We start from the raw sequence: 55828 nt of genomic DNA, 5'->3' as shown, positions 1-55828 counted from the left end.
GCATGCTCATGCCCCGCCACGACACCGGCCGCACTCCGAGCCGTCTCGAAGGACGCGCGACCTGGCTGGTCAGCCGGGCCTACCTACGCTCATCCGGGCTACTCGGCGCCGGTTTCGAGACCCATGGCGACGGACTGCGCAGCTACCACTACCGACTCCTCGCCGCGCTGGAGGAATGGGGCCCGGCGAGTCAGGCCGAGCTCGGCCGGAAGACCGCGATCGACCGCAGCGACGTGACTGCCGCCCTGACCGAACTCGAGTCGCGCACCCTGGTCGAGCGCTCGGTCGACCCCGAGCACAAGCGCCGGAAGATCGTCACGATCACCCCGGCGGGCGTCGAACGGCTACTCGAGCTCGACAAGGTCATCGACGGCATCCAGGAGGAGTTCCTCGCCCCTCTGACGCCCGCCCAGCGGCGCCAATTCATCGCCCTTGTGTCGCGGCTCGTCGACGCACAGCGCTGATTCGACAAAGAGCAGCCCGTTCTCCGGAGTATCTGACCCGTACCTTCGAGGAACCGGCGCAGCGTGGACATGCTTCGGCGGAACGAAAAGATCTGCTAGGGCTCGTACTCCCAGCCGTGACCACCGATGGCGGTCTCGAATCGCGGGCACTCGCCCCCGGCTCCATCCACGCCTCCCGGTACGGGCGGGAACATTTCTTCAAGACGCCAGGCAGCCGCGCTCGTCACACTGCGAGCGTGTCCAAGAACTTCAATGGCTACCCGCGGCCTTCTCCTCGGCGGCCTCGGTACGGTCTTGACGCGCCGGCGGTCCCGGCTGTCAGCGGTGTCGCCGGGGTGGTGTGCTGCCTGGCCGCCGTCCGGTGGCGGCGGAGCCGGATCACGACGGCGGCCGCGGGGGCGGGACTGCTCACATCCGCTGGTGTCTACGTGCACACCACGCTGCGCGGCAAGCTGCGCATCTGGGAGCGGGAACTGGACCGGGCGGGCCTGAAGGGCGACGAGCAACTGCTGGACCTGGGCTGTGGCCGCGGCGCGGTGCTGATCGAGGCGGCCAGGCGGCTGCCGGCGGGACGCGCCGTCGGGGCGGACCTGTGGTCGAGGGATCAGAGCGGCAACAGCCCCGAAGCCGCACTCGCCAACGCCGCCGCGGCCGGCGTCGCCGACCGTGTGGAAGTGCACACCGCCGACATGACCGCGTTGCCGTTCGCGGACGGCTCGTTCGATGTCGTGACGAGCGCGCTGGCGATCCACAACATCCGCTCGGCCGAGGGCCGGTACCGAGCGGTGGACGAGGCGATGCGGGTGCTGCGCCCGGGCGGGCGACTGCTCATCGCCGACGTGTGGCCCATGGCCAGGAAGTACGCCGCACATATCGGCCAGGGCACGCTGCGCGGGCTCGGGCCGGGGTACTGGTACGGCGGCCCGTGGTTCGGCGTGACGCTGCTGCATGCCGTTAAAAAGCGCTGGCCGGCGGGAACGGATTCATGCTGACCGCGGCCGCGACTTCCTGGAGCAGGCTGATGACCGGGCGGCAACTGCTGCTGCTTTCGGCGGTCACGTCGATGGTCCTGTTCACGGCGGCGACGATCCCCACAGGCGTCCAGCATGCGCTGGGTACCCACCAGCCGCTGAGCTGGCTGGTGACCGGCGTGGTCTACATGACCCTGGTGGTGCGCCGACGGTTCCCGCTCGGCGCCGTGGCGGTCGCCGCCATCGGATCGGTGTTGCTCATGGCCGACGGGATGGCCTACCCGCTGACCTTGCCGGCGCTCTTCTGCGCGCTGTACCGGGTCGCGCTCGATGCCAGCGCGTTCCGAGCGCTCGTCGTCGGCGTCACCGTCAAGGCGGCGCTGCTGACCACCTCGCTCATCACCAGACCCGGCATCACGGGGTTCGTCATCCTGCTGTGGGCGGCCCTGTCAGTGACGACCGGCAGCGCCGCCCGTAGCCACCGTGCCTACGTCGCCGAGGTCGAGGAGCGCGCCAGGCGCGCCGAGCAGGCCAGGGAGGATGAGGCGAACCGCCGTGTCGCCGAGGAGCGGTTGCGGATCGCGCGGGAGTTGCACGACGCCGTCGGGCACCATGTCGCTTTGATCAGTGTGCAGGCCGGCGCGCTGGCCTGCCTGCTCGACGACGAGGACCGGTCGCAGGCCAGAGCGTCGGTCGCGCACATCCAGCGGGCCAGTGAGGAAGCCCTGGAGGAGCTACGGCTGACCGTCGGGCTGCTGCGCGAGCTCGGCGCGCCCGAGCCGGCCGAGCCGGCTCAGCCGGTGCCGGGCCTTGACCGGCTCGGGGAGCTGATCTGCTCGTTCGCCGGTGCGGGACTGCGAGTCATTTGTGAGGTGACGGGCCGGGCCAGACCGTTGCCCGAGGCGGTGGAGCTGACCGCCTACCGGGTCATCCAGGAGTCGCTGACCAATACCCGCAAACATGCCGCCTGCGACACCGCCGTGGTATGGCTCGGGTACGCACCAGGAACGCTCAGCCTGGCGGTCGAGGACGAGGGCGAGCCGGTCACCGGGGACGGTCCGCGCACGCCCGGAGGGCACGGCATCGTGGGCATGCGGGAGCGGGTGGCCGCCCTGGGCGGACGGCTGTCGGCGGGCCCGAGACCCGCGGGGGGCTACCGGGTCTTCGCCGAGCTTCCGCTGCGAGCGGCCGGGACCGAGGGCTCGTGACCGGGACAGCGCCCTCCTCGCCCGCCTCGTCGGCGTCCGCCGCGACGGCGCCGGTCCGCGTGGTCCTCGCCGACGACCAGGACCTCGTCCGCGAGGGCCTGCGGCTGGTGATCAACCGTGCGCCGGGGCTGACGGTGGTGGGTGAGGCGGCCACCGGCCACGATGCGATCCGGGCCGCCCGCCGGGCACGCGCCGATGTCGTCTTGATGGACATCCGGATGCCGGGCCTTGACGGGCTGGCCGCGACCCGGCGGATCGCCGCTGACGACGGCCTCGCCGGGGTACGGGTGCTGATCCTGACGACGTTCGAGGTCGACGAGTACATCTTCGAGGCACTGCGGTCAGGCGCCAGCGGCTTCCTCGGCAAGGGCGCACGCCCAGCGGCCTTGATCGACGCGATCCGGACGGTCGCCCGTGGCGACGCGCTGCTTTCCCCATCCGCCACCCGAAGCCTCATCGCCAGGTTCCTCAAGCCGCACGACAGCGAGCCGGTCCGCCCCTCGCCGCTGCTCGCCACCCTCACCAACCGGGAACGCGAGGTGACGGCCCTGATCGCCGACGGCATGTCCAACACGGACATCGCTCGCCAGCTCACGCTCAGCCCGCTCACCGTCAAGACCCACGCCAACCACGCCATGACCAAGCTCGGCGCACGCGACCGCGCACAACTCGTCGTGCTCGCCTACCAGACCGGCCTGGCCCGCGCGCCACGTCCCCAACAGTGACCCGCTGCGTCTCCGCAAGGACGATTCCCGAGCATCCGCACCGGAGTACCGCCATGGGGAAACGCCGCACCGCTGCCGTGCGACGTGATCGCGGACGGGGTCGCGGGCTTCCCCGGTAGTGCAGCGGTTTCGACCGGACTACTGCCAACGCAGTAGGCGAAGCCGCGAACCGCACCGGATGGCGCGGTCACCCCTTCGCTGATCGCCGCGGCCGGCCGACGACCGGGGCGGCTGAGACTCCGACACTGAGGCGCGAAACCAAAAGGACGGAGAGTCATGTCGGCTCTTGCACGCTGGTGCTACCAGCACCGCTTCGTCGTGATCACTGTCTGGATAGGGCTGCTCATCGGCCTGGCGGTGATGTCGCAGGCGGTGAAGACGACGTACGACAACTCACTCACATTGCCGGGAACGGGCTCGGGCAGCGCCCAGAAGCTGCTGCAGAGGTCAGTGCCGGCTCAGGCGGGCGATGCCGACCAGATCGTCTGGCGGACGAGCCGTGGCAGCGTCACCGATCCCGCCATCGAGCAGCGGATGTCGGCGATGCTCGTGCGGGTGTCGCACCTGCCTGAGGTGGCCTCGGTAGCCAGCCCCTACTCGCCCGGCGGCAAGGTCCAGGTGAGTGCGGACGGGCGCACCGCGTACGCCACGGTGAACTTCACCAAGGCGGCAGACGACCTGGACCGCGCCGACATCAAACGGGTGATCGCGACGGCGACCGCCGCCCACGAGCCGGGCCTCGCGGTCGAGCTCGGAGGCAAGGCCATCTCGAACACCGAGCAGGCGCCGCCATCGACCATGTCGGCGATCGGCATCGGCGCGGCCGCGGTCATCCTGCTCATCGCCTTCGGGTCGCTGCTTGCGATGGCGCTGCCGATCGTGACCGCGGTGGTCGGGGTGAGCATGGGCCTGATGCTCATGGCACCGCTCAGCCACCTGATGTCGGTGAACGGCATCGCGCCGATCCTCGGCGCGCTGATCGGCCTTGGCGTCGGGGTCGACTACGCCCTGTTCATCGTGACCAGGTACCGTCGCGCGCTGCAGTCCGGACTGGACCCCCAGCAGTCGGCCGTACAAGCGCTCAACACCTCCGGCCGCGCGGTCCTGTTCGCCGGCGGCACGGTGTGCATCGCCCTGCTCGGCCTGCTCACCCTCGACCTGTCGTTCATCGACGGGCTTGCCGTCCCGGCGGCCATCACGGTGGTATGCACCGTGGTCGCGGCCGTCACGCTGCTGCCCGCGCTGTTCGGGGTGCTCGGCCTGCGCGTACTGAGCCGCCGGCAACGCCGCAGGTCGCGGACTGCCGGACCGGACCACGCCGAGAGCGGCAGCGGCATATGGGCGCGCTGGTCTCGCACCGTGCCCCGCTTCCCCGTCGTGCTCGCCGCCGCGGGACTCGCAGTGATGGTCGTGGTGTCCGCACCCGTGCTACACCTGCGGCTGGGCTTTGACGACGCATCCAACGACCCCACATCAACTCACACCCACAAGTCCTACGGAATGCTCGCCAAGGGGTTCGGGCCGGGCTTCAACGGCCCGCTGCTCGTGGTCGCCCAGCCCCACTCCGCAGCCGACCGCGCCGCGCTGGAGCAGCTCCAACACGCACTCACCGCCGTGCCGGGGGTGGCCGCCGTGCAGACAGGCCCCGCGCAGACCAGACCAGGTGCCGGGCCGGCGGTCGAGGTGACCCAGGTCCTCCCCACCACAGCGCCCGAAACACCGGCCACCTCTTCCCTGATCACCCACCTGCGCAGCACGGTCATACCGCGTTACACGCACGGCACCACGCTGCGGGTCTACGTCGGCGGCCTGACGGCCACGCTCGACGACTTCGCCTCGGTGACAAGCGCCAAGCTGCCCTGGTTCCTCGCCACCATCGTGGGATTCAGCTTTCTGCTACTGGTACTCGCCTTCCGCAGCCTGCTCATCCCCGCGCTCACAGCGGTGCTGAACCTGCTGGCGGCGGCGGCCTCGTTCGGCGTACTCACCGCGTTCTTCCAGTGGGGCTGGGGAACCAGCGTCTTCGGCCTCGGCTCCGCCAGCCCGGTCGAGGGCTACCTGCCCGAGCTGGTGCTGGCGGTCCTGTTCGGCCTGTCCATGGACTACCAGGTATTCCTCGTCAGCAGAATGGCCGAGGAATGGTCGCACACCCGTGACAACACCCGGTCGGTGCTCGCCGGCCAGACCGACACCGCACGGGTGATCACCGCTGCGGCGGCGATCATGATCGCGGTGTTCACCGCATTCGTGTTCATGGGCCAGCGCAGCATCGCCGAGTTCGGCATCGGGCTGGCCGCCGGCGTGGCGCTGGACGCCTTCATCCTGCGAACGGTGCTCGTACCGGCCGTGATGCACCTGTGCGGCCAGGCCAACTGGTGGCTGCCCCGCTGGCTGGACCGCCGCCTGCCGCACCTGGCCATCGAGCCTGCCATGGAGGAGCAACCCGTCCGCGCGCCCGAGTCCGCCCTTGTCTGAGGGCATGTCCGCCGAGCCACGGCGGTGCGTCCCACCTCAGTTCGGGGGCACCGCCGTGGCAGCACACCCGGTTGCGGGACCTGAGCTCAGCGGGTTTCTTCGACGTCCGTGGGAAGAAGGGTGCGCAGCTGGTCGCGGGTCGCCTGAGATCCGCCGCGTTCGAGCTGGGCGATACGGCGGGCGTGTGCGGTCTGGGCGGCCTCGAACAGCTTGCGGATCTCGCGGCCGTTTCCCTGGTCGAACCTTTCGGTCCGGCCGGTCACGTGATCGCGGATGGCGGCGCGCGTACCGTCGGGAACGTCGAAGCCGGAGGACTCCGCGATTCCGACGAAGATTTCGACGAGCTCGTCCGGGCCGTACGGGGCGAAGGCGATGGTCCGGGAGAACCGCGACGCGAGTCCAGGGTTCGCCGCGAGGAAGCCGTTCATCTCGTCGGTGTAGCCGGCGACGATGACGACGACCTCGTCGCGGTGGTCCTCCATGAGCTTGACGAGTGTGTCGATGGCTTCCTGCCCGAAGTCGGCATTCGCCCCGAACTGTCGCGACAGGGTGTAGACCTCGTCGATGAACAGGACCCCACCACGCGCCTCGTCGAACCTGGCCGTGGTCTTCTGCGTGGTCTGGCCGAGGTACTGACCGACCAGATCGGCTCGGGAGGCTTCGATGAAGTGGCCGCGGGCCAGCACGCCGAGAGCGGCCAAGAGCTCTCCGTAGAGCCGCGCGACCGTGGTCTTCCCGGTTCCGGGCGGGCCGGCGAAGATCAGATGGCTGGAGATCGGTGCGGCGTCCAGGCCTTCCTGCCGCCTGCGCCGGGTGGCGGCGATCAGGTCGATGGTGTCACGGACCTGGCTCTTGACCGCCTCCAGGCCGATCATTCCGTTGAGCCGGTCGAGGAGCGCCTGGAGCTGTCCGGCGTCGCGTACCTCGCCCATCCTCGTGCTCAGACCGGTGTCGACGACGCCGTCGAGGTCTTCGGGCAGCAGAAGGGTCAGTTCCTCGGCCGTCGCAGGGCCGTCCTGGCCGGACAGCCGCAGCGCATGCTGTTCGACGACGGCTTCGAAGATGCGCCGGGCCTCCCGGCCGTTGCCGAAGGTCTCGTCTCTCCGGACCCGCTGGAAGTGGGTGAGAAGTGACGCCTGCGCCTGCTCGGTGAACCGGAAACCGTACTGCCCGGCGAGGGTCTCGGTGATGCTCGTCAACTCGGCCGGGCTGTAGTTCTCGAACTCGATGGTGCGGGAGATACGCGACTTCAGCCCGGGATTCGCCGTCAAGAAAGTGCGCATCTCGGCCGAATAACCGGCGACGATGACGACGATCTCGTCGCGGTGGTCCTCCATGAGCTTGACGAGTGTGTCGATGGCCTCCTGCCCGAAGTCGGTGCCCGTGCCGAAGCGGCGGGACAGGGTGTACGCCTCGTCGATGAACAGCACTCCGCCCAGCGCTTTGGTGAAGACGGCCGCGGTCTTCTGCGTGGTCTCACCCAGCACCTGACCGACCAACTCCGTGCGCGACACTTCGGTGAACTGCCCGGTGGGGACCACGCCGAGAGCGGCGAGCAACTTTCCGTACAGCCGGGCGACCGTCGTCTTGCCGGTGCCAGGGGCGCCGGCGAAGACCATGTGGCGGCCGATCGCCGGTCCGTGCGGCAGCCCTGCCTGCCTGCGCTGTTCGGCGATGCGCAGGAGGCCGACCAGCTTGCCGATCTCGCGCTTCACCCCCGCCAGACCCACCATCGCGCTCAGCTCGGCGAGCAGCTCGTCAACGCCCGGTTCCGGCGCCGCGCTCGAGGCCTCCGGGGCGGCGGCACCGGACTTGGCGACGGGTTCCGGCGGAGCCGCCGTCGTGGCGACGTTGGAATCGGTGGTGCCGCCGATATCGACTCCGATGATGTCCTCGGCGCCGTTCGCCTCGGAGCTCACCCGTTCCATGCGTACCTGCGAGCCGGCCGTCGTGACGATGCCCTGGCCGGCGTTGCCCGTGATGGTGCAGTCGCGCAGGACCACTCTGGTGCCCGGATCCACCGCGACGCCGATGTTCTTGTTGTGCGACACCTTGGCTCCGTCGAGCGTGAGCACTCCTTCGTTCGCGGCCGACGCGCCGATCTGGGATTTGGTGATCGTGCCCCCGGTGAACCGAGCCGTGCCCGAGCCGCTCACCGCCAGCCCGCAGACCGCCGCCTGCGTGATGTCGCAGTCCTCGAAGGCGGCGGTGGAGAGCTCGTCCACCACCACACCGTTGCGCCTGCCGTCCTCGATGCGTACGGACCGTGCGGTCAGCGTCGCGTTGGCCGTGACCCACACGCCGTCGGCTCCTGATCCGGTGACGACGCAGTCCTCGACGGTGGCGGAGGCGTTGTCACGTACCACGAAGTTGCTCTGGCCCGACGTACGGAGCCGGGAGTCGCGGACGGTGGCCTTGGCGCGCCCCTGCGTCAGGATGCTCGCGGCCTTGGAGCCCTCGATCTCACAATGCTCGATCAGCGGTGTCGAGCCCTCGGCCACCCAGATGCCGTGCTCGCCCGCCCGCTGGACGCGGCAGTCTCGGACGGTGACCCTGCTTCCGTTGCGGATGGCGATCCCGCACAGGTCAGGGTTGAACACCTCGGTGTGCTCGACCAGACCGGCGGAGTCGGAGTAGACGATGCCACCGCCGTGGACACGGCTGTCCCGGACGAAGAGTTCGGCTCTGTTCCACACGCTGATCGCGCGGCTCGACTTGGTGACGAACTCGCACTGCTCGACGATCAGGGTGCCGCCCGCCGCCTCCAGGGGGACGCCCTCGGCGTTCCCGTTGCGCAACGTCAGGCCCCGCAGGGTGACATGGCCCTCGACCCGCAGCGTGTAGCTCCCGGCGCAGTCCAGCGTGACCGTTCCAGGACCCCCGACCGCGGTGATCACCGCGTTCCCCCAGTATCGGAGGGTGTCCGAACGGTAGACGCCCGGCTCAACGGCGATGTGGCGCAGTTGCTCCCCGGACGGCCCCGAAGCCTTCGCCGCGTCGGCGATCGTCGGGAACGCCCGTGGATTCGTCTGGGATACGACAAAGCCCGGCAACGGACCTCCCCCTATGCGGTCAAAATGGATCCACCACCGATAATCCACCACAGATACGGCTCGCACGGCCATGTTCGCTACACGACGCGGTGTTCGTCGTGAGCAGGCCCGGTGACCGGGGCGGACTCCTCTCCTGTCAGCGCGACGACACCGATGAGAAACTCCTCATGGGCAAGTACGCCGTGGCCTGCTCTACGATCTGATGACCTTCGACGAGCGCGACCAGGTCGACGCCGAGCGCACCGACGCGATCCGAAGGACCGTGTCCGGCCCTGCCCGCGCGGCCCGGTACCCGACGCTAAGGAGCCCCCACCCGTGAAGATCATCGACCGCGTCAAGACGTACATCCAGCAGAAAAAGGGACGCGACCCCCACTCGACCGACTCCCCGCTCGAGGGAGCGACGGCGGAGCCCGAACCGGCCACGGAAGCGGCCGCGGAGCCGGCCACGGAACCGGCTGCCGAGCCGACTACGGAGGCGGCTGCGGAGCCGACTGCGGAAGCGGCTGCCGAGCCGGCCACGGAAGCGGCTGCCGAGCCGGCCACGGAAGCGCCCGCGGAGCCGGCCACGGAACCGGCTGCCGAGCCGACTACGGAGGCGGCTGCGGAGCCGACTGCGGAAGCGGCCGCTGAGCCGACTACGGAAGCGGTCGCCGAGCCGGCCGCAGAGCCGGCCACGGAGCCGGCCACCGAGCCGGCCACCGAGCCGGCCACCGAATCCACCACGGCGCCGGCGGCGTGCCCGCGCTGCGGCGCGACCGGCGACGCGCCCTGCACGACCCCGTCCGGCAAGGCCACGAAGACCCACAAGGGACGCGAGTAATGAGCAGTACCGCTCACGTGGGCAGAGGCCGACGGACCTCGGCGATGAGCGGCGGAAAGTCGTTGGACTGACCGCTGACGCGGTTCGGTTCCACCGCACTGATCAAGGGTCTTCCCCGCGTACCCGTCGGGGAAGGCCCTTGATCGTCTCTGGGCACCCGTTCAACGAGCGGGCCTAACCCATCGCGATGCCGACGACCACGATGACGACGATCGTGATGAGCAGGCCCAGGATGAATCCGAACGCTTGGGGCGTCAGCCGGTTCCACCACCGCTTCGGCGGCTCGAACCGTGCGTCCGGGTCCGTGTTCGACTTCCACCAGTCGACGACCTGCCGGAAATCCACGTCGAAATCGGGGTCGGGGTACTGGGTGCTGTGCTGGAGCGCGGGTAGTGAGCGCCGCCGCCCGTTCGCCAGGGTGATGCGAGCCGAGCGTGACGTCCCGTACTGGGTCTTGGTCTCGCGTACGTCGACCCACCGGATCTCCTGCCAGGAGTAGGTACGACCACGACCGACGCCCCAGCTGATGGTCACTCCGGCCGCCCCGACCGTGGTCCAGCTCCGGCGCGACAGGAAGATGCCGAGACCGACGAGTGCGGCCGTCCCACCCAGCAGGCAGCAGAAGCCCACGGGACCGAGTCGAATGAAGGCGAAGACTCCTTCGACGACCAACAAGAGACCCACCCCCCCGAAGTGCAGCGAGGACAGGCGGTAGCGGTCTTTCCCCCGGAAGCTCAGCTCGTTCACGGACTGCAAGCTACCTCTCCGGCCCTCGAACGAATGAGCTGGGGCTTTGGGTAGCCGCCGTCGGCGAGTGCCGCCGTACCTTTCGTGGACATTGGTCGTGCGGCGGCTCATACTGCACCCATGTTCTGGTGGGCGCCTGTGCTGGGGCTGTTGGCGATCGTGCTGGTCGTGGGGTTCGTCTCAGACCGGCGCAACCGGCGCAGGGGGGCGAGGCTCGCCGACTGGCGCAGCACCTGGGGGGCGATCCGTGAGAGCCGCCGTGACCTGCGCGCCTACAACCGGATGAAGAACGTTCACGGGCCCGGCACCGACTGGATGGACCACCGCCGAAACCGTTGAGGCGCCGCACGGCACTCCCGGCCCATCGTCGATGGATCGGGATAAGGTTTTCCTGCCCAGATGCCCGATCAGAGTCCCGGAGCAGTCGTTAAAACGCTTTACCCAGCCCTGGTCGCGAGCTGAGAGCACCGCATGGCACCGGCAGGCGCTGAGACAGGTCGGATGGTCAGGAAGATCATGAAAAGTTCCCCAGGGCGATCCGGCTCCCGGCGTCGCGTCGCCGCGATGGTGCTGGCCGCCGCGTTGGCGCTGCCCGCGGCCGTCACGGCCCCCGGCTCGGCGCAGGCATCACCGAAGCAGGATTACGGGTCGGCCGTCGGCCTGGCACGTCGCTTCGCGAATCCCCCGGTCCAGGATCGGCCCTTCTACCGCTACTGGCATCCGGGCGGCCGGATGGACCTCGACACGCTGAAGGCCGACTTCACCGCGATGCGGGAGGGCGGCGCCGGAGGCGTCGAGCTGTCGAACTTCGTCCGGAACAACTCGGTCGCGCCGATCAACGACTACGACCCCGCCACCCAGGGCTTCGGCACGGACGCGTGGCGTGAGCGGTTCTCCGACGCCTACGCGATCGGCAAGAGCGCCGGGCTGCAGGTCGACACCACGTACACCTCGAAGTGGTCGGCGAACCTCGCCTCCGTGTCGCCGGACGGGTCGGGCTCGGAGAAGGAGCTCACGCTGGCGACCGCGTGGCTCGCCGCAGGGCAGGAGTACGCCGGACGGGTGCCTCAGCCGACGCTTCCCGACGGCGTCCACAAGGCCGACCTGGTCGCGCTCCGGGCCTACCCCTGCTCGTCGAAGTGCGACGACAAGGTACCGGTGCTCGACGCCTCGGGTTCGGTGAACCTCAAGGACCGGGTGAGCGGCGACGAGCGGCTTCGCTGGAAGGCTCCCGACGGCCGATGGGTGCTGGTCGCCTCCTGGACGCACGGCACCGGTCAGCTCGTCGAGGGCGCGGAGACCCCCGGCACGTCGTACCTCGTCGACCACTTCAGCCGCGCCGGCGTCGACGCGGTCGAGAGCTTCTGGAACGAGCACCTGCTCACCAAGGAGGTACGCCAGCGGCTGAAGGCGAGTGGCGGATCGCTCTTCTTCGACTCCCTGGAGCTGAACCCGGGCGGGGAGCCGCTGCGGAACTGGACCGCGGACTTCCTGAAGGAGTTCCGGAAGCGCCGTGGCTATGACGTCGAGCCGTACATCCCCACGCTCGCCGTCAGCGACCCGCAGTTCGAGCTGCCGGGTTCGCTGGCCGAACGCGTCCGTGAGGACTACCGGCAGACGCTGAACGACCTCTTCCGCGACGACCACCTTCTGCCGTTGCGTACGTGGGCGCACAGCCTCGGCCTGACGCTGCGCGGCCAGCCGTACAGCTCCTGGGGGCCGACGTTCGTCGACCCGATGGAGGCCTCGTCCCTGCTGGACATCCCGGAGGGCGAGGACCGCTCGTTCAACGCCGGGGCCAGTCAGGGCCTCATCGAGACGCAGGGGGCGGACGCGTGGCGGAGCATGGCGACGGCCGCCCAGCTCAGCGGCCGGCCACTGGTCTCCGACGAATGCTGCGCGTCATTCGGACGCGCCTACCGGGTCACCCGGCAGAAGCTGCTCTCCCACGTGAACGAGAACTTCTCGGCCGGCGTCAACAACGTGGTCTGGCACGGATGGTCGCACGACGCCCCCGGTACCGCGGTGACGTGGCCGGGCTGGGCGGCGTTCGGCAACACCGGCGTCGATGACGCGTACGGTCCGCAGAACCCGACCTGGGCGGACGACCGGCGGATCAACGACTACGTCGCGCGCCTCCAGACGGCGTTGCGTACGGGCCGGCAGCTGACCGACATCGCCATCTACCACCAGAAGCCGGGGCACAGCTCGGAGGGCACGGTCGGTGAGCGTTACTTCACCAGCTCCGCCCTGGAGCAGCGCGGCTTCACCTACGGGTTCGTGAACACCACCCTGCTGGCCGGGCACCAGATGTCCGTGGCGAACCGGACGCTCGCACCGCGGGGGCCGGGTTTCCACGCCTTCGTGGTGGACCGGGAGAGCGCCATGGACCTCGCGTCCGCCCGGCGCATCGTGACCATGGCACGACAGGGGCTTCCGGTCGTCGTGGTGGGCGACGCACCGCAGCGCGCGCTCGGTGACCACCCTGGTGACGACGCCGCGGTCCGTGCCGCCTTCGAGCGGCTGCACCGGTTCGGCACCGTCCGCTGGGTCGCGGCCGAGGACGACGTCCCGCAGGCCCTCGCCGCGCTCGGCGTCCAGCCGCGTGCCGCCTTCGCGTCGCCGTCGTCCCTGGTGGGCGTCCAGCGCAGCGGACAGGACGTGAACGTCTACTACTGGTACAACGCCTCGGACAAGCAGGCGAAGGCGACCGTGTCGGTGGCCGCACGGGGCATCCCGTACCAGCTGGACCCGTGGACCGGTCGTACGGAGCCGGTCGCGTCGTACGCGGTGAAGGGCGACCACACCGTGGTGAACCTGGACGTCGCCCCCGGCGACATCGCCCTGGTGGCGGTGAGCGACAAGCCGCCGGCCGGCACCCGGCCGCCGTCGACCCACGTGGTGAGTACGACCGCCGGCCAGGTCGTCCTCGACGGTGGGACGCCACTGCTGCGGGCCACCGAGAACGGCCGGCAGACCACCGTGCTGTCGGACGGCCGCCAGGTCGTCCTCGACGTACGGGACGTGCCCACGGCACAGTCCCCGACCCAGTGGCGGCTGAGCGTGGCGTCGTGGCACCAGGGCTCCGGTCCCCGACAGACCCAGATCACACAACTGCCCGAGCAGCAGGTGACCGCGGCCTCGGACACCGGCCTGCTACCGGCCTGGAGCACGCTGCCCGGCATGCAGAGCGTCTCCGGCGTGGGCACCTACCGGACCACCTTCGACGTGGATCTCGGCGAGCGCGCCGGGGCCTATCTGGACCTCGGGCAGGTCACCACGACGTACCGGGTGGCGGTCAACGGGCGGTCACTGCCCCCGGCCGACCAGCTCGCCGGCGCCCGGATCGACATCGGCCCGTACCTGCGCTCCGGACGCAACGAGGTGGTGGTCACCGTCGCCTCGATGCTCGGCAACGCCATCGCCGGGAAGACGGTCAACTCCTACGGCCTGGTCGGCCCCGTCAGGCTCATTCCCTACGTGGACGTACCTCTGTCAGCCCGGTGAGCGGGCGCTGACGAGGCCGGACTGGTAGGCGAAGACCACGAGCTGGGCGCGGTCGCGGGCGCCCAGCTTGGTCATCGCCCGGCTGATGTGGGTCTTGGCGGTGGTGGGGCTGAGCACCATCGACGCGGCGATCTCGTCGTTGCTCAGGCCGTGCGCGGCCAGGGCCACCACCTCGCGTTCGCGGTTGGTGAGGGCCTCCAGGCCCGCCGTGCCGAGGGCGTCCGGCGGGCGGGCGACGAACTCGGTGATCAGCTGCCGGGTGACCGCGGGGGACAGGAGCGCGTCGCCGCGCATCACCACCCGCAGCGCCTGGAGTAGGTCGGCCGGCTCGGTGTCCTTCAGCAGGAACCCGCTGGCCCCGGCGCGCAGCGCCCGGAAGACGTACTCGTCCAGCCCGTAGTTGGTGAGGATGACGACGCGGACGGCGGCCAGTTCCTCATCGCCCGCGATCTGCCGGGTCGCCTCGATCCCGTCCAGCACGGGCATCTGGATGTCCAGCAGGACGATGTCCGGCCGGTGCTCCCTCGCCAGCGCCACCGCCTGCCGGCCGTCGGCGGCCTCACCGGCCACCTCGATGCCGTCCTCGGACTCCAGCAGCATCCGGATGCCGTTGCGGATGAGCGCCTGGTCGTCGGCGAGCAGAACCCGGATCACGCGGGCACCCGCGCCGGAAGCTCGGCCCGTACCCGGAAGCCGCCCTGCTCGCACGGTCCGGCGTCGAGCCGGCCGCCGAGAGCGGTGACCCGTTCGCGCATGCCGATCAGCCCGAGCCCCCGGGCGGACGCCGGCTCAGGCTCGACGGCCGGGCCGGCGTCGTCCGCGCCGGCGGCGTCCGGGGCGTTGTTGTCGATCTGCACGGTCAGCGTGTCCCGCCCGTACCGGAGCCGCACCGACGCGCACGCGGCGCCGGCGTGGCGGGAGACGTTGGTGAGCGCCTCCTGGACGATCCGGTAGGCGGCCTGGTCCACATCGGGCGGCAGCCGTCGCTCGGTCCCGGTCACCGTCACCTCCACCGTCAGCCCGGCCGCCTGCGCGCGGGCGACCAGACCGGCGAGCTGGCCGAGGCCGCTTCCGCCGTCGGGGTCGCCGTTGCGCAGCACGCTGAGCGTGGCGCGCAGCTCGCGGGCGGCGTCGGCGCTCGCCTCCGCGATCGCCTGCAGCGCGGGCGGGACGTCCTCGCCGCGCTTGCGGGCCAGGTGGGCGGCCACGCCCGCCTGCACCCGGATCACGGAGATGCTGTGGGTCAGGGAGTCGTGCAGCTCGCGGGCGATGCGCAGGCGTTCTTCCACCGCCCGTCGCCGCGCGACCTCGTCGCGGGTCCGCTCCGCCTCTTCGGCGCGCTGCTCGACCTCGCGCAGGTGCAGGTGCCACATGCGGAACGCCACGGCGGTGACGCCCGCGGAGATGAGCCAGCCGGCGCCGTAGAGCCGGCGCCGGCCACGATCCGTGCGCATGCTCCGAGCCTACGTGCCCGGTCCCCCGCCGCATCCTCCCCGGGAAGGCATTCCGGCCTACTCCCGGCGCAGTACCGCCGCTCCTCTCCCGGGAGCACCGGCACGGTCCGTACGGTCCGCTCTGACCAGGCAGGAAAGACGTCCTGTGCACGACGACGCGCACCCCCGCGCCTCGGCACCATCGCCGACATGAAACAGGCATCACGTTCCAAGACCCGGCTGCCCGGCGAGGTGTTCGCGCCCGGCGCCGAAGGCTACGCCGAAGCCGCGGCCACCGTGTTCGCGGCGGGCACGCCCGACCTGGTGGTCCGCCCGCGCGACGCGGACGGCGTGGCCGCCGCCGTGCGCCACGCCACCGCCGCCGGGCTGGCCGTCACCGTACGGTCCGGCGGGCACAGCATGGCCGGGCTCAGCACCCACACCGACGGCATGGTCATCGACCTGCGGAACCTGCGCGGCGTCGAGGTCCTGAACCGGGAACGTCGCCGGGTCCGCATCGGAGCCGGCGCGACCTGGGGCGCGGTGGCCGCCGAGCTGGCGTGGTACGGGCTGGGCCTGACCGCGGGCGACACCCGCGAGGTCGGGGTGGGCGGGCTCACCCTCGGCGGCGGGATGGGCTGGCTGGTGCGCCGCTACGGGCTGGCCATCGACAACCTGGTCGCCGCGGACCTGGTCACCGCGGCCGGAGAGCTGATCCACGCCGACGCCGAACAGCACGGGGACCTGTTCTGGGCGCTGCGCGGAGGCGGCGGCAACTTCGGCGTGGTGACGTCCTTCGAGTTCATCGCCCAGCCGGTCACCACGGTGCACTTCGGGACGATCGGCTACGAGGCGGTCGACCCGGCGCGGCTCGTCGCCGGCTGGCGGGAACTCGCCGGGGCGAGCGACGAGGACCTGACCACCATCCTCAACCTGCTGCCGTCGCCGCCCGGAGGACCCGCCGGACCGTACACCGCCATGCTGCAGTGCTGCTACGGCGGCTCCGACCCCGACGCCGCCGCGGCGGCGCTGCGCCCGTTCCGCGCGCTCGCCCCGGTGAGCGCGGACACCGTACGCGAGACGCCGTACGCCGACATCCTGGAGGCCTGTCCCACCCTGCCGCCCGGGGCCCGGATGGAGATCCGCAACGCCCTCGTGCCGGCCCTGGACGACGCGATGACCGGGGCCATCGCGGACCTGCTCGCCGACGGCGCGGCGATCGCGCTGCGCGGACTGGGCGGCGCGGTCGCCCGCGTCGCGCCGGACGCCACCGCCTACGCCCACCGCGACGCGGAGGCGATGGTCGTGGCCGGCACGATGCTGCCGCCCGGCGCGTCACCGGAACTCGCCGCCGCGGCGCTCGCCCGCTGGTCCCCGGTCGCGGCCCGGAGCCGCGGCGCGTACGTCAACTTCCTCGGCACCGCGACCGACGACGACGTCGCGAGCGTCTACCCGTCGGCCACCTACCGGCGGCTGGCCGAGGTCAAGCGCCGGTACGACCCCGCGAACGTGTTCCGCCGTACCCACAACGTCCCTCCCGCCCGCGGTTGACGCCGCCCGGACCTCGGACAGGAAGAGAAACCCTCATGTCGGAAACTCGCACGGCGGCCCCGCCCTCCGCTCCGTACGCGGGCGACGCCGCGAAGGCCGCCGTCCGCCCCCGGCAGGGCCTCGCGCTGCTGGTCATCGCCACCGCCCAGCTGATGGTGGTACTCGATGCGACCATCACGAACGTCGCACTGCCCCGCATCCAGGACGCACTGCATTTCTCCGGGGCGAACCTGTCATGGGTGGTCAACGCCTACGCGCTGGCGTTCGGCGGGCTGCTACTGCTCGGCGGCCGGGCCGGTGACCTGCTGGGCCGCCGCCGGATGTTCGTCGTCGGCCTGCTGGTGTTCTCCGCCGCGTCGCTGGTCGGGGGGTTCGCCACCACCCAGGCCTGGCTGCTGGCGGCCCGCGCCGTGCAGGGCGCCGGCGGTGCGATCGTCGCGCCGGCCGCCCTGTCGCTGATCGTCACCACCTTCCCGGAAGGGCGGCCGCGCGCCCGGGCCATGGGCGTGTACTCCGCGATGAGCGTGGCGGGCGGCGCGATCGGGCTGGTGGCCGGTGGGCTGCTGGTCGACTACGCGTCCTGGCGGTGGGTGCTGTTCGTCAACGTGCCGGTCGGGCTCGCCGCGGCCCTGCTGGCTCCCCTCGTGCTGGCCGGGGCACCGCGGCTGGCCGGCCGTCTCGACATCCCGGGGGCGCTGACCGGGACGGCCGGGGTCGCCGCGCTCGTCTACGGCCTGTCCGCCGCGGCGACCGGCCCGGACGGCGCGTCCCACTGGGGCGACGCCAAGGTGGTCGTCACGCTGACGGCCGGCGTGGTGCTGCTCGCCGCGTTCGGCCTCATCGAGGCGCGGAGCCGGCACGCGCTGCTGCCCGGCCGGCTGCTGCGCGACCGCGGCCGGCTCGGGGCGAACCTCGTCATGGCCGGCCTGGGCACCGTGCTGTTCGGCGCGTTCTTCTTCCTCATCCTGTTCGTGCAGGAGATCTGGGGCTACTCCGCCATCCGGGCCGGGGTGGCGTTCCTGCCGCTGACCGTCGCGGTGCTGGCCGGTTCCGCGGTCGCCTCCGCGCTGCTTCCACGGGTCGGCGCCCGCCCGCTGCTGCTGGTCGGCTGCGCCGCCTACGCGGGCGGCCTGTACTGGCTGTCACTGTTGACCGAGCACGCCGGGTACGCGGGCGGCCTGCTCGCTCCCACCCTGGTCACCGGCGCCGGGCTGGGCCTGCTGTTCGTGCCGCTGCCGCTGGTGGCGCTGGCGGGCGTCGCCGAGTCCGACTCCGGGGTGGCCTCCAGCCTGCTCAACGCCGGCCGGCAGGTCGGCGGCGCGGTCGGGCTCGCCGTACTGAGCACCGTCGCCTGGACGGGCGCCGCCCACGCTCACGGCGCCTACCGGCACGCACTGGTCGTCGGCTTCGACCGGGCCTTCGCCGTCGCCGCCGGGATCTCGGTGGCCACGTTCTTCGTCACGCTCGTCCTGATCCGGGTCCGCCGCACCGGCGCGCAGCCCGCGCGGTGACATGCGTGGCCGGCCGCGGGGGCATCACGGGGTGCTGTCCCCGCGGCACCGGTTCCGGCCGATCGGGAATTCGTCGAACCCCGCGGCCTCGGCCTGCGCACAGGAGCAGAAGAAATGATCTTCGAATGGCGACACTACGTATTTCGAATTGCTCGGGGGCGTGTAGCTGTTGGCGCCGGCGAGGGTCGAAGCCACCACCGGCAGGCGGCCGCAGCGGATGACGTACAGGGGATACCGCGCCAGCCCGAAGGCCAATGGCGTCACCAGGGCGACCAGATAGACGACCACGGCGGCGACGACGGCGCGAGGGAACGGCGGTAGCACCCAGAGCAGCGCCATGATGGGGAGCGCGACCAGAAACCACAGCACGACGAAGGGCACATAGAAGACCGCGAAGGTCAGCGGAGGCCGCGGGCGCGCCACGAGTAACACCGTCAGGTACCCGAGCGCGGGAAGCGCGAAGACTAACAGCCCCAGCCAGCCCACGGCCTGTGCAAACCTCACCATGGCCCGAACGTACGCGCGCCGACGTTCCAGGCCAAGAGGAGCAGACCCGTCCTCGTTCGGCTTCACTGGGGGATGCCTTGTGGGCATGATTGGCCATATGACCGCAAGTCCCGGGCGTCCGCAGCTGTTACGTGAGCTGAACGATCGCGCTGCGCTGGAGCTGCTGGCCTCGTCGGGAGCGCTGACCCGGTCGCAGGTGAGCGAGATGACGGGGCTGTCGAAGGTGACGGCCAACCATGTCCTGGCCCGGCTGGAGGAGCGGGGCCTGGTCGTCAGGGTCGGCGCGCAGGAGGGAGGGCCCGGGCCCAACGCGGCCCTGTACGGGCTCAACCCCGCGTCCGGCCAGGTGATCGCGATCGAGGTCTACCCCGACACGACGGCCGCCGTTCTCGCCGACATCACGGGGCGGGTGCTGGCAGAGACGACGGTCCCGACCGATGCCACGGCGGAACCGGCCGACGCGGTGCACGCGATCGTGGCGCACCTCGTACGGGCCGCGCAGACCGACATGGCGCGGGTCCAGGCGTGCGTGATCGCCCTTCCCGCCGTCATTGAACCTGCTACGAGCCGTATCCGCTTCTGCTACGAGATGCCCGCGTGGGACGGAGACGCGATCGAGGAGATCCGCCGGAACGTGCCGCTGCCCGTCACGATCGACAACGACGTCAACCTCGCCGCGATGGCCGAGCGCGCGCTGGGGGTCGCCAAGGACGCACGCGACTTCGTCCTGGTCTGGATCGGACGGGGGCCTGGATCGGCCTTCATGGTGGGCGATCAGCTGCTACGAGGGACTGCGGGCGCGGCGGGCGAACTCGGCGCGATGCCCGTTCCCGGCTCGGACCTGGGCAGCGGAGGCTTTGATCGCGGTCGTTATGAGGTGGCTGCCGCCTTCCAGGCCCTGGTCGGCGCACCGGCGGTGCAAGAACTCGCCGAACGCCACCAGATCGCGGCCGAGACCGCCGCGAAGAGCGTGGCGGCCGCCGTGCGGAGTGCGGCGGTGGAATTCCTCGACGAGCTGGCCCGGCGGATCGCTCTGGGGGTCGCCTCCATCTGCACCGTTCTCGACCCGGAACTCGTCGTGCTGGGCAGCCACGTCGGTTTCGCCGGAGGCGACGAACTCGCCGGCCGCGTCCAGCGCGCCGTCGCCGGCATGTGCCTGGCACGGCCCCGCGTGACGGCGAGCACGATCCCGGACCGACCGGTGGTACGCGGCGCTCTGCTGGTCGCCGTCGACCAGGCACGCGAGCGCGTGTTCTTCGGCGAGCCGTGAGTGTTACGCGACAGTCGCCACGTTAGCCAGAACGCCACCCCTTCAGCGGTTCCACCCCGTAAGGCCGGACGCCGGGGGCCATCATCCATCACCGGTCGGCCGTCGGCATCGTTGAAGCCGGGCAGGGGCGCCCCGGATGACGGCTCGGGAGAGCCGACGCAGCGCCAGGTCGAACCGCTCACGGTCACGGTGTTGGAACGGTGTGTTCTCCCAGGCGTCCAGGAGGCCGCGGAGCGGTCTCATCTCGTCCGGTTCATGGCATGTCTCCCACAGGCCCAGCAGGAGGTGGCCGCCGTCCGCCTCGTCGAGCGTTCCGGTCTCGATCTGCCGGGCGATTTCTCGGGCGGTGATCCAGCCTGCCTGGTGGACGCCCATGGCGTCGAGCGCGAGTTCGCTCAAGAGCCGTTGGACGAGCGGTCGGCCTTCCCGCACGACGAGCCGGGTCGGTGATTCGCAGGCGAGGGCGATGACGGCCGGAGTTTCGATCCCGGCGACGAGAAGGCCGCAGGCGATCCAGACGGGCTCGCCGGGAAACAGCTTGGCCAAGAAGACGTCCGAGAGGTCCTGGTCGAGAGTGACGGCGGCATGGAGACGATCCAGACGTTCCTGCAGGTCGGCAGGTAGGTCCATAGAGGCGACCTCCTTCTGGCCGGTTGCAGCCGAGCCGGCTGTGGGCTCGCGTCGGCCGTGGTCAGCTCGTTGACTCGTGGAAGCCCGCGGCCGTGGCCTCCTCGCGGGAACAGAAGAAGCGGTCGTCGAGAGGCGTCACCGCGTACGCCGGGCTGTCCGGCGCCCTGTAGGTGTAGCCGGCGGCGAAGGTCGTGCCGACCACCGGCAGGTGGCCGCAGCGGATGACGTGCAGCGGGTATCGCGCCGGCCCGGAGGCCAGCGGCACCACCAGCAGGACCAGATAGACCACCACGGCGGCGACGAGGGCGCGCGGCAGCGGCGGTATCACCCACAGCAGCGCCACGACCGGGAGCGCGGCCAGGAACCACACCAGCACCAAGACGCCGTACCAGGAGGCGAACGCCACCGGGGGTCGCGGGCGGGACACGAGCAGCACCACCACGTACCCGACGGCGGGAGGCACGAAGACGAGCAGCGCCAGCCAGCCCACGGCCTGCGAGAAGCGCGTCACGGCCCGAACGTACCTCTTAACGGAGGACGAGGCACGGATCAGTTTCAGACCGGGATTCCGGCAGGGGTGGTGAGGTTCTTCACGTCGTTCGGAGCAGGGGGCGTGATCTCGACCGGGGTGTCGAAGGTGGAGTAGTTCATGGTGGCGTTCAGCCGCCGCTTCGTGCCGCGCCGGTCGACCAGGTTGATCTTGCGGATCAGACGCTGGTCGTCGATCCAGACCTCGAAGTACGGGGTGGTGCCGAACGTTTTGTAGACCGCTTGCGCCTCGGTGCGTTCGGCGGGGCCCAGCTTGGTCAGTGCCTCGCCGAGGGCGAATGTGCCCTGGTAGCGGGTGGTGGGCTTCCCGCCCATCGTCTCCCGGCCGACCGTGTGCACGTCCTTGGAGGTGGTGAACATCTTGGCGTGCAGCACCGGGTCCGGCTGGCGGACCTGGGCCAGCAGAGCCATGACGTCGGTGTCGGACGAGTTCAGCGCGCTCAGCGAGAGGCTGACCCAGGACTTGTGGATGACCTCGATCAGCATCGAGTTCTTGATGTACAGCTTGTCCCCGAGGAGGACCACGCTTGATTCCGGGTCACCCGCCTCGGTGTTGTTGAAAGGGACGTCGTACTGCAGGGCGTGGTCCTTCGACCGGCTGGTCACCTCGCTGGACAGGTGACTGCTCTTACCGCCCACGACCGTGGAGAAGGAGACCGACGCCTGGTAGGACGTCACGGAGCCGAGCCGTTTCACCGCCTGGTCCAACGCCTCCGCAGCCGTACGGGGCGAACCACTCGTGCCGTCGGCCGAAGGCCTGCCCGAGTTCCCGACGCACCCGGCCAGCGACACCATCAGCGCGAGCCCCGCCGCGTACCGACCGGCCATCCTCATCACAGCGACTTCCTCCGCTTCACGGCGACGACGTCGTCGCCAATATCAGGACGCGCCGCGAGGCCTGCCCGATTACGTGACGACCTCGCCGGAGGATCACTCTGAGGTGATCGCGGTGGCGACCTGGCAAGGGTCGGAGATGAAGGACAGGTGGCGGGCGCCCGGGATGAGGATCGGCGCGGGGGCGCCGATTCGTCTCGCCGTCTCGTACGGCGCGGACCCGGCGAACACGTCGTCGGCGGCGCCGAAGACCACCGCCTTGGAGATCGGGACACCGGCGAGCGCGGCGACACGGGCGGCGGGCAGGCCGACGATGCCCGTCATCTGCCAGATCCCGTTCTCGGCGCCCGCGACCTGGAAGGGGCGGCGCCACTGGTCCACGCCCGCGCGGTCGAGGTGAGGGCAGCCGGGACCGCAGTTGGACTCGTAGATCCGGCGGATCAGCCAGTCCGAACGGAGGGCGAGCCGGAGCAGGGTCGTGCGGTACGGGGGCGGCAGCGCGGCCTGGAGTCCGGTGGCGCCCGCGCCGGCACCGGTGTTCAGCGGATTTCTAGCGAGGAACCCCGGTTCTTCAGGGCCGGCTTCCTTGTGTGCGGCGCGCCGGCGCCGCCTAGGCCGGTCGTTCCTGGTTCTGGATGCACTCGGCGATGGCCGGCAGCGGAACACCGCCGCAGGAAGCGGCGATGGACGGGGGCCAGAAGTGACGCCCCGCAGGTACTTGCGGAGGTGGTCGGAGAACCTACTTGTAGTCAGACCGTATCCATCTGGACGATGGACGGGCGTTTGAAGAACGTCCGCTTCGTCTGCTCGGCCGAGGCGCTCAAGCGGCTCACCGAGTATCGCCAGGGCGAATCGGACCTGATGTTCTCCGGCGGCAAGTGGTTCCTGATCGCCACGTGCGAGGTCCCCCAGGCCCGGCGATACGAGCCGAAAGACTGGATCGGGGTGGACCGGGGCATCAACAACCTCGCCACCACCAGCGACGGCGACAACCACTGCGGGCGGCGTCTGGACCGATACCGGCGCCGGCAGGCCCGCAAACGGGCCGAGATCCAGGCCAAGCGCACCCGCTCGGCCAAGCAGCTCCTCAAAAGGCGCGCACGCCGGGAATCCCGGCACGCGACCCACATCAACCACCGGATTTCCAAGACCGTCGTTGCTGTCGCCCAACGCACCGAACGCGGCATCGCCCTGGAACAGCTCCAGGGCATCCGCGAGCGGGTCACGGTTCGACGCGACCAGCGAGCACGGCAGTCTTCCTGGCCGTTCCGCCAGCTCGGCGAGTTCATCGCCTACAAGGCCCGCCGCGCCGGCGTGCCATTCATCGAGGTGGACCCGGCCTACACCTCCCAGCGCTGCCCGCGCTGCGGCCACACCGACAAGGCCAACCGGCCGGCTCGGGACCGTTTCCAATGTCGTCGGTGCGGCCTCGCTGGGCCAGCCGACCACGTCGCCGGGGTCAACGTACGCGACCGCGCACGCTCGGCGTGGGTATTCGTCAACATGCCCCACCGGCCCCCGCCTGAGCGGGAACCGGCGATGTGACCCGTGACCGCCCTGTCGTAGGGGGCAGTCGGGAGCATAAACGGAGCCTCTCTGGACTGAGTCAACAAGCTCGGTCCCTCAGGGCCGAGTAGTTGACCCCGTCTCCGTCGAGGAACACCAGCCGCGAGGGCCGAGTGGATCGAAGGTGTCGGCCGACTCGGCGAAGCCGTGGATCAGGACGACGGGCGGCCCGCCGCCGCCCCACTGCCGGTACCGGGTGCGGATGCCGTCCGCCGTGACGAACCGCAGGCCCGCCGGTTCGCGGGACCGGCCGGCGGTCGCGGCGTTGTAGACGAGCGAGAACAGCGTCGCGACGACGGCCATCGCCGATGTGGCGATGAGCAGGCGGCGTACCCATCGCCTACCCGGCGCCGCGGGCTTCCGGATGGTCCTCATGGCTCTCACCGGAGCAGGGAGTAGGCCAGGGCCACGGCGATGGCCAGGCCGTACCCGCCGGCCGCGATCGCCACGACCCGGGTACGGCGGGCCTTGTCCCAGGCGGTACGGGACGACAGCCAGGCCAGCGCGGGCAGGACCAGGATCCCGTGCAGGCTCACGCCGTGGACGGGCTTGAGGAAACCGAGGTCGTGGTACGCCTGCTGCTGTCGGCCGGCACCGACCTCGGCCGCGCCCCGGGCGATCATCGCCGCGCCGGTGGCCAGGCCGATCATCAGGCTCACGAACCCGGCCCGCAGGCCCAGCCGCGTACTGGCCGGGAGCTTCGGGTTCGGCCGGAAGGCGGACACGGCCAGGACGCCCAGGACCACGATGAGCACCCCGCCCCCGGCCGCGAGCACCGTCGAGACCGCCGAGTCGAACGGGGTCTCGCGGTTCAGGTGAGAGGGCACGTGCCGCCACGCCTGCAGCGTGATACCGCCGACCTCCACGACACAGTCGGCCGCGAAGACGCCCAGCAGCAGTGCGCGACCACGTTCGCCGATCGGCAGGTACCTGGTCACCCACGTGACCGCGGCCAGCGTCAGGCCGAAGGACAGCCCGAAGGTGGCCGGCTTGCGCCAGGACACCGGGCCGTACCAGGGGCCGCCGTCGACCGCGAAGACCGCCAGGTGGAACAGCCCCGCGCAGGCGAGCACCGCGGCGAGGCCATAACAGAAACGCTCGAAACGGCGGCCACGGCTCCAAGCCCCGGCGAGCACGTCCCGCACGGCACCTCCTCGGACCTCGGCATTTCGCTGTTCCCGGCCATCATTCGGCAGTGCGGAACGGCCGGCGTCGGCCGAGGGGCGGCTTTCCGGCTACGCCGATCCGCGTAGTGCGGGCCGGTAACGTGGTCCCGCGTGGACAGCCGGACACTGTCGTATCAGCGCCGTAACGAGCGCGCGGACCGCATGTACTTCAAGGCGCATGTGAAGAAGTGTTTCGCGGATCGACGGGTGTCCCGTTACCTCGAACTGGGCCTGGTGGACTCCTCGGAAGTGAGCACCGCTCTTGCCGAGGGTGACGCTTTCGACCAGGCGCGCTCGACCGCTGTTCATCACATGTACAACGTCGAACGCGACGACCGGAATGCCTTCCGGGAAGCCGTTCGTTTCGTTCTGGATCACTCGCTGGACGCCAGGACCGGTGCGCTGGCGACAGCGCTGCCTCTCGCGCTCTTCTTTTCGGCCGTGGAGGCGTTCGGCGAGGACGGTTTCCGGCGCCTGTCGGTGACGCTGGTGAGCGCCCTCATCCTCGCCGCCGCAGGCCTGCTGTTCGCCCGTTCCCGTGTGGTCGCCGGAGCCGTGGCCGCCGTGGGGATCTCGCTGGCGGTGGGCCCGCACTATCTCGCGGGCCTGGAGTGGAACCCCGCGACAAGCGTGTTCTGCTGCCTGGTCGGCGTCGCGGCGGGCGTTCACCTGGCCGACGAACTGAGGCGGCTGGCGCTCTGGCAGGTGTTCGCCCTCCCCCTGCTGGTCGCTCTCCGCATGCTCCATGACTTTCGCGAAGAACAGCTCAGGAGGGAATGGATCGACGGCACCACCGAGGACATCGTCGTACCGCAGATCATTTTGTCCATCAACACGACGTTGGGCAAGGATCACGACAGGCTCCTGGTGGAAGAGGATTCCGAAGGGCTCAGGAGACTTCACGACCCCGCGCTCACCGTGTCGACGAGATCCGAGCAGCGGATCAGGGGAACTCTGGCGCGCTATGACGGCGGCAGCATAGCCCTTTCCGGCCCGCGCGGAGTGGGGAAGTCCACGCTGCTGCGGATGTTCTGCGCGCCTCCCGAAGGCAGCGGCGGTGAATTCGCGGTGTACGTGTCGGCGCCGGCGGAATACGTCCCGCGCGACTTTCTCATCGACCTCTTCCAACGCTTGTCCGAGGACTACCTCACCTATCAGGGCCATACCTACGACGACCCGCTGAAGAAGCGTTTCGTCGCCCGCAGGCGCGTGGCCCGCGTCGTACGAGAGGTCTCGTCGGCGGCTCTGCGCTCGGCCCTGGCTCTGGGCCTTCTCGCCCTGCTGATCTGGTCGGTGGTCGAGGACGTGCGCCCGGCCGTCGTCAGGTTCGATCACGCGCATGTCGATGGGTGGTACGACTCTGTCATCGCCTTCGCCGGCCACTGGTGGGCCGCGCACCGCGGCCTGACGCAGATTCTGGGCATCATCCTGGTCTCGATCATCTGGCCCGGAACGCGTCGCTGGCGGTGGCACAGGGAGCCGTCTCTGGTGGTCAAGGCACGAGAGAACCTCTTTCGCCTCCAGGCGGAGCGGACGGTCACCTGGGGTGCCAACGCGGGGTTGCCCGCGCTGCTCGGCGGCAGCCTGTCCCTGAACCGGGGCGCGTCCGTCAAGCACGTGCCCTGGGCGCTTCCCGAGCTGGTCGGCCAGATGCGCAGGTTCATGACCCAGGTGGCCCAGGACGAGAAGGAATCCGGTCGGCGCGTTCTGATCGGGATAGACGAGATCGACCGGATCGGCTCCACCGAGCATGCCGAGCGGTTCATCAGCGAGATCAAGGCGATCTTCGGCATCGAGAACTGCTTCTTCCTCGTCTCTGTCGCCGAAGACGTCGGATCCACGTTCGCTCGCCGCGTCGTTTCGGAGCGCTCGGTGTTCGAGAACGCGTTCGACGACGTCGTCATCGTGGATCCGCTGACTCTCGAAGAGTCGAAGAACCTGCTCCTTCGCCGGGTTCCGGGTTTCACGGACGCGTTCGTCTACCTCGCGCACGCTCTGTCGGGAGGGGTTCCGCGGGAGCTGATAAGGATCACCAGGCGTCTCGTCGAGCTCAACGAGGAGATGCGCGCGACGTCGGACTACCCTCGCCTGGAGGATCTGACGCGCGCCCTGGTCAAGGAAGGCCTGATCGAAGTGGTCACGGCCACGCGCAACATGATCGCGCAGCTGGCTCCCGAGGCGCCGTGGGGCGTCACGTTCGACCAGCTGCGAAACCTGCTGACCGCGATGCGAACCGAGCCGTCCGTGGCGATCAGCGAGTCCGCCGCGCTGATGCGCCGGCTGGCGAGCCTCGACGCCGACCGGGCCGCGCCGGAGACCGACTCCGCCCTGACCGAGGCGGACCCGCTGAAGGCCGCCCGCCGAGCGCTCATGGAACTCTCCGCGTTCACCTATTTCTCCGTGACGATCATCGACGCGTTCGCGGACCTGACCTTCAACCTGAACAAGGCGAAGGCCGGCGGCTCTCCCACCGACGCGGGCTCGTACGAGCAACTCGCCGGCGCCAGACGAGAGCTGACGCTCTCCCCCGAGAGCTCGCGCGAAACGGTGCGGCGTTTCCGGGAGGCCTGGTCCCTCGACGACCAGGCCTGACCCTTACCCGGCGAGCCCGGCCAGGTGAGCGGGGAGGTCGCCGAGGGTCCGGATGACCGGCGCCCCCGCGGGAGCGGGGTCGTCGCCGCGGTTCAGCCAGATGCCGTACAACCCGGCGTCGGTGGCCGCGATGGCGTCGGTACGGAGCCGGTCCCCGACGTAGGCCACCTCGTGCGGCGCGAGGCGGAGCCGTGCACAGCCCGCATGGAAGATCTCCGCACTGGGTTTGGCGGCGCCGACCTCGCTGGAGGCGATGACGTCCGGCAGCTCGTCCGCGAGCCCGACGTGACGGAGCTTCCCGCGCTGCTGGCCGGCATCGCCGTTGGTCAGGACGCCCAGCCGCAGGTCAGGATTCCGCTCGGCGAGCGCGTGAAGCGCCGGCCTGACGTCGGGGTAGATCCGCCAGGCGGCTTCGTAGCGGCGCAGATACCCGGCGAACCAGGCGTCGGCCCGCCGGTCGTCCCAGGTGCCCAGGCCGAGTTCGGCGGCGAGCGAGGTGACCCGCAGGCGTCGCTGTTCGGTGAAGGTGAGCTCCCCGGCCAGGTAGCGGTCCATCGCCAGTTCCTCGAGACGCCGCCACCGCAGATGCGCGTCGTCCACACGACGCACGCCGGGCGTCGCCAGAAGAGTCTCGACGAGCGCGACCTCTGCGGCGCCGTCGTGGTCGATCAAGGTCCCGTCCAGATCGAACAGGACCGCCTGCACTCCTGATGCCATCGCCGGTCCTCACGTGTCCTCGTCCGCGGTCTCGGCCGCCAATTGCGACAGGAGGGCCACTCCTGAGCCGTCGACGAGATGGCGGGCGCTGTCGCGCACGCGTTCCGCCTCGGCCAGGCTCTCGTCGCAGGACAAGTCCGCCGCGAAGAGATGCACGTCGCCGATGCAGGCCGCCAGCGCATCCGCCAGTACGTTCGTTCGATGCCACTCGATCTCCTTACGCCTTGTCTCCTGCCGTGAGCGGTACATCAAGACGACTGCGGTGGTGATCGAGGAGGACGTCAGGAGGACGGGTATGAGCAGAGACGATGCCGTCGAGCGGTCGGCGATGTAGAAGGCGACCTCCGACACGCCCGGCAATGTGACGAGCAGGCCACCAGCCATCATCCGTCGTCCCGCGATCAGCCGCTCGGCGAGTTTCCGGCCATGGGAGGCGGCGGGAATCGAGACCCCGTTGGCGGCCGGGCTTGTCTTCACGGTGGGGTCGCTACGACCTGGCCGGCGCTGGACCTTGGGGACGGACATGGCTGACTCCGGACTAGTGAGGCAATCGCCCTACAAAAGAAGTGCCTGATGTCATCTCTAGGTACGGAACCGCATCATCCCCACGGCGCAGGATGGCGACACCGAAAGGTGAGGCCGTCTTGCCTGCTCACAGGGCACCTGACTTCAGCGTCACAAAAGAGTGGCTGTCCGCTGCGAGGGCGTGTTGGGCCGGGCCGTCTACAGGGAGGTGGAGAAATATTTCAAGCTTCCGAGAGAGGTATATCCGAGCTCAGTGAACGTGAACGCGAGGAGTTCGCCGTCGACATGGCCGGCGAAGCCGTGTCGATTTTCAATCGCCGCGTGTTCGAGGACCGCCGATGGACGGCTGAAGGCGGAGCGGCGTTGACGACATATTTCGTCAATGCCTGCGTAGGGCAATTCCCATCACTGTTCCGCACCTGGTGCCGCCGTCACCGGCGTGACGTGCTCTTCGGATTGGAATTCGACTCCAACTCGGTTAGTAAGTTGAGTGACCCCGAGTCGGGGGCGGTAATGCACGATGAGGCATTGCGTGCACTGGTAGATATATCTGATAATCGGCTTAGAGAAGTAGTCGCCTGGAGAGCAATGGGGTATTCCCACGATGCGGCGTCAATGCTGGCCGGGATCACCGCGAAGGCGGCAGAGGGCAGGCTGAGGCGGCATCGTCAGCGTGTTCAAGGTCGCTCCGTCTCTGGCAATGGAGACGTCTCCGGGGAAGGGAGGCCGGCGTGACGTCCTACTCGAATGGCTTTGGCGACGTTCGACTGATGTACCGCCTTGTCCTGGCGGTCGACGTCGAGAAGTACACCGCGAAGCCCTCTCGGGAGCAGCTACGCGTACAGGTGGCACTGCGTGCCATCCTCCACGAAGCGGCGCAGGATGTCGGCCTTGACCAGCGCGACTGGTACGAGCAGGTGAGTGGCGACGGCGAGTTGATCGTTCTTCCCGAGGACGTCGACGTCTCTGTCGTGGTGGGAGATTTCACGCGTCGGATTGAGGTGGCCCTCGGCGAGTTCAACCGATATCGAGACGGGAACGCGCGCCTGCGCCTTCGGATGGCGATGCATCATGGAACTCTCACGCCTGGACCCTTCGGGCCGGCGGGTGACGCACCGATCTGCGTAAGCCGGCTTCTGGGCGCCACGCCACTGCGTCGGCTGTTGACCGAACAACAGGACCGTGATCTTGCGCTCATCGTCTCTCAGTCTCTCTACCAGGACGTGATACGCACCGGTTTCTGTTCCCTTGATCCGGTCGACTTTCGGCCGGTGCGGGTGAACGTGAAAGGCGTCCAATATTACGGATTCGTCCAAACGCGTGATATCTGGGAGTCCTCCTCGCTCGGGGCGCCGGCAGTGCTTCGCATTCGCTCCATGGCGGATTCCGCGTCGGTCGCAGCGGCGATGAAGCGAGCCAAGGTGAATGACGCCGACAACGAGCAGGATCGTGATCTTAAGGGAACTGTCGATGACGGGCGCAGATTCAATAACTGGGTCGTCTCCGCATGAACCTGAACAGGTTCATCTCCGGCTGAGTGCCGCCGTCCTGGCGCTTCTCAGCGGTCCGCGGGCCAGACTCGCAGGTGCCGGGGCAGGAAATCCGACTCCGACTCCATGGGCAGGCCCAGGTCCTCCGCCAGGGACGCGAGGGCGAGGAGGTCCCAGGCGATGCGCCGGCCCCCGCTCTCGGCGTGCGACGTCACCGCGGCGGCCAGCTCGCCATCGGCGTTCTTCCCCGCGGCCAGCTGCCCGAGCACCCGCACCCGGGGCGTCCAGGCGGAATCGGCCGGTGCGCCGGACAGGACCTCCAGCGCCGACTGCAGGTCGGCCTTCACCTCCGTCCTCAGCTTGCGGTTGCGTGGCCACTGCTTGCGTTTCCACAGGGCGACCAGCGCCGCGGTGTACGCGAGCATGAGATCGGTGCCCGCGTCCTGGCGCTGAAGAACGAAGCGCTGACGGCGCAGGGCGTCCGCGTCGACGTAGCTGCGGCAGACCAACGCCAGCTCGAACGCCTGCACCCAGTCGTGCGGGAAGGGTCCGCCGAGGGTCTCGTCGGGGCTGACGCCCACCGACATGTTCAGCAACGGGAGCTCGCACTGCCCGGGGGAGATGTGCGGAAGGCAGGCGGTGAAGTACTTGTGGGTCGTCCGCGCCGCCGTTCGTACGGCGGGACGCGCGTGCGGATGGTCGAGGGTGGGGTCCTGCGCGGACAGACCGTCGAGGTAGTCCAGCAACGCGTCGGTGAGCGGCGGCAGACCCACGGCCCCCGTCCGGTCGGCGGCTGTGGCTGCCCGCTCCACTCTCGCGTACAGATCGGCTACGGTGCCCGCGCTCGCGTCCTGCGTGGATCGGCTCATACGAGTGATCCAAGCGCAGCGGCCGGACGGCGGGCCGTAGTTCGGAAATGTTCCAACCGACCCCAGGCGGTCAGCTCCGGCGGATGAACCGCACCGCGTCCGCGACGACGTACCCGTCCGCGACGTCGCTGAGTTCGACCGAGCCGTCGAGGCCCGCGGTGAAGGTCCTCGGGCGACAATGATCCAATGACCCGTACCACTGCCGCCCCCTCGGTGGACCTCGCTCAGGTCATTCCAGGCCTGGGCGCCTACGCGCGTACGACGGTTCGGCTGCACCCCCGGCCCGGCAGTCCCGGTCCTCGGGACAGCCATATCGGCGGCCCGCTGGCGTGGCCGGCCTCGGAGGCATGGCCGCACTGCGAGGCCGCGGACTGCGACCTGTATCTCGAAGACCCGGGATCTCCGATGGTCGCCCTGGTTCAGCTGACCGCCGCGGACTTTCCGGAGATCACCTTTCCGGACGGGACGGATCTGCTCCAGATCCTGTGGTGCGTCGGTTACCACGGCGGTGCCGAGGACGTCCCCTGCCGGCTGGTCTGGCGGCGCGCCGCCGAGGTGACCGAGATCCTCCAGGAGCCGCCCGTCCCGGATCTGGAGGACGAGCTCCCGGGGTTCTATGAGACCTACATTCCGCGTCCGTGCGTCCTGCATCCGGAACGAGTGATCGAGTACCCCTGGATCTGGGATCTCCCTGAGGACCTCAGGGGCCGCGTGCAGGCGTGGGATCAGGACAAGGACCAGTACGAACAGCTCTCGACCGCTCCCGGCTTCAAGATCGGCGGAACCGCCATCCACGGGTCGGTGCCGAGCGGGCTGAAATGCGTCGTCTGCGACGCGCCGACCGTCCTGTTCCTGCAACTCGACAACGGTGAGGGCGACGGGCGGTGGTGTGCGGTCGAGGACGGTCAACCGGACTACGGGACCCCGGAGTACGAGCAGGTCTACACGCCGACCGGAATGCTGATCGACGTCGGCCCAGGGGGCCTTCTCGCCTGCTCCGCCGACTTCGGACATCCGGTGGTGTTCCACCGGCAGTAAGGCGTCGAACGCCTTGCATGCGAAGAAGCGACCCGGACATCCTGAACGTGCTTTAGTGGCGGATTTTTACGGGTTACTCTCGGAGATCACGATCGTTGCCCAGAGCGAAGGGGGCCGCCGTGACCGATCAGCCAGCCGTTCCCGGCTCGCGGACACAGTGGGCGCTCGACACCGGTGTGCCGCACACCGCCCGCGTCTGGAACTACTTCCTCGGCGGCAAGGACAACTTCGCCTCCGACCGTGAGGCCGGCGAGCGCATCGCGGAGGTCAACCCGCCCGTGCTCGAACTCGCCCGGGCGTCCCGCGCGTTCCTCGTCCGTGCCGTGCGTCACCTGACCGCCGATGTCGGGATCAGGCAGTTCATCGACATCGGGACCGGGCTGCCCACCTTCAACAACACGCACGAGGTCGCACAGCGGATCGCCCCCGAGTCGCGCATCGTCTACGTCGACAACGACCCGCTGGTGCTGGTCCACGCCGAGGCCCTGCTCACCAGCACGGAGGCCGGTGCCACCCACTACATCGAGGCGGACCTGCACGAACCCGACACGATCCTGCGCGAGGCGGCGACGGTCCTGGACTTCGACCGGCCCGTCGCGATCATGCTGATCGCGATCCTGCACCACATCGGCGACACGGACGAGGCGCGCAAGATCGTACGCCGGCTGGTGGACGCGGTCCCCTCGGGCAGCCACGTGGCGATCGCCCACGCCGTGCACAGCGAGACGATGGACGAGGGCGCGCGGCAGTGGAACAAGGTCGGCCGGCCCCCGCTCATCCCGCGCAGCCCGGAGGAGATCGAGAGCCTCCTCGACGGCCTCGACGTGCTCGAACCGGGAGTCGTCACGACGACGCACTGGCGTCCCGGCGAGGTCACCCTGGGCGTCACCCACGACGTGGACCAGTACGCCGCCGTCGGCCGCAAGCCCTGACCGGCCCCGAGGGCCTGGGAGGTCACGCGGCCGGAGGCTCGCCGGATCTCCAAACGGGTACGACCTCGACGGACGTGAAGCGCCGGCCGTCGCCGGTACGGGTCGCGGTGAAGCGGTAGCGCTCGCCCACCGTGAAGGACGGTACGGCGGCCGAGACGAACACCGCCACGACGATTCCAGGGCCTGATTTGCCGAATCGGCAAAGAGTTTTGTCGTCCGGGGTCCCGGCGGCGCACCATCTCCGACATGACGGAACAGAAATACGAAGTGGTCGTGATCGGGGGTGGCGCGGCCGGGCTGGGCGGGGCGCTCACCCTGGCACGGGCGCGGCGCCGGGTGCTGGTCATCGACGCCGGCCGTCCGCGGAACACTCCCGCGGCTCAGGTGCACGTCTACCTCGGGCGCGAGGGAACACCGCCGGAGGTCCTCCTGGCCGACGGCCGGCGTGAGGTCGAGGGGTACGGCGGCGAGGTCCGGTCGGGTGAGGTCGTTTCGGCCGAGCGCCGCGACGCCGGCGGCTTCCGCCTCGCCCTCGCGGACGGCTCGGCCGTGACGGCGGACCGCCTGCTCGTCACCACCGGCCTGGTCGACGAGCTGCCCGACGTGCCCGGCCTGGCCGAACGCTGGGGCCGCGACGTGCTCCACTGCCCGTACTGCCATGGCTGGGAGGTGCGCGACCGGACGATCGGCGTCCTGGCGACCTCGTCGATCGCGGTTCACCAGGCGCTGCTGTGGCGGCAGTGGAGCAAGAACGTGACCCTCTTCGCGAACGGCGTCGAGGGCCTGGCGGGCAACGAGGAACTGGCCGCCCGCGACGTCACCGTGGTCGGCGGCCGGGTGACGGCGGTGGAGGCGGAGAACGACCGGCTCACCGGCGTACGGCTGGAGGACGGGCGGGTGGTCGCCTGCGACGCCCTCGCCGTCCCGCCCTTCATGACCGCTCGGGCCGGTGTGCTCGGCGGCCTCGGGCTGGAGCCGGTCGAGCAGGAGATGGCCGGTCACGTGATCGGCACCTACGTCGCGGCGGATCCGTCCGGGGCGACGGCGGTGCCGGGCGTGTGGGTGGCCGGCAACGTGACCGGCCTGGCAGACCAGGTCATCGGCGCGGCGGCCGCGGGCGTACGCGCCGGCGCGGCGATCAACGCTGATCTGGTGGCGGAGGAGACACGCCGGGCGGTCGAGGCCCGGCGGGAGGGTGAGCGATGACCGCCGAACACTGGGACGCCCGGTATCGGGAGAGCGAACGGCTCTGGAGCGGGAAACCGAACGACGCGCTGGTCCGCGAGGTCTCCGACCTGTCGCCGGGACGGGCGCTGGACCTGGGATGTGGCGAGGGCGGCGACGCGGTCTGGCTCGCCCGGCGCGGATGGCGGGTGACCGCCGTCGACGTCTCCCGCGTCGCCCTCGAACGCGCGGCCCGGCACGCGGCCGAGGCGGGCGTCGCGGAGCGGATCGACTTCCAGCAACACGATCTCGGAAAGTCGTTCCCGGCCGGGGAGTTCGAACTCGTGTCCGCGCATTTCCTGCACTCCCTCGTCGACATGCCGCGGGAGGAGATCCTGCGGACCGCGGCCTCGGCCGCCGTACGCGGAGGGGTGCTGCTCATCGTCAGTCACGGGGGCTTCCCGCCGTGGGACCACGAGCACGCTGACGTGCGGCTGCCGACGCCGCAGGAGATCCTGGCCGACCTGCACCTCCCGGAAGGGCAGTGGGAGGTGCAGGTCTGCGCGGAACACGAGCGAATCCAGACCGGACCCGACGGAACGCCGGTGACCCGTACCGACAACACGCTCAGGGTCCGGCGGTCGACGGTCAGCCGGTGACCGGGAGGTCGCTGGGCACCGGGGTGGGCACCGGCGCCTGACCGGGCGGGGTGCTCTGCGACGGCGTCGGGGTCGGCTGCTGCGGCGGCGTGGCCTGACCGGCGGAGCAGGTGGCGGAGGAGATGTCGATCGTCTGGGCCTTGCCGGTGGCGAGGCCCAGCTTCACCTCCACGGCTGTGACGGTCAGGCTGCCGTCGGAGTTGTGCACCTGCTTGTTGAGCACCACTGACACCGACCCGACGCCCTGGACCGGCACGTTGAGCGTGCTGTTCGGCGCCGCGTCCGCGGCGAGGCGGTGGCCCGCGATGGAGGCCTTGACCAGGTGCGACGAGCCCTCGCCGCCGACGCACTTGGCCGTGATCAGGTGGGCCGACAGCGCGGCCTTGAGCACCTGGAGGTCGACCACGCTCGCGCGCGAGGTCGACCCGCTGGCGGAGGTGTGCAGCACCTTGAGCTTCACCAGCGGGTTCGCCGGCAGCTGGACGAGGCTCTTGTGGTGCGCGCCGCTCGTAGAGGTGACCGCAGGGGTCTGCGGGATGTTGACCAGGCCGTTGGCGGACAGGCCGAAGGCGGAGGCGGTGCCGGTGGTCGTGCTGGCGGAGGCCGTCGCCGCGATGGTGGCGGGGACGGCGATCGCTCCGGCTATCGCGACGCTCGCGGTCAGGGTCATCAAGCGCACAGTTGTCTCCTCGGAATGAAGGTACGGGTCAAGCTCTGCGTTGTCCTCTACGCACCAGCGGGCACTTCGGTTGCATGGTTCGCCGAAGTTTTTCCACTCTTCGTCGCGCACCGGTCACACAGTGCGTTTGGCGACAATTCGGGCAGCCCTCGGGTCTGGCGCCGAAGGTCAGAGGTCGCGCAGGATCTCGCGGAGGAGACGCGGGGTGGCGTCGGGTGGCTCGGCCTGGGTGACGAGGCGGTTGAGGACGTCGAGGTAGCGGTCGACGTCCTCGCGGCGGTCGGGGTAGAGCGCGCTCGTCAGCTGTTCGAGGTAGACCACGTCCGGAAGCTGGTGCTCCGGCATGCGCAGGAGCGTGACCGGGCCGCCGGCGGCGGCGTGGCCGGCCGACCGGAAGGGCATCAGCTGGATCGTCACGTGTGCGGGCTCGCACATGTCGATCAGGTGCCGCAACTGGGCGGCCATGACCTCCCGGCCGCCGATCGGGCGGCGCAGGGCGGCCTCGTCGATCACCGTCCACAGGTACGGCGGGTGCGGGCGGCGCAGGATCTCCTGGCGTCGCATGCGAAGGGCGAGACGGCGTTCCGTCTCGGCCCTGAGTGCGTCCTCGTGGCCCAGTCTGATCACCGCGCGGGCGTAGTCGGGGGTCTGCAGCAGGCCCGGCACGAACTGCACCTCGTACGCGCGGATGACGCTCGCGGCCTGTTCGAGGCCGAGGTAGGGCTCGAACCATGGCGGGGTCACGTCGGCGTACTCGTGCCACCAGCCGGGGGTGTTCGCCTGACGTGTCAGGTCCAGCAGGGTCGCGCGTTCGGCCTCGTCGGTCACCTCGTACAGCGCGCAGAGGTCGGCCACGTCGCGCAGCTTGAAACCGGTGCGGCCCAGCTCCAGACGGCTGATCTTCGACTGGGACGCGCGGATCGCCTCGCCCGCCCGCTCGCGGCTGATGCCCCGCGACTCGCGCAGGCGGCGCAGGAGCGAGCCCAGGACCATGCGGGTGGCCGTGGGCCCGTGCGGTCTGTCGGCCTCGTCGAGGTGGGCGCCGGTCGTCTCCGCCGGTAGGGGGCCGCCCGGTGCCCGGTCCATGGTCTCCGGTCTGTGGCCCGGCGCGGGCTCGGCGAGATGCTCAGTCACGAAGAAACAGCTCCCAGGACGATTTACGTGTCATTACAACGGGACGTGGCCCGGCACGTCTGCGTCGTCGCTCCATTCCATCGTCGAAACTTACGGTAAAGGGCCGACTACTCAGGGTCAATACGGGGCTGGAACTCGTCGGGTACGGGATCGGTCGTGGTCACCGCGCCTGAGCGTACCGCCGAAGGCCGACAATGGGCCGGAGTGAGTACTCACTTCGCCATTGACGGAGTGAGTACTCACTCCGTACAGTCGACGGCATGACGAACTCCCCAAGTCCCACCCCCCGGCGGCGAGCGCCGGGGATGAGCGCCGAGCAGCGCCGGCAGATGATCGTCGCCGCCGCGCTGCCGCTCGTGGCCGAGTACGGCGCGGCGGTCACCACCAGCCAGATCGCGCGCGCCGCCGGCATCGGTGAGGCCACGATCTTCCGGGCCTTCGCCGACAAGGAAGAGGTGCTGGGCGCCTGCATGGCCGAGGCGATGCGCTCGGACCACGTGGTGCGGCAGATCGCCTCGATACCGCTCGACCAGCCGCTGCCCGCCCGCCTGATCGAGGCGGTCGACACCCTGGACGCCTACCTGGCGCGGATGGGGGCGCTGGCCGGCGCCCTGTACGCGTCCGGGCGAGGGCCCCGGCGGCCGGGCGGCGAGCCGCCCCCGGCCAACAGCCGGGAGGAGTCGATGGCCGCGATCCGGGCCGCCGTCGCGGAGCTGTTCGAGCCCGGCGAGGACGACCTGCGGCTGGACGCGGACGACGCCGCGGGGATCTTCCTCGGCTTCCTGTTCGCACGCCCCCGGGTGAACGGCGAGCGTGCCGTGAGCTCCGAACGCCTCGTCGACGTCTTCCTCCACGGCGCCCTCGCGGGAGGCGACCGATGACCGTGACGCTGAACCACACCATCGTGACGGCCACGGACAACCAGGCGGCCGCCCGCTTCTTCGCGACCATCATGGGCCTGGAGTGCCTGCCGCCGGCGGGCGCGCACGGTCACTTCGTCCCGGTGCGGGTCAACGACCGGCTCACGCTGGACTACATGACGGTCGAGGAGCCCGCCGGCCACCACCTGGCCTTCGACGTCGATCCGGACACCTTCGACCGGATCCTCGCCCGCCTGCGGGAACGGAACATCCCCTTCGGCAACAGCCCGTCCACGCCCGGCAACGGCCGCGTCGACCATCCGCTCTGCCCGCGCGGCCTGTTCTTCGCCGACGCCGCGCGCAACCTGTACGAGGTGATGTCGCCGCGGTGACTCAGACGAACAGCGGCTCCGCGGCGGACCGCTCGGCCAGCGCGCTCATCGCCTCATCGTCCGGGGCGGCGGTGTAACGGGAGGCGGCGTCGAGCACGCGCGGCAGCAGGCCGACGTCGCCGACGCTGTTCACGAAGATGCCCGGACGGCTGAGCGCCCACCAGACGGCCAGGTCGATGTCGTCCTGCCGCTCCAGCGGCTCGTACCAGGTCGACCGGGTGCGCGGGCGTTCGCGCCAGTGGCGCAGCGCGATCGACTTGATCGTCTGCACCGCCACCCGCCGCTCCCGGCAGGTCTGGTACAGCGCGTCGAAGTTGTCGGCGTAGTACGGGCTGCGCATGGTCACGTAGTTGTACGGCAGCAGCACCGAGTCGAAGTCGAACCGGTCGAGACTGCGCCGATGCGTCGCGGCGATCTGCGCGCCGTGACCGGTCACCCCGATGAAGCGCACGAGCCCCTCGTCCCGCGCCTCGATCGCCGCCTCCAGCGCGCCGCCCGGGGACAGGGCGATGTCCCACTCGATGGGGTCGGCCAGGTTGTGCAGCTGGAGCAGGTCGACGTGGTCGACGCCCAGGCGTTCGAGCGAACGGTGGAGCTCCTCGCGGGCCGGGCCGGCCTTGCGCTCACCGGTCTTGGTGGCCAGGAAGAACCGGCCGGGTTCGCGGGCCAGCAGCGGCTTGAGTCGTACCTCGGCCTCGCCGTACGACGCCGCGACGTCGATGTGGTTCACACCGTGTTCGAGCAGGACGTCGAGTATCTCGTCGGCGACCCGCTGCGGCTCGTTGGCGAGAGCCGCGGCCCCGAAGATCACCCGGGTGCTCAGGTGGCCGGTGCGCCCGAACTCTGCCGTCTCGATCGCCATGAACCCTCCCGTGCCGATGTGGGCGGCGGCGGCGCTGTTCGCCGGAGATCGCCCGCCATGAGATCAACTTACGCCTTGGTCCCGCCTTGGCCATGTCGCCGGGTCAGGAGCGCAGCCACTCGTCGATCGCGCGGTGGATCCGCTCCTTGGTCGCCGCCGGGGCCGAAGGACGCGTCGACGCCCGTACGGGACAGCTCGGCGAGTGCCGTGTCGTCGTAGCCGAAGGCCGTACGGACGCGGGCGTACTCCTCGGCCAGTGAGGTGCCGGCCGTCGAGGGGATGTCGGTGTTCAACGTGACCCGCAGGCCGGCGTCGCGCAGCCGCGGCAGCGGGTGCGCGTCGAGCGACGCGGCGACGCCGAGCGCCACGTTCGAGGACGGGCAGACCTCCAGCGGAATGCCGCGTTCGCGTACCTCGGCGACCAGGTCCGGGTCGTCCAGCACCCGGATCCCGTGCCCCAGCCGCTCCGTACGGCCGACGGTGATCGCCTCACGGATGCTGTCCGGCCCGCACGTCTCCCCGGCGTGGTGCACCAGGTGCAGCCCGGTGTCGCGAGCCGCGTGGAGCACCTCGGCGAACGGTGCGAGCGGGTGCGCCTCGTCACCGGCCAGCCCGACCGCGATGACCTCCTCGTGAGACGTGGCGAGCTCGACGGTCCGCCGGGCTCGCTCGACCGAACGGCGCCGGGAGTGGTCGAGGATGACCCGGCACTCGACGCCGTACGCCGCCCGGCCCTCGGCCAGGCCGTCCAGCACCGCCGCCAACGGCATGCCGAGGTCGCCGAGCCGCTCGCCGTGCGAGGCCGCCGTGAAGGTGACCTCGGCATAGCGCGTGCCCTGCGCCGCCTCGTCCGCGCAGTACTCGAGGGCGATCCGCCGGAAGTCCTCCGGCCGGCGCAGGCAGGTCCTGATGAGTGTGTTGTGGTCGGCGAACTGGCGGAACCCGTCGAACACCGGCGGGCCGTCCTCCGGCCCTTGGGCAGGAGCGTCAGGTCGCGCATGGGGACAAGCATCGCGTACGGCACGGACCTCCCGGCGCGCGAGCGGCGGCATTTCGGCCTTGGCGGCATTGGAGAAATACGACGGCCGCTTCCGGTGAATGGCTGAATAATCCGATACTGGCCGTGTCCCGCATCCCTTCATTGGGCGGCTCGATGAGTAATGGAAGCGCCAAATTCTGCAACCCCGTACCGGGTGGGATATGACCCGTTGTTTGCTTCGTCTGGCGCGATCATGGACCGCACGGGGCGTGATCTTTTTCAATCACGCCGCAGGTGGGGAGTGGTTTTACGTATCTGGATCGGGCCCCACGGACACCACTGGGGCCGGTGTTAATGTTGCGTTCGTTCAGCATCGAGGTACGACGTTTCTGAGATCACCGGCCACTTGGAGGGTGTGTGAAGCGGCAAAGGCTGAAGATGTGGACGACGCCTGTCGTCGGCGGTATTCGCCGCCAATGCCTCATGCTGTTCGCCGCCGCCGCGTGGCCGCCTTTCCCCGAATGTAACTTTTCCGCTGATGCCGCCGCACAACGTGCGCCGGTCGTGTCCGGGTCAAGAAGTCACTCTCCACGAGAACTCCGAGCGGTGATCCACATCGCCGGTTAACGCCAGGGCGGCGCGGACAAGGGCCGCCGCACCGCCCGGGCGAGAACCTCCCGAACCACCAGTGAAGAAAACCAACACCCTTGGGGGAGACATGCACAAATGGACCGCTCGCGCCGCCAGGGTGGCGCTGGTCGCGGCCGCCGTCAGCGCGGCCAGCGTCGGCGTCGCCAATGCGGACGACACGACGGGCGACCACAGCATCCTCGGCGGTAACCAGTTGCTCAATCACCTTTCGGTCATCGCGCCGATCGGTCTGTTCGGTAACCACGTCAACCTGCTGAGCACGGTCGTGCCGGGCAGCGGCTTCCGCTATGCGCACGTCCGCGCGGACGATGACCCGGCTCCGCAGATGGACATCTGCGGCAACGCCATCTCCAGCGCGAACGGCATCGGTACGGCCGCGTGCAAGGGCCAGGCGAACATCGGCACCACCGAGGCCGCTCCGGCAGCGGTCGTGGCCGCGCCTGCGGCACCGGCCGCGGTCACGGCTCCGGCTCCGGCCATGGCCAGCGAGACGGCCGGCGCTCCGACCGCCGCCATCGGCGCTCCGGGCGCCGCGCCTGCGGAGACCGCAGCCGCGCCCGCCCCGGCCCAGGCCGAGGCTCCGTCCATCGCTCCGGCCGAGGCACCGGCCATCGCGTCCGCGTCCGCTCCGGCTCAGGCTCCGGCCGCCGCGCCGGCTCAGGCTCCGGCTCAGGCTCCGGCTCAGGCTCCGGCCGCCGCGCCGGCTCAGGCTCCGGCTCAGGCTCCGGCCGCCGCTCCGGCCCAGGCTCCGGCGGAGGCACCGGCCATCGCACCGGCCGCCGCTCCGGCGGAACCCGCCGCCGCGGCACCGGTCGCCGCTCCGATCGCCCAGGAGGCCCGTCCCGTCGAGATGAGCACTTCTGGCGAGAACGGCGTGCTGAGCGGCAATCAGGTCAAGGCGCCCGTACGCGCCCCGATCCGGATCTGCGGCAACGCGGGCGCCCTGGGCGGCATGGCCACCGCCGCGTGCGAGGGAACCGCGTCCAGCGGCCGAATCGGCACGGCGGCCCGTACGTTCGGCGTCGCCGGCCTGCTCGGCTGAACCCTGACACTGGGGCAGTCTCTCGGCATCGGCCGAATCACCTGTCCGTCCGCCCGGACCACCGGGCGGGCGGACATTCCTTTTCCGCACTCGGCCCCTGCCCACGCCGCGCCCTCCGGCTTCGGATATTCCTTTGCCCGCCGAATCGATGCCTGCCTAGGCTCGCCCGGGTGCGGCGCACCATCATCATCGGCGACATCCACGGCTGTTTCGACGAGCTGCTCGAACTACTCGACGAAGTCGACCTCCGCCCGGACGATCTGCTGGTCAGCGTCGGCGATCTGGTCGACCGCGGACCGGCGCCCGGTGAGGTGGTCGGACTTTTCCGTGAACGCCCGAACTCGGTCGTGGTCATGGGCAACCACGAACGCAAGCACGTGCGCGGGATCTTCTCCTACGCGCAAGAGATCACGCGCTTGCAACTAGGCGACCGGTACACCGAAACGGTCGACTGGATGCGGACACGGCCGTACTACTTCGAGAACGACCATGTCCGCGTCGTCCACGCCGCGATGCTGCCCGGAATCCCGCTGGCCGACCAGAAAGAAGAAATCCTCTGCGGTTCGACCAGCGGCGAACGAGAACTCGCCGCGCTGTTCCCCGACGGCCACTGGCACGACCACTACACCGACACCAAACCGGTTGTCTTCGGCCATCACGTGACCGGGCCCGAGCCGCTGATCCGCGACGGCAGGATCTTCGGCCTGGACACCGGCGCCTGTCACGGCTGGAACCTGACCGCGCTGTGCGTGCCGGGATTCACCGTGCACTCGGTGAGGGCGCACGCGGATCACTGGTCGCTCGCCAAGCGCCAATGGCAGTTGCCCGTCCTGAAGACCAGGCCGTGGCGTGACTTCTCCTGGCCGGAGCTGGCTGAAGCGATCGCGAGGTTCTCCTCGGCGCCCGACGCCGCCACGCGCGGCTGGTTGGAAAAGCTCGAAAACTGGGCGGCGGAACTGCGGTCGGCCTTTCCTGCCCTGGTCGCCACGGCGCATCGCATCGCCGGCGAGCTCACCACAGACGAACTGCGGCGGCATCCGGCCGCACGCTTCCTGTTCCAAGCACGTGACGGTCGGCTCGACCAGACCAGTCTGGCCGGACAGTGCTCAACACCCCGTAGGACGATCGACCTGGCGACCGCGCTCGGCCTGGTCGTACGCGAACTGCCCGACTGACTCCGCACACCTGGCTCGCGGAGGCCGGGCGCAGACAAGGTGAAATCACGATCTCTCCCCTTCCTGCGGCAAGAATCCGGTCGCGACCGGCTATCTCCTCCTGTTCTGCCGATTCTCACGGCGGAGGCGATGAAATTACATCGTTTCCCTTGCACTTCCCGTGCGGTGATCTTGGGCCATATAGGGTTATCGAAAAACTCTCGTTTTACTTTTCGTGATTGGCGGCGGATCTAAATCCCGATGGTGAGCCTTGAGGTGAAAAGAGGCGATGATACGGCGCCAAGTGCAGGGGGTATCTGCTGATGCGAAGAAAGGCTCACACGTACCCTTTGGAGGTCAGCGGATGGATTCGGTGGACCAGGCTGAGTCACAAGCCTGGAGTCTCTGGGCCAAACTGGCCGCTCCAGCTTTACTGCGATGTCCTGTCCTCGGTATCAGCGCTGTGCTGGTCGTATCGACCCCGCTCGCCGCGGTGGCTCGTACTCTGCCGCGTTCCCAAGACTTCGCCTCGGCCGCGCCAACGCAGCGGCAGATGCGTGTCCTGCGTTCCTACGAGCGGTACATGGCCCGGATGAAGGCCCAGTCCGTCAAGGCGCGCGCGGCGGTGCGGTTCGCCTACCGGCAGGTCGGAAAGCCCTACCAGTGGGGCGGCGCCGGCCCGCGCACGTACGACTGCTCCGGCCTGGTGATGGCCGCCTGGCGCAAGGGCGGCCTACGGCTGCCGCACCGGGCCGACCTCCAGCACCGGATGATCCGCAGAAAGGTGGGCCTGAAGCACCTGCGTCCCGGTGACCTGGTGTTCTTCTCGGGCGACCATCACGTCGGCATCTACGTCGGACGCCGGCACTTCCTTCACGCCCCGCACACCGGTGCCCGGGTCCAGCGCGGGACGCTGTCCGGGTGGCGGCTGCGGGTCTTCGCCGGAGCGGCCCGGCCAGGGGCGCCGGCGTACCAGGCGTGGCCGCACTGGGTGCGTGCGCTCGCCAAGCAGCACGAGGCCGAGCGGCACCCGCACGCCGCACCGCACCGGCGGCACGACGACGCGCACACGGACGTCCCGGCCGGCCCGCAGGCGGAGACGCCCGCGCAGGCTCAGACGCCCATACCGGCGGAGACGCCCGCCACCGCACCGGACGGAATCCAGCAGGAGGTCCAGGGGCCCGAGGACGATCAGACCGGTCCGTACAACGAGGCCGGGCAGCCGTCCACCGCTCCGGTGACACCGCCGCCGGCGAGCGACCGGGCCCAGGAGCCGGCCGGCCCCGCCGCGCACGCGCCGTCGACCGGCTCGAGGCTGCTGTCCGTTCCACTGCTCAGGATGTCGGCGCCACGTGGCGACCACCACCACGCCGACCCCGCGCCTCGACCCGCGCCCAAGCCGGGGGCGCACGCCGGCTCGCACGCAGGAGCGCGCACCGGCACGCGGCCGCACCGTCCGCCGGTCACCGTACGGCGTCAGAACGACGAGCAGCGGTTCGACCGCGACTTCGGCGACGGCGGTGACTACCGGGACGATGACGCCGGCGACACCGGCAATGACGGCATCGACCTGCGCTCACTTCTGGGGAACGCTCCCTGATCGAGGGCCGCCGACCGGAATGACGGCCGGGACCGGACATCCCCGATGGTGTGGAATGTTTCACATTCGTGGGGGAAGAGTCGAGGTCAAGCCGAAGGTCGGCGGGGGGCGGGAGATGGCCGATAGCGTTCGTTGTCCGGGGTCGCCGCGAAGGGCGCCCCGGACAACGGCCTGCCGTGACCTCCCGGCGCCGTCCGCCACGGCACCGTGCGCTGCGGCGTCGGAGGGCTCGGGAGAGTCGCCCCGGCAGGCCGGGGCCCGTACCGATCCGGCGGAGCGCGACCGCCCCGCCTTATGCACCTCGCGACTGCGTCCGGCGTTGCGGCACGCTCTCCGCCTGCTGCTCACCGTGTTCGGCCTGGTCCTGGCGTTCTTAGCGGTCGAGGCGCTGTCCCAGGCCGGCGCCGAGGCACGTGCCGAGACCCGCGCCTCGCACGCGAACAGCCGCACCCAGGGCGCGCTCCCCGGCCGGTCAGCGGCGACCCACCGCGCACCCGCCACCCCTACGGCGCGGCCCATCCGTACGCGAGAGGTCCCGCACCGCGTGGCCCGGCCGCGCATCGCGACCCGACGGCCGATCGGACCGTCCGGCCGGCGCCTGGCCGCCGCCTTGCCGTACGACCACGGAGGCCACGCCGGCCACCACCACGCGTGCGCGACGCGGGATCGGCGGACCGGCACGACGCCGACCCGACGGGCGAGTGTCCCCGTGGAACGCGCCGTCCCGCACAGCGTGCGGAGGGGGCCGTCCCCTCCCCGACTCGCCAGACCGGTCCGCCCGGTGACCAGGCCGTACCGGATCGGGTCGACCGGACCCGTCATGTCCACGCCGCGACCGCCCTCGCCGCAGGTCGGTGTGCCGCCGTCGGTCCCGGCCCCGGTCTCCGGCTGCGGAGACGGCGGCTGCGGGGGAGGCAAGACGTCCGGCGGCACCGGCGAGGTCCTGCGCGTCGACCGTCCTGCCTCCGGCCTCTGGACCACTACCCTTCCGACCTGGCGAAGGCCCGGCCGCCATATCCCCGACAAGCCACCCTTCTCTCCTGACTGACCACGAATCGGCCGGTGGGCAGCGGCGTGTCCCTGCCACCGGCAGCCCCGTTCGAGGACCGGCGCGCCAGGAGGGCGCGGCCGGTGACTTCCGATCGTCCGTCAAAGGGGGAACGACTCGTGATCCGTACTCTCGTCGCCGAGCATGTGCACCTGTTACGTATCGGTCTGGCCGCCTATCTCACCCAGGAGCCGGGGATCGAGGTCGTCGCCGAACTCGAGGAAGGTGACCGGCTCGTCTCGACCGCCGCCGAGGTGGCGCCCGAGGTCGCCGTCATCGATGTCGACCTGCCGCCGGAGGGAGGGGCCACCGTGGCCGGGATGCTGACGCGGACCGTGCCCGCGTGCGCCACGGTCATGCTGCTCGGCCGGGACGACCCGGGAGCTCTCGGCCGTGCCATGTCCGTCCGGCCGCTGGGACTGATCACCCGGGAGGCGCCGGTCGAACTGCTCACCTGGTGTGTACGCCGGGTCGCGTCCGGCCGTCGCGTGGTCGACCCGGACCTCGCGAGTATCGCCCGCGCCATCGACGAGAACCCGCTGACCCACCGTGAGCGGCAGATCCTGCGGATCGCCTCCGCAGGCGCCTCGACGGCGGAGATCGCCGCCGAACTGTCCGTCAGCGCCAAGACGGTGCGCAATCATCTGTCCCGCGCGTTCGTACGGATCGGCGCGCGCAACCGGATGGACGCCATCCGCATCGCGACCGAGCGCGAATGGCTGGGAGACACCTGACGGTCAGCGGGGAGTCTCCGACGTCGGGGTCGGGGCGGCGCCGAGCGTCTGCAGCAGGTCCGCGACGGGCTGGAGCTTCTCGTACAGCAGCAGGAGGGGTTCGCCGGGGGTGGTGAGGCCGAGGGCGATGCCGACGGCGTCCTTCAGGTCGCCGGCGGTGCGGATCCGCACGTCCGGCCGTTCCTGCGTGAGCCCGTCGATGATGAGCCTGGTCATCTCTCCGGCGCGCCGGCCCCGCAGGTCCTCATCCTCGTACACGACGACGCGGTCGAAGGCCCGCGCGACCTCGCGCGCCGTCTCCATCACCAGGTCGTCGCACCGGTCGCCCGGCAGCGTCACGGTCGCCACGCCGTCGCGCCCCCAGACCCGTCGCACCAGCCCGCCCACTGCCGCGACCGCCGCGGGGTTGTGCGCGTAGTCCACGATGATCGGAGTCTCCTCCACGCGAAAGGAACAGCCGCGGCCCGGGTTGCACCGGTGCGGGTCGAACGTCTGCAGGCCACGGGCCACCAGGCTCATCGACACGCCGAGCGCGCGGGCGGCCGCGGCGGCGGCCAGCGCGTTGGCGACCATGTAGTCGGCCTTGCCGCCGAAGGACCCGGCGACGTCGCCGACCGGCAGCAGCGCACGGGTACGGCCGCTCTCGGCCTCGACCAGCCAGCCGTCCTCGACGAAGTACGCGACGCCCTCGGCGCGAAGGTGCCGGGAGACGACCTCGTTCGTCCCGGACTGGGCGAAGTAACGCACCACCGGCTTGCGCCGCCGTACGGCCGGGCGGTCGGCGAAGCCCGCGACACGCGGGTCGTCGGCGTTGAGCACGATGTGGCCGCCCGGCCGGATCTCCTCGGCTACCAGCGCCTTGATCTCGACCAAGTCCTCGACCGTGTCGATGTCGTCGACGCCGAGATGGTCGTCGGTGATGTTGGTGATGACCGCGACGTCGGCGCGGTCGTAGCCGAGCCCGCGGCGTACGATGCCGCCCCGCGCGGTCTCCAGCACGGCCGCCTCGACCGTGCGGTTGCCCAGCACCATCTGCGCCGACCGGGGACCCGACGCGTCGGCCTTGTAGATCAGCTCGTTGCCGACGTACACGCCCTCGGTCGTGCTCATGCCGACCTGGCGGCCGTCCTGGCCGAGCAGGTGCGCGACCATGCGCACGGTCGTGGTCTTGCCGTTGGTGCCGGTGACGGCGACCAGGGGGACGCGCGCGGTGGCCCCCGGCGGGTACATCTGGTCGATGATGTCGGCCGCGACGTCACGTGAACGGCCCTCGTACGGCGCGAGGTGCATGCGGAGTCCCGGCGAGGAGTTCACCTCGATCACGCCGACGCCGCTCGCCTCCGGCGGGAGCGGCGCGCCGATGTCGGGCAGCCGCAGGTCGATGCCGCACACGTCCAGGCCGACGGTCGCCGCCACCCGGCGGCACAGCCGGATGACGTCGGGGTGCATGCGATCGGTGACGTCCTTGCTGGTGCCGCCGGTGGACAGGTTCGCGTTGCGGCGCAGGGCGACGGTCTCGCCGTCGGCCGGCACATGGCCCGGACTCAGGCCACGGCCGGCGAGGTGGGCCAGCTCCGTGTCGCCGAGGGCCAGGCGGGTCAGCGGTCGGTCGTGTCCCTCGCCGCGCGCCGGGTCGGTGTTGGCGCGGGCGACCAGCTCGGCGATGGTGGACCGGCCGTCGCCCGTCACACGCGCCGGACTCAGCTCGGCGGCGGCCACGACCTGCTCGCCGACCACGAGCACGCGGTGGTCGCGGCCCGGCACGTAGCTCTCGACGAGCACCTCCTCGCACACGGTCGCGGCCGCGCGGAAGGCGGCACTCACCTCCGCCGGGTCGGACAGCTCGATCGAGACCATCTCGCCGTGGTGGCCGGACAGCGGCTTGACCACGACCGGGCCGCCGATCTCCGTCAGGACCGCCACGGCCTCCTCGGCGGAGGTCACGATGCATCCACTGGGCACGGGCAGCCCCGCCTCCTCCAGGAGGCGCTTGGTCAGCATCTTGTCCGCCGCCGTCTCCATTCCCACCGCCGACGTGCGGTCGGTCATGGCCGCCCACACCATCCGGCGGTACCGGCCATGCCCGAGCTGGAGGAGGTTCAGGTGGCCCATCCGGCGTACCGGGATGCCACGGCGGCGCGCCGCCTCGGCGAGGGCCGCGGTGCTGACGCCCAGCCGGGTCTGCCCGTACGCGGAGGCGAGGGCGGTCACCTCCGGGCCGAGGACCGCTGTGCCGCCCGCCAGCAGTTCGGTGACGGTGCGCATGGCGAGCCGCAGCAGCCGCTCCACGATCGGGTCCTCGGGCGGCTCGTCGCGTGGACACTCGAGGATGACGTCGTAGCGCCCGGGCGCGCCCGCCCAGACCGTACGGCCGAAGAAGACCTCCCGGCCGATCATCGACGACAGCTCCAGCGTCACGTGCTCGGTGACGTGCCCGAAGTAGGTGCCGCGGGCCATCGCCTCCAGCAGGCCGCCCGGCCGTCCGGCCGAACAGTGGTGCTGGGTGAGGCCCGGCAGCAACGGCACCAGCCGGTCGGCGAAGCCGGGGAAGTCCGTGGTCTCTCGTCCGGTGAGCTCCTCCAGCTCCAGGCGGGCGATCGCCACCGGCCGCGAGACGTAGAGATTGGGACCGCCGAGCCAGCGCAGATGGTCCAGGTGCACGGCTTACTCCTCTTCTTCCCGTGTTGGGCCGAACCACGGTTTGCGCTGCTCCAGGTCGAAACAGCAGCCGGCCGGAAGGAGATGCAGACGAACGTCGAACAGCGCCATCGGGTCGTTCGCGGCATGGTCCTGCGCGACGGTGGCCCGATCGGCGTCCACGACGGTGACCACGCCGCGGCCGATCACCTCGAAACGATCGCCGTCGACGACGATCGCGGTGTCCTCGTCGATGCCGACGCCGAGGTAACGCACGTCGAGGGCGATGCCGCTGAGCAGCCGTGGCAGCCGGCCGCGTTCGGCGAAATGCATGTCGATCAGGACGTTGCCGAGCAGGTCGAGCCCCGGTCCGATGCGTACCGACGACGTCGTGACCGTCCCTCCGTCACCGCCGAGGATCATCCAGCGGCCCAGCGCGGTGGCGCCCGCGCTGGTGCCGGCGATCACGAGGCCGTCCTCGTGGAGCCGGCGGTGGAGGAGGACGTTGGTCTTGGAACCGACGAGCATGCTGAGCCGTGACTGGTCGCCCCCGCTGATCAGCACGCCGGTCGCCTGCTCCAGCATGGTGAGCGAGGCGGGGTCGTCGGCGGTCGTGCGCCCGATGAGCCGCAGCTCCGTCACGGACGGGACCCCGAGGCGGCGGAAGACCGTGGTGTACTCGGCGGTGACCTGCTCGGGGACGCCGGTGGCCGTGGTCACCACGACGATGCGTGAGCGACGTGCGCCGGAGAGGCTGACGAACTCCTTGAGCGGTCCGGTGCCGCAGGTGCGGTTCTCCCTGCCGCCGATGACCAGGAGCCGGCCGCTGCCGACGCTCCCCCCCGTTATGTCGGTCACGACAGCTAGCTACCCTCTTGTCACAGCAAGTAGTCGCCGGCTGTGACACCGGGCATGGTGCGGTTTTCTTGGCCAATTGTCGGCCGAAGCGGGTGATTCTCTGGGGGGTATGGTCCGGCTTCGTGCGGTGCGGGGAAGCCTTTTGAGATACCGGCTGGTATTTCAGTTTGCGCTATCCATGAGGCGACGGTCCCCTTACTTGAACGATGTCAGTGAACCAACGCTCCGCTCCGTGCGTCTAAGGGACGCGTGATTCCTGAGATCATGGAGGTGGCCGCAGGGACCTAAGGGGAAAAGGCGGCGTGGTAACCCTCTGAGAGGCACACTCACTCCGAAGTGGAGCGAATGGGGGCGGACGGCCCAGTTCGTTTTGGAGGTGCCCATGTCGTGCACGAACGGTTTCGGCAACGTTCGTCTTATGTACCGTCTGGTCCTGGCGGTCGATGTCGAGAAGTACAGCGCGCGTGACGCGCGAGAACAGCTACGGGCGCAGGAGGAGCTGAAACGCATCCTCAATGTCGCCGCCGAGAACGCCGGGCTCGACCGGCGCCACTGGTACGAGCAGGTGAGCGGCGACGGTGAGCTGGTGGTCCTGCCCGAGGACGTGGACGTCTCCGCCGTCGTCGGGGACTTCACTCGCCAGCTCGAAACGGTCCTCGGCGAGGTCAACCGCAAGGTCGTGGGCGGAAGGCGCCTGCGGCTGCGGGTCGCGATACACCACGGCACTCTGACGCCCGGCCCGTTCGGCCCCGCGGGCGACGCGCCGATCGTGGTCAGCCGGCTCCTCGACGCCAAGCCGCTGCGCCGGCTCCTGGCCGACCAGCAGGACCGCGACCTCGCCCTCATCGTCTCGCAGAGCCTCTACCAGGACGTTGTCCGCACCGGGTTCTGCTCGCTCGACCCCGAGGAGTTCCAGCCCGTACGCGTGAACGCCAAGGGTGTCCAGTACCACGGCTTCGTCCGGCGTCCCGACCAGGTACGAGTGGCTCCGGCGACGGCGCTGCGATCGGTCAGCGGAGGCGGCGCGGAGCTCGTCGCCCTGCCCGGCGGTCGCGCCTGACCCGTCCACGTCATCCCCCGCGCGGCCTCCGCTCACCGGTTCCTCCACGTCCCCGGTCGGTCGCCGCCCGCGCGCCGTCGCGGCCCGGGCGGCCGCCGGCCGTTTCTTGAATGATCGCACTCATGGGCGAGATGACCTGGAACGGATTTTTGTGGGGATTTTCTAATTGGGCGGTGACTGGTGATTTGAGGTGAATGTCGGTGCGCCAGGGACGTCACGTACCTGTCCGGTGGCGGCGTTCCCGGACGTCGGTGCTCACCCGGCGAGGCCGCCGGGCATCTGACGAACCGGCGTGACGGTCGCCGGCCGTCACTGTGAGCCACCTTCCCGCCGTCCGATTGACGATCGGCGATCTTCACCGGCAAGGTTCCGGAGTGCACGCCCGCCGGTTTGGAAGAGCGAGAGAAGCTGACCCAGGACCCCAGGGCCCGGCCGGACGAGTGGCCGTTCCCTCCGCCTGTGTTCCCCGCGCGCGGTAACGAGCGCCGGAGTCCGGGCGAGGCGTGGGTGTTCGCCCGGACCGCCGGCGCGGGCGGGCTCGGTCACACCGGCTGGGCCTTCAAGATGCCCGGGGACGACACCTACATGTTCGGCGCCACCGAGTCCGTGCCCGTGGACCGGCGCCAGAACGGCAGCCGCGGCAGGGCCGTGATCCGCCGGGGCAGGGAGAACGGCACCTGGGTCCTGACCGGAACCCGCGACCAGATGCTGCGGACCTTCCGGAACCCGGCCGTCGACCCGGAGGTCGCCGCGACCACGCCCTGGGCCAAGCCGTACGACAAGTACCGGTGCCAGTCGACCACCGTCGCGATCGCCGCCGCGGCCACGATCGCCGTCGCCGCGAGCAGGAACGCCGGCTACCTCCTCGTCTTCAACAACTGCCTCGGCAACACGATCAAGATCCTGCGCGCCTACGGCGCGATCCGGCTCCCCGCGGCGACGTACCTTCGCGCCCTGCCGAACAACTGGTTCAACGGCCTGACCGACCCCTGGGGTCCGATCCAGGACCTGGGCCGCACCGACGGCCGGCCGGCCGCCCTCCCGAACCCCGCCGCCCCCATCTAGTCGCCGAGCGGCGCACCACCGCGTCCAAGGAGCGGCCCCAGTCGCATCGCCACCCTGGCCGGGCAGCGCATTCGGCGCTACGCGGGACCGGGAACCTCCAGGCGGGACTCCGGCACCTCACCGATGTTGTAGTACAGCTGGTTGCGATCGGCCGGATAGACCGTGACGGTGAACCGCATCGGCTCGCCGGTCGTGGCGTACACGGTGCGGGAGAGTTCGATCAGGCTGACGCTCGCGTTGTCCGGTAGGCCGAAGAACACCGACTCCTGCTGGTCGGGCGGGCGCGCGGCGATGAGGTCCTGGTAGCCCGCCTGCGTGAGCCCCAGCGAGCTCTGAAGGTACTTGACCACCCCCTCCTCGACATCGGCGGCGTCGACGAGGCGTTCGGCGCCCCGGGTGACGAACTCCATGGGATAGAACGACGTCTGCAGCGACCACGGGTCGTCGTCGATGAAGCGCTGCTGATAGCGGGTGACCACCCGTGCGCCCTCGTCGAGCTGGAGCTGGCGGGCGACGAGGCCCGCGGCCTTGCGGATCTCCACGCGCGGGTCGGAGGTGCTCGGCCGGCGGTTCTGGACGCGGGCGCTCGCGACGTACGCGCCGCCCTCGTCGTCGTCGCCGTTCCCGAAGCCGTGCCGCGGGGACAGTTCGACGGCGAACGGAGTGATCTTCCGGGACACGAAGGTGCCGCGGCCCGGCTGGGCGAGGACGAGCTGCCGCTGGGTCAGCCACTTGATCGCGTCGCGCACGGTGTTGCGCGACGCGTCGTACTCGACCTGCAGCTCCAGCTCGGTCGGGAGCTGCGAGCCCCGGGGGATCTCGCCGCTGTCGATCTTCTTGATCAGGTCGTCGGCGATCGTGCGCCACTTGGACCCTGCCATCATCACTCCTCGAACCGCCCGGCCACCTCATATTGGCCAGACGGATCAACCCGGTCAAACACGGTTAATGATTCCGTTTAGGGGTATTGACGGAATGGTTGGGATGATTCCATCCTACCAATGTTGATCACGTCGTAAGGGCGATACGGCAGAGTCGCCAGGTCGCCACCGGCCCGCGGTGTTCCGCCGGGCCCGTCAGGGGGCGGATGGCAAAACCCGCACCTCGGTGCGGTGCGAGCGAGAGGGAAAGCTCGTGCACTGGTTCGACTCGGCAAGTATGGTCCTGCTCGTCGTCGCGGTCGCCGTTTTCGGAACGACCGTCAACCTGCTCTGGGGCTTCATCAGGTCCAGCAGCCGCGACCCGCTGACCCCGTACGCCCCGGACGAGCGTTCGGCGCGCGCCCGGCGGTGGGCCGGGGTCTACGTCCGGCGGCCGCAGCCGCAGGAGGCCCCGCTGGACCGGAACGCCGCGTAGGCGTTCCCGGACCCGTCTCTCCCTGCCCCTCACGTCCTCGTCGTGAGGGGCAGGCCGTTGCCCGGCGCGGAGCGGTGACGCCCGCTCGCCGAGAGGAGGACCGACCTCGATGGAAACCCCCCGCGCCCGCGCGTCCGGCCTCGTCCGGTCGCCTCGTACGCCCGTGTCGCCGCCGCGGCGGGCATGGGCAGGGCGATGGGCCGCCTGTCCGCCCGGGTGCTGCGCCCGCGCCCGTACGCCCCGGAGGGAGCGCTGCAGTGCGCGGTCGTGGCGTTCGACATCGCCGGTTTCGGCGACCGGCGGCGCGACGACGAGGTGCAGCTCTACGTACGGGCCGGGCTGTACCGCATCCTCGAGGAGGCGTTCGAGGACACCGGGGTGCCGTGGCGTGGGTGTCACCGGGAGGACCGGGGTGACGGCGTCCTCATCGTCGTGCCCGCGCTGGTCGCCACCGAGCTGCTCATCTCGCCGCTCACCGAGCGCGTACGCGCGGGGCTGCGCCGGCACAACAAGCTCTCCAGCGAACCCGCGCAGATCCGGCTGCGGATGGCACTGCACGCCGGCCACGTGCACTTCGACCCGTACGGGGTGGCCGGGCGGACGCTGGTGCACGCGTTCCGGCTGCTGGAGGCGCCCGCGTTCAAGACCGCCTTCGCCGCCACGGGCCGCGAGCTCGGCTGTGTGGTCTCCGACCGGCTGTACGACGACGTGATCCGGCACGGGCCGGGACTGATCGACCCGGACCTCTACGACGCGATCAGGGTGTCGGTGAAGGAGACCGAGACCCGCGCGTGGGTGCACTTCCCGCCGGGAGCGGTCCGGCCGGCCCTGAACGCCTGGCCGCACGTCGTGGCAGGCGCCTGATCACAGGACGGAGATGTCCCACGCGATCGAGACCGGCACCACCTGGCCCGTACCGCCGCTCACCGTGATGGTGGCCGTGCCCGGCAGGGTGATCAGCCCCCGGTTGAGCGTCACCTCGATCTCCACCCGGCCGTGATCGTCGATGGTCCCGCCGGACTGCGCGAGCGTCACCTGGGGCGAGGAGGCCGCGGCGGTCCAGTTGACCGGACCGCCCCGGGCGCTGATCACCAGCGCGGCCATCGTGGCGTGGTTGCGGAAGCGGATCGAGGAGGGGCTGACCACCAGCGCGCCGGGCCTGTGCCCCGGCGATGACGTCGTGGGCGAGGGGGTCGGTGTCGGGGAGTTCATCGACTGCGGTTCGGTGGTCGGCCGCTGGTCGTCGCCGGCTCCCGGTGCACCGGCCTGCGCCGACCGGCGGGGGTGCGGCGCGGGGGACGTGGAGGTGTGCGGCTTGCCCCCGGGCCACTGGATGTCGGGCACCGGCAGGCTCGGGTTCATCACCAGGAGCACGACGAACGCCGTGGCCAGCGCGGAGAACAGGCCCACGCTGGTGAACGCCCACCGGCGCGCCAGGGGCGAGGGCGCGTCCGGCTGGCGCGGCATGCCCTCCGGCGTCAGCGCCCCGCCGCGTGCGGCGATCTCGGCGCGGTATCCGGCCAGTTCGGGATCGGTGCCGGTGTGCTGGACGCGGTGCCGCAGGGCCGCGGGCACCACGGGCGCGGTCGCGCCGAGCAGGTACTCCTCGGCGTCCGGCACCCGTTGCTGTGCGCGGTTCAGCCGTGCCTCCGCGCGGCGGAGCGTGACGCCGACGGTCATGGCGAGGTCCTCGCCGGTCAGGTCGTGCCGCAGCGCCAGGAACAGCGCCTCACGGTGGAGGAAGTCCAGGCTCTTGAGGGGGTCGTCCTCGGCGGGTTCGAGCTGGAGCTTGCGCTGCATGCAGCGCCGCCGCGCCGCCGCGTACAGCCAGGGACGGAGCCGGGCCCGGTCACGCAGCCGCGGCGCGCGGCGCGCCGCGTCGATGAAGGCGTCGTGGACGACGTCGGCGGCGGCCCGCCGGTCGTCCAGCAGTGCCATGCAGTAGTCGTACAGGCGCTCGGCGTACACGTCGTACAGCGTGGCGATCACATCGTCGTCCCCGTCGTGCAGTCCCTTGACGAGACGACGATCGGCGTCGGGGGCGAAGCGGGACCACCTTGCCATGTACGTGCTCCACGATTCAGGTTGCCTAAACCCTAAGGGAAGAAAGCAAGCTCACCGTAAAAAGCGCAAATAGTGCAACTTGCCCTTTGGTGCGATGTTTGATGGCACCGTGCTTCGGGTGGCGGTAAACGACGATGCCCCGTACGGGGGGCGCACGGGGCATCGTTGGCTGCGGCCGTTATAGAACCTTCGCCGTACGGTGACGGTCAGGTGGTCTCTCAGCCGAAGACGCGGGCCCGTGTCGAGACCGCCAGGGCGGAGTCGTCGGAGAAGATCCCGTCCACGCCGAGCCGGTAGAAGTCGGCGAGGTACCGCGAGGCGTCGCCCTCGGCCCGCGGGAAGTTCGGCGAGCCGGAGTCGCCCTGCCGGTACTCCACCGGCAGGAAGTAGTTCTCCGGCCGCACCGTCCACGGATGCACGGCGAGCCCGGCGCGGTGGGCGTCACGGACGAGCGTCGTGGGTGGGAGCGCGTGGTTGCCCGAGTCCACGGGGATGATCCGGGTGAGCCCCGGCCCGATGCCGTACGCGTACGAGGCGACGTCCTTCAGCCCGGCCGGTTTGACCAGATCGTCGTACGTGCGCGGGTCGTGGTTCGCCACGAAGTCGTACGGCGCGCCCTGCGTGTCGATGAGCTGGATCAGCCGGATGCTCGTCTTCTTGCTGAGCGCCCGCAGGTTC

General features: G+C 70.3%; 53 protein-coding genes (1 of these 53 only partly in view). 29 read left to right on the top strand and 24 right to left on the bottom strand.

What is annotated here, in order from left to right; genetic code table 11:
- Positions 1-2 precede the first annotated feature (2 nt).
- The 5 genes from ACQEV1_RS00720 (at position 3) to ACQEV1_RS00700 (ending at position 5843) form a co-directional block, all read left to right on the top strand.
- A complete protein-coding gene (locus ACQEV1_RS00720) occupies positions 3-464 on the top strand; it encodes a MarR family winged helix-turn-helix transcriptional regulator (protein ID WP_433390023.1) in 462 nt (153 codons plus the stop codon).
- 236 nt (positions 465-700) lie between these two features.
- The gene (locus ACQEV1_RS00715) at positions 701-1456 is read left to right on the top strand and encodes a class I SAM-dependent methyltransferase (protein ID WP_433390020.1); all 756 of its coding nucleotides are present in this window, start codon (positions 701-703) and stop codon (positions 1454-1456) included.
- Positions 1450-2643: a sensor histidine kinase gene (locus tag ACQEV1_RS00710; RefSeq protein ID WP_433390018.1), complete on the top strand. Its 1194-nt coding sequence runs from the start codon at positions 1450-1452 to the stop codon at positions 2641-2643. Before ACQEV1_RS00715 ends, ACQEV1_RS00710 begins: the two co-directional genes overlap by 7 nt.
- Positions 2640-3368 carry a response regulator transcription factor gene (locus ACQEV1_RS00705; RefSeq protein ID WP_285629231.1) on the top strand — a complete coding sequence of 243 codons (729 nt, stop codon included), beginning with the start codon at positions 2640-2642 and terminating at the stop codon, positions 3366-3368. Before ACQEV1_RS00710 ends, ACQEV1_RS00705 begins: the two co-directional genes overlap by 4 nt.
- A gap of 276 nt (positions 3369-3644) precedes the next feature.
- Positions 3645-5843: an MMPL family transporter gene (locus tag ACQEV1_RS00700; protein WP_433390015.1), complete on the top strand. Its 2199-nt coding sequence runs from the start codon at positions 3645-3647 to the stop codon at positions 5841-5843.
- An 86-nt stretch (positions 5844-5929) separates the two neighbouring features.
- Here ACQEV1_RS00700 and ACQEV1_RS00695 read toward each other — a convergent pair whose 3' ends face one another.
- Positions 5930-8896 carry a right-handed parallel beta-helix repeat-containing protein gene (locus ACQEV1_RS00695; RefSeq protein WP_433390012.1) on the bottom strand — a complete coding sequence of 989 codons (2967 nt, stop codon included), beginning with the start codon at positions 8894-8896 and terminating at the stop codon, positions 5930-5932.
- Positions 8897-9211: 315 nt separating this feature from the next.
- Here ACQEV1_RS00695 and ACQEV1_RS00690 point away from each other — a divergent pair, with 315 nt between their 5' ends.
- Entirely contained in the window at positions 9212-9718 is a 507-nt protein-coding gene (locus ACQEV1_RS00690) for a hypothetical protein (RefSeq protein WP_433390009.1), read from the top strand.
- A 174-nt stretch (positions 9719-9892) separates the two neighbouring features.
- Here the strand turns inward: ACQEV1_RS00690 and ACQEV1_RS00685 are convergent, their stop codons facing one another.
- Positions 9893-10465 carry a PH domain-containing protein gene (locus ACQEV1_RS00685; protein ID WP_433390007.1) on the bottom strand — a complete coding sequence of 191 codons (573 nt, stop codon included), beginning with the start codon at positions 10463-10465 and terminating at the stop codon, positions 9893-9895.
- A gap of 120 nt (positions 10466-10585) precedes the next feature.
- On the opposite strand from ACQEV1_RS00685, the gene ACQEV1_RS00680 reads away from it, so the two are divergent.
- Together ACQEV1_RS00680 and ACQEV1_RS00675 are read left to right on the top strand one after the other, a co-directional pair.
- Entirely contained in the window at positions 10586-10804 is a 219-nt protein-coding gene (locus tag ACQEV1_RS00680) for a hypothetical protein (RefSeq protein WP_433390004.1), read from the top strand.
- Positions 10805-10981: 177 nt separating this feature from the next.
- Positions 10982-13972: a glycosyl hydrolase gene (locus tag ACQEV1_RS00675; protein ID WP_433390001.1), complete on the top strand. Its 2991-nt coding sequence runs from the start codon at positions 10982-10984 to the stop codon at positions 13970-13972.
- Here the strand turns inward: ACQEV1_RS00675 and ACQEV1_RS00670 are convergent.
- Entirely contained in the window at positions 13961-14626 is a 666-nt protein-coding gene (locus ACQEV1_RS00670; protein WP_285577690.1) for a response regulator, read from the bottom strand. The two genes, ACQEV1_RS00675 and ACQEV1_RS00670, sit on opposite strands and share 12 nt — an antisense overlap.
- Entirely contained in the window at positions 14623-15426 is an 804-nt protein-coding gene (locus ACQEV1_RS00665) for a sensor histidine kinase (protein ID WP_285629247.1), read from the bottom strand. The genes ACQEV1_RS00670 and ACQEV1_RS00665 overlap by 4 nt, the downstream gene beginning before the upstream one ends.
- Before the next feature lie 189 nt (positions 15427-15615).
- Between ACQEV1_RS00665 and ACQEV1_RS00660 the strand changes: the two genes are divergently transcribed.
- Both ACQEV1_RS00660 and ACQEV1_RS00655 read left to right on the top strand, forming a co-directional pair.
- Entirely contained in the window at positions 15616-16956 is a 1341-nt protein-coding gene (locus ACQEV1_RS00660; RefSeq protein ID WP_433389998.1) for an FAD-binding oxidoreductase, read from the top strand.
- A 35-nt stretch (positions 16957-16991) separates the two neighbouring features.
- A complete protein-coding gene (locus ACQEV1_RS00655; protein WP_433389995.1) occupies positions 16992-18467 on the top strand; it encodes an MFS transporter in 1476 nt (491 codons plus the stop codon).
- 24 nt (positions 18468-18491) lie between these two features.
- On the opposite strand, the gene ACQEV1_RS00650 is transcribed toward ACQEV1_RS00655, so the two are convergent.
- Positions 18492-18974: a hypothetical protein gene (locus tag ACQEV1_RS00650; protein WP_433389992.1), complete on the bottom strand. Its 483-nt coding sequence runs from the start codon at positions 18972-18974 to the stop codon at positions 18492-18494.
- Positions 18975-19071: 97 nt separating this feature from the next.
- Between ACQEV1_RS00650 and ACQEV1_RS00645 the strand changes: the two genes are divergently transcribed.
- Entirely contained in the window at positions 19072-20244 is a 1173-nt protein-coding gene (locus tag ACQEV1_RS00645) for an ROK family transcriptional regulator (RefSeq protein WP_285629255.1), read from the top strand.
- An 81-nt stretch (positions 20245-20325) separates the two neighbouring features.
- Here the strand turns inward: ACQEV1_RS00645 and ACQEV1_RS00640 are convergent, their stop codons facing one another.
- The 4 genes from ACQEV1_RS00640 to ACQEV1_RS00625 form a co-directional block, all read right to left on the bottom strand.
- Complete coding sequence (locus ACQEV1_RS00640) at positions 20326-20874, bottom strand: hypothetical protein (protein WP_433389988.1); 549 nt, start codon at positions 20872-20874, stop codon at positions 20326-20328.
- A gap of 61 nt (positions 20875-20935) precedes the next feature.
- Entirely contained in the window at positions 20936-21385 is a 450-nt protein-coding gene (locus tag ACQEV1_RS00635; protein WP_285629259.1) for a hypothetical protein, read from the bottom strand.
- Between the two features lie 44 nt (positions 21386-21429).
- Positions 21430-22257 carry a hypothetical protein gene (locus tag ACQEV1_RS00630; RefSeq protein WP_433389985.1) on the bottom strand — a complete coding sequence of 276 codons (828 nt, stop codon included), beginning with the start codon at positions 22255-22257 and terminating at the stop codon, positions 21430-21432.
- Positions 22258-22353: 96 nt separating this feature from the next.
- The gene (locus tag ACQEV1_RS00625; RefSeq protein ID WP_433389982.1) at positions 22354-22923 is read right to left on the bottom strand and encodes a hypothetical protein; all 570 of its coding nucleotides are present in this window, start codon (positions 22921-22923) and stop codon (positions 22354-22356) included.
- A gap of 105 nt (positions 22924-23028) precedes the next feature.
- On the opposite strand from ACQEV1_RS00625, the gene ACQEV1_RS00620 reads away from it, so the two are divergent.
- On the top strand, positions 23029-23802 hold the full coding sequence (locus ACQEV1_RS00620) for an RNA-guided endonuclease InsQ/TnpB family protein (protein WP_433389979.1): 774 nt from the start codon (positions 23029-23031) through the stop codon (positions 23800-23802).
- Positions 23803-23880: 78 nt separating this feature from the next.
- Here the strand turns inward: ACQEV1_RS00620 and ACQEV1_RS00615 are convergent, their stop codons facing one another.
- On the bottom strand, positions 23881-24198 hold the full coding sequence (locus tag ACQEV1_RS00615) for an alpha/beta fold hydrolase (protein WP_433389976.1): 318 nt from the start codon (positions 24196-24198) through the stop codon (positions 23881-23883).
- 5 nt (positions 24199-24203) lie between these two features.
- Positions 24204-24968 carry a hypothetical protein gene (locus ACQEV1_RS00610; protein WP_433389974.1) on the bottom strand — a complete coding sequence of 255 codons (765 nt, stop codon included), beginning with the start codon at positions 24966-24968 and terminating at the stop codon, positions 24204-24206.
- A gap of 132 nt (positions 24969-25100) precedes the next feature.
- Here ACQEV1_RS00610 and ACQEV1_RS00605 point away from each other — a divergent pair, with 132 nt between their 5' ends.
- A complete protein-coding gene (locus tag ACQEV1_RS00605; protein WP_433389971.1) occupies positions 25101-27581 on the top strand; it encodes an ATP-binding protein in 2481 nt (826 codons plus the stop codon).
- Positions 27582-27584: 3 nt separating this feature from the next.
- Here the strand turns inward: ACQEV1_RS00605 and ACQEV1_RS00600 are convergent, their stop codons facing one another.
- Together ACQEV1_RS00600 and ACQEV1_RS00595 are read right to left on the bottom strand one after the other, a co-directional pair.
- On the bottom strand, positions 27585-28298 hold the full coding sequence (locus ACQEV1_RS00600; RefSeq protein ID WP_433389969.1) for an HAD family hydrolase: 714 nt from the start codon (positions 28296-28298) through the stop codon (positions 27585-27587).
- Between the two features lie 9 nt (positions 28299-28307).
- Positions 28308-28823 carry a hypothetical protein gene (locus tag ACQEV1_RS00595; RefSeq protein ID WP_433389966.1) on the bottom strand — a complete coding sequence of 172 codons (516 nt, stop codon included), beginning with the start codon at positions 28821-28823 and terminating at the stop codon, positions 28308-28310.
- Between the two features lie 731 nt (positions 28824-29554).
- Here ACQEV1_RS00595 and ACQEV1_RS00590 point away from each other — a divergent pair.
- The gene (locus tag ACQEV1_RS00590; RefSeq protein ID WP_433389963.1) at positions 29555-30334 is read left to right on the top strand and encodes a hypothetical protein; all 780 of its coding nucleotides are present in this window, start codon (positions 29555-29557) and stop codon (positions 30332-30334) included.
- Positions 30335-30381: 47 nt separating this feature from the next.
- On the opposite strand, the gene ACQEV1_RS00585 is transcribed toward ACQEV1_RS00590, so the two are convergent.
- A complete protein-coding gene (locus ACQEV1_RS00585; protein ID WP_433389960.1) occupies positions 30382-31182 on the bottom strand; it encodes an Imm49 family immunity protein in 801 nt (266 codons plus the stop codon).
- Between the two features lie 186 nt (positions 31183-31368).
- Here ACQEV1_RS00585 and ACQEV1_RS00580 point away from each other — a divergent pair, with 186 nt between their 5' ends.
- The gene (locus ACQEV1_RS00580) at positions 31369-32220 is read left to right on the top strand and encodes a hypothetical protein (RefSeq protein WP_433389957.1); all 852 of its coding nucleotides are present in this window, start codon (positions 31369-31371) and stop codon (positions 32218-32220) included.
- A gap of 119 nt (positions 32221-32339) precedes the next feature.
- Positions 32340-33152 carry an SAM-dependent methyltransferase gene (locus ACQEV1_RS00575; protein WP_285629282.1) on the top strand — a complete coding sequence of 271 codons (813 nt, stop codon included), beginning with the start codon at positions 32340-32342 and terminating at the stop codon, positions 33150-33152.
- A 22-nt stretch (positions 33153-33174) separates the two neighbouring features.
- Here the strand turns inward: ACQEV1_RS00575 and ACQEV1_RS00570 are convergent, their stop codons facing one another.
- Positions 33175-33321, bottom strand: coding sequence for a hypothetical protein (locus ACQEV1_RS00570; RefSeq protein WP_433389955.1), 147 nt, complete (start codon positions 33319-33321; stop codon positions 33175-33177).
- A gap of 77 nt (positions 33322-33398) precedes the next feature.
- On the opposite strand from ACQEV1_RS00570, the gene ACQEV1_RS00565 reads away from it, so the two are divergent.
- Together ACQEV1_RS00565 and ACQEV1_RS00560 are read left to right on the top strand one after the other, a co-directional pair.
- Positions 33399-34358, top strand: coding sequence for an NAD(P)/FAD-dependent oxidoreductase (locus ACQEV1_RS00565; protein WP_433389952.1), 960 nt, complete (start codon positions 33399-33401; stop codon positions 34356-34358).
- Positions 34355-34975 (top strand): class I SAM-dependent methyltransferase, encoded by a 621-nt coding sequence (locus ACQEV1_RS00560; protein ID WP_433389950.1) that lies wholly within the window; start codon positions 34355-34357, stop codon positions 34973-34975. The genes ACQEV1_RS00565 and ACQEV1_RS00560 overlap by 4 nt, the downstream gene beginning before the upstream one ends.
- Here the strand turns inward: ACQEV1_RS00560 and ACQEV1_RS00555 are convergent.
- Together ACQEV1_RS00555 and ACQEV1_RS00550 are read right to left on the bottom strand one after the other, a co-directional pair.
- On the bottom strand, positions 34965-35645 hold the full coding sequence (locus ACQEV1_RS00555; RefSeq protein WP_433405821.1) for a choice-of-anchor P family protein: 681 nt from the start codon (positions 35643-35645) through the stop codon (positions 34965-34967). The genes ACQEV1_RS00560 and ACQEV1_RS00555 overlap by 11 nt on opposite strands.
- A gap of 177 nt (positions 35646-35822) precedes the next feature.
- A complete protein-coding gene (locus ACQEV1_RS00550) occupies positions 35823-36788 on the bottom strand; it encodes a helix-turn-helix domain-containing protein (protein ID WP_433389947.1) in 966 nt (321 codons plus the stop codon).
- 260 nt (positions 36789-37048) lie between these two features.
- Here ACQEV1_RS00550 and ACQEV1_RS00545 point away from each other — a divergent pair, with 260 nt between their 5' ends.
- Together ACQEV1_RS00545 and ACQEV1_RS00540 are read left to right on the top strand one after the other, a co-directional pair.
- Positions 37049-37669, top strand: a complete 621-nt coding sequence (locus ACQEV1_RS00545; RefSeq protein ID WP_433389944.1) for a TetR/AcrR family transcriptional regulator — start codon at positions 37049-37051, stop codon at positions 37667-37669.
- Positions 37666-38040, top strand: a complete 375-nt coding sequence (locus ACQEV1_RS00540) for a VOC family protein (protein ID WP_285629289.1) — start codon at positions 37666-37668, stop codon at positions 38038-38040. The genes ACQEV1_RS00545 and ACQEV1_RS00540 overlap by 4 nt, the downstream gene beginning before the upstream one ends.
- Before the next feature lies 1 nt (position 38041).
- On the opposite strand, the gene ACQEV1_RS00535 is transcribed toward ACQEV1_RS00540, so the two are convergent.
- Together ACQEV1_RS00535 and add are read right to left on the bottom strand one after the other, a co-directional pair.
- The gene (locus ACQEV1_RS00535) at positions 38042-38902 is read right to left on the bottom strand and encodes an aldo/keto reductase (RefSeq protein ID WP_433389941.1); all 861 of its coding nucleotides are present in this window, start codon (positions 38900-38902) and stop codon (positions 38042-38044) included.
- A gap of 68 nt (positions 38903-38970) precedes the next feature.
- Positions 38971-39855, bottom strand: a complete 885-nt coding sequence (gene add / locus ACQEV1_RS00530; protein ID WP_433389938.1) for an adenosine deaminase — start codon at positions 39853-39855, stop codon at positions 38971-38973.
- Between the two features lie 744 nt (positions 39856-40599).
- Here add and ACQEV1_RS00525 point away from each other — a divergent pair.
- The 5 genes from ACQEV1_RS00525 (at position 40600) to ACQEV1_RS00505 (ending at position 46110) form a co-directional block, all read left to right on the top strand.
- Positions 40600-41574, top strand: a complete 975-nt coding sequence (locus ACQEV1_RS00525) for a chaplin family protein (RefSeq protein ID WP_433389935.1) — start codon at positions 40600-40602, stop codon at positions 41572-41574.
- A 170-nt stretch (positions 41575-41744) separates the two neighbouring features.
- Complete coding sequence (locus tag ACQEV1_RS00520) at positions 41745-42749, top strand: metallophosphoesterase (protein WP_433389932.1); 1005 nt, start codon at positions 41745-41747, stop codon at positions 42747-42749.
- Between the two features lie 532 nt (positions 42750-43281).
- A complete protein-coding gene (locus ACQEV1_RS00515; protein ID WP_285629299.1) occupies positions 43282-44328 on the top strand; it encodes a C40 family peptidase in 1047 nt (348 codons plus the stop codon).
- Between the two features lie 319 nt (positions 44329-44647).
- Complete coding sequence (locus ACQEV1_RS00510; RefSeq protein ID WP_285629301.1) at positions 44648-45376, top strand: hypothetical protein; 729 nt, start codon at positions 44648-44650, stop codon at positions 45374-45376.
- A 119-nt stretch (positions 45377-45495) separates the two neighbouring features.
- Positions 45496-46110 (top strand): LuxR C-terminal-related transcriptional regulator, encoded by a 615-nt coding sequence (locus ACQEV1_RS00505; protein ID WP_433389928.1) that lies wholly within the window; start codon positions 45496-45498, stop codon positions 46108-46110.
- A gap of 3 nt (positions 46111-46113) precedes the next feature.
- On the opposite strand, the gene cphA is transcribed toward ACQEV1_RS00505, so the two are convergent.
- Both cphA and ACQEV1_RS00495 read right to left on the bottom strand, forming a co-directional pair.
- Positions 46114-48771 (bottom strand): cyanophycin synthetase, encoded by a 2658-nt coding sequence (gene cphA, locus ACQEV1_RS00500; RefSeq protein ID WP_285629305.1) that lies wholly within the window; start codon positions 48769-48771, stop codon positions 46114-46116.
- Positions 48772-48774: 3 nt separating this feature from the next.
- Positions 48775-49605, bottom strand: a complete 831-nt coding sequence (locus tag ACQEV1_RS00495) for a cyanophycinase (protein ID WP_285629307.1) — start codon at positions 49603-49605, stop codon at positions 48775-48777.
- 418 nt (positions 49606-50023) lie between these two features.
- Between ACQEV1_RS00495 and ACQEV1_RS00490 the strand changes: the two genes are divergently transcribed.
- A complete protein-coding gene (locus ACQEV1_RS00490; protein WP_285629309.1) occupies positions 50024-50665 on the top strand; it encodes a hypothetical protein in 642 nt (213 codons plus the stop codon).
- A gap of 390 nt (positions 50666-51055) precedes the next feature.
- A complete protein-coding gene (locus tag ACQEV1_RS00485) occupies positions 51056-51730 on the top strand; it encodes a hypothetical protein (RefSeq protein ID WP_433389923.1) in 675 nt (224 codons plus the stop codon).
- A gap of 77 nt (positions 51731-51807) precedes the next feature.
- On the opposite strand, the gene ACQEV1_RS00480 is transcribed toward ACQEV1_RS00485, so the two are convergent.
- Positions 51808-52611: a GntR family transcriptional regulator gene (locus tag ACQEV1_RS00480; RefSeq protein WP_433389920.1), complete on the bottom strand. Its 804-nt coding sequence runs from the start codon at positions 52609-52611 to the stop codon at positions 51808-51810.
- 253 nt (positions 52612-52864) lie between these two features.
- Between ACQEV1_RS00480 and ACQEV1_RS00475 the strand changes: the two genes are divergently transcribed.
- Together ACQEV1_RS00475 and ACQEV1_RS00470 are read left to right on the top strand one after the other, a co-directional pair.
- A complete protein-coding gene (locus ACQEV1_RS00475) occupies positions 52865-53086 on the top strand; it encodes a hypothetical protein (protein WP_433389918.1) in 222 nt (73 codons plus the stop codon).
- Between the two features lie 183 nt (positions 53087-53269).
- Complete coding sequence (locus ACQEV1_RS00470; protein WP_433389915.1) at positions 53270-53950, top strand: hypothetical protein; 681 nt, start codon at positions 53270-53272, stop codon at positions 53948-53950.
- On the opposite strand, the gene ACQEV1_RS00465 is transcribed toward ACQEV1_RS00470, so the two are convergent.
- Both ACQEV1_RS00465 and ACQEV1_RS00460 read right to left on the bottom strand, forming a co-directional pair.
- A complete protein-coding gene (locus tag ACQEV1_RS00465; protein WP_285629320.1) occupies positions 53951-55150 on the bottom strand; it encodes a sigma factor in 1200 nt (399 codons plus the stop codon).
- Positions 55151-55368: 218 nt separating this feature from the next.
- Positions 55369-55828, bottom strand: partial view of a glycerophosphodiester phosphodiesterase gene (locus ACQEV1_RS00460; RefSeq protein WP_433389911.1) — the end only. The gene runs 674 nt beyond the window's last position; only the last 460 of its 1134 coding nucleotides appear in the window; its start codon lies beyond the right edge, outside the window; its stop codon occupies positions 55369-55371.

It is taken from the genome of Actinoallomurus sp. CA-142502 (genome assembly GCF_050936355.1).
Taxonomy (GTDB): Bacteria; Actinomycetota; Actinomycetes; order Streptosporangiales; family Streptosporangiaceae; genus Actinoallomurus; species Actinoallomurus iriomotensis.
This window is presented reverse-complemented; position numbering and strand designations above follow the sequence as displayed.

What these genes read in the sequence shown, in the direction of transcription:
- ACQEV1_RS00720 (WP_433390023.1), top strand. Translation starts at nt 3, where the DNA reads ATGCTCATGCCCCGCCACGACACCGGCCGCACTCCGAGCCGTCTCGAA.
- ACQEV1_RS00710 (WP_433390018.1), top strand. Translation starts at nt 1,450, where the DNA reads ATGCTGACCGCGGCCGCGACTTCCTGGAGCAGGCTGATGACCGGGCGG.
- ACQEV1_RS00700 (WP_433390015.1), top strand. Translation starts at nt 3,645, where the DNA reads ATGTCGGCTCTTGCACGCTGGTGCTACCAGCACCGCTTCGTCGTGATC.
- ACQEV1_RS00680 (WP_433390004.1), top strand. Translation starts at nt 10,586, where the DNA reads ATGTTCTGGTGGGCGCCTGTGCTGGGGCTGTTGGCGATCGTGCTGGTC.
- ACQEV1_RS00675 (WP_433390001.1), top strand. Translation starts at nt 10,982, where the DNA reads ATGAAAAGTTCCCCAGGGCGATCCGGCTCCCGGCGTCGCGTCGCCGCG.
- ACQEV1_RS00665 (WP_285629247.1), bottom strand. Translation starts at nt 15,426, where the DNA reads ATGCGCACGGATCGTGGCCGGCGCCGGCTCTACGGCGCCGGCTGGCTC.
- ACQEV1_RS00660 (WP_433389998.1), top strand. Translation starts at nt 15,616, where the DNA reads ATGAAACAGGCATCACGTTCCAAGACCCGGCTGCCCGGCGAGGTGTTC.
- ACQEV1_RS00655 (WP_433389995.1), top strand. Translation starts at nt 16,992, where the DNA reads ATGTCGGAAACTCGCACGGCGGCCCCGCCCTCCGCTCCGTACGCGGGC.
- ACQEV1_RS00650 (WP_433389992.1), bottom strand. Translation starts at nt 18,974, where the DNA reads ATGGTGAGGTTTGCACAGGCCGTGGGCTGGCTGGGGCTGTTAGTCTTC.
- ACQEV1_RS00645 (WP_285629255.1), top strand. Translation starts at nt 19,072, where the DNA reads ATGACCGCAAGTCCCGGGCGTCCGCAGCTGTTACGTGAGCTGAACGAT.
- ACQEV1_RS00640 (WP_433389988.1), bottom strand. Translation starts at nt 20,874, where the DNA reads ATGGACCTACCTGCCGACCTGCAGGAACGTCTGGATCGTCTCCATGCC.
- ACQEV1_RS00630 (WP_433389985.1), bottom strand. Translation starts at nt 22,257, where the DNA reads ATGAGGATGGCCGGTCGGTACGCGGCGGGGCTCGCGCTGATGGTGTCG.
- ACQEV1_RS00620 (WP_433389979.1), top strand. Translation starts at nt 23,029, where the DNA reads ATGGACGGGCGTTTGAAGAACGTCCGCTTCGTCTGCTCGGCCGAGGCG.
- ACQEV1_RS00615 (WP_433389976.1), bottom strand. Translation starts at nt 24,198, where the DNA reads ATGAGGACCATCCGGAAGCCCGCGGCGCCGGGTAGGCGATGGGTACGC.
- ACQEV1_RS00600 (WP_433389969.1), bottom strand. Translation starts at nt 28,298, where the DNA reads ATGGCATCAGGAGTGCAGGCGGTCCTGTTCGATCTGGACGGGACCTTG.
- ACQEV1_RS00595 (WP_433389966.1), bottom strand. Translation starts at nt 28,823, where the DNA reads ATGTCCGTCCCCAAGGTCCAGCGCCGGCCAGGTCGTAGCGACCCCACC.
- ACQEV1_RS00585 (WP_433389960.1), bottom strand. Translation starts at nt 31,182, where the DNA reads ATGAGCCGATCCACGCAGGACGCGAGCGCGGGCACCGTAGCCGATCTG.
- ACQEV1_RS00580 (WP_433389957.1), top strand. Translation starts at nt 31,369, where the DNA reads ATGACCCGTACCACTGCCGCCCCCTCGGTGGACCTCGCTCAGGTCATT.
- ACQEV1_RS00565 (WP_433389952.1), top strand. Translation starts at nt 33,399, where the DNA reads ATGACGGAACAGAAATACGAAGTGGTCGTGATCGGGGGTGGCGCGGCC.
- ACQEV1_RS00560 (WP_433389950.1), top strand. Translation starts at nt 34,355, where the DNA reads ATGACCGCCGAACACTGGGACGCCCGGTATCGGGAGAGCGAACGGCTC.
- ACQEV1_RS00555 (WP_433405821.1), bottom strand. Translation starts at nt 35,645, where the DNA reads ATGACCCTGACCGCGAGCGTCGCGATAGCCGGAGCGATCGCCGTCCCC.
- ACQEV1_RS00545 (WP_433389944.1), top strand. Translation starts at nt 37,049, where the DNA reads ATGACGAACTCCCCAAGTCCCACCCCCCGGCGGCGAGCGCCGGGGATG.
- ACQEV1_RS00540 (WP_285629289.1), top strand. Translation starts at nt 37,666, where the DNA reads ATGACCGTGACGCTGAACCACACCATCGTGACGGCCACGGACAACCAG.
- ACQEV1_RS00535 (WP_433389941.1), bottom strand. Translation starts at nt 38,902, where the DNA reads ATGGCGATCGAGACGGCAGAGTTCGGGCGCACCGGCCACCTGAGCACC.
- ACQEV1_RS00525 (WP_433389935.1), top strand. Translation starts at nt 40,600, where the DNA reads ATGCACAAATGGACCGCTCGCGCCGCCAGGGTGGCGCTGGTCGCGGCC.
- ACQEV1_RS00515 (WP_285629299.1), top strand. Translation starts at nt 43,282, where the DNA reads ATGCGTGTCCTGCGTTCCTACGAGCGGTACATGGCCCGGATGAAGGCC.
- ACQEV1_RS00490 (WP_285629309.1), top strand. Translation starts at nt 50,024, where the DNA reads ATGTACCGTCTGGTCCTGGCGGTCGATGTCGAGAAGTACAGCGCGCGT.
- ACQEV1_RS00480 (WP_433389920.1), bottom strand. Translation starts at nt 52,611, where the DNA reads ATGGCAGGGTCCAAGTGGCGCACGATCGCCGACGACCTGATCAAGAAG.
- ACQEV1_RS00470 (WP_433389915.1), top strand. Translation starts at nt 53,270, where the DNA reads ATGGGCAGGGCGATGGGCCGCCTGTCCGCCCGGGTGCTGCGCCCGCGC.
- ACQEV1_RS00465 (WP_285629320.1), bottom strand. Translation starts at nt 55,150, where the DNA reads ATGGCAAGGTGGTCCCGCTTCGCCCCCGACGCCGATCGTCGTCTCGTC.